Below are 55,646 nucleotides of genomic sequence, written 5' to 3'. Positions count from 1 at the left end.
GTTGTATTTGCTCAGCAGCGCGACCATGGTGTTTTGCGGAGTCACCAACAGTTCAACGCGACGGTTCAAGGCACGGCCTTCATTGCTGTCGTTCGCTGCACGCGGGGCTTCGCCGCCCATGCCGCGCAGCATCAGGCGATCACGCTGCAAACCGCTGAGACGGAAAATCGCCGCCACGGCTTGTGCGCGTTCCTGACTCAGTTTCACGTTGGCCGGTGCGGCGCCCGAGGTATCGCTGTGGCCCAAGACCAGCACGGCAGTCTTCGGATCGACTTCGAGGATTTTCGCCACGCGAGTGAACGGCCCCAGGGTTACCGGCAGCAACATGGCCGGACGGTCGGGGTTGAACGAGCCTTCTACCGGCGCGGTCACCACCAACACATTTTCACGACGCTCGAGTTGCAGGTTGCTGTCCTTGATCGCGGTGCGCAGGCGCGGTTCGTAATCGTCGAGCCAGGCCTGAGTGACTTTAGGGTCCGGCATCGGCACGACTTTGGCCGTGCTCTGCTCTTTGCCGCCAAACGGCCACCACCACTTGCCACCAGCCTCGGCTTCAGCCTTGGCCACTTCGACCGGTTTGGCTTCAGGTTTTACCTCTGGCTTCTTGTCCAGAACCTCCTCGAAACCGAACGGCCAGTACCAAGGGTTGGAGCTTTCAGCCTTGGCCACCGGGGCCGCAGCGACTGGTTTCACAGGTGCTGGTGCCGGCGCCGGCTCTTTTGCCGCGACTTTGTCGGAGGACCCGAACGGCCACCAGCTGCTGCCATCCGAATCATTTTGTGGAGTCTGCGCACAACCGGTAACAGCGACACACAGGGCCAAAGCGAGGGTGGTTTTATTGAATGACATTGGATATCCACAAAAATGAAGTCATAAAAAATCAGGCCGGCATGACCCGGATAAATAGACGCTTGGAAAACATAAAGGCCTTCGGGTTCCGGCCCTGGAACCCGTAAGCGCGTTTTACAGACAAGTGGCCAGTACCCGTGCGAGCTTTTGCGCGCGCGGATCCATCAAGACGTAAGGCCCTAGTGTATTTGTCACAAAACCGAAGGCGACATCGTGCTCCGGGTCAGCAAAACCGATGGAACCGCCCGCCCCCGGATGGCCGAAAGCACGTGGGCCGAGGCCGTAAGTGGCGTTGGGGACGTCCGGTTGATCGAGCATGCAACCCAGCCCGAAACGGGTCCGGGTCAGTAAAGTCTTGTCCTCGCCGAGGCTGTGTTCGCGGGTGAGCTCCTCGAGCATCTCGCTTTCCAGCAGGCTGCCGTCGAGCAGACCGGCATAGAACCCGGCCAGGCTGCGGGCATTGCCGTGGCCATTGGCCGCAGGTTGTTGCATGCGCCGCCACTCGGGTTTGTTGGTGCTGGTCAGGACCGACGGCGGGTTGGTGAAGGCCCGCGTGGTCATGGCCGTCGGTTCGCGCATCGTCACTTGCAGCAGGCGCTGGGCGGCAGCATCGCCGACGTTGCCCTTGCCGCGGGCGATGTGCGCCACTCGATGGAATTCTTCATCCGCCAGACCGACGTGAAAGTCCAGGCCCAACGGTTTGGCGACCCGGGCCACGATGGACTCGCCCGGCCCACGTCCGTCGGCACGGCGCAGTAACTCACCGACCAGCCAGCCATAGGTGATCGCGGCATAACCGTGACCAGTGCCCGGCGTCCACCAAGGCGATTCGGCGGCCAGTGCATCGACCATGGTTTGCCAGTCGTAAAGCGCTTCCGGGGCCAGCAACTCACGCAACGCCGGCAGGCCGGCCTGATGGCAGAGCAGTTGACGCAGAGTGACGGACTCCTTGCCGGCGGCGGCGAATTCAGGCCAGTAGCGGGCCACCGGTGCATCCAGTTGCAGCTTGCCTTCGGCGACCAGTTGCAGGGCAGTGACGGCGGTGAAGGTCTTGGTGCAGGAAAACAGGTTGGCGATGGTGTCGCTGTGCCAAGCCTCAAGGCCATCCTTGTCGGCGGTACCGGACCAAAGGTCGACAACGGTTTCGCCGCCGATCTGGATGCACAGCGCGGCGCCACGTTCCTGGGGATCGTCGAACAACGCCGCGAACGCCTCGCGAACCGCTTCGAACTTAAGCTCGTAATGACCCTGAATCTGCACCCGCTACTCCCTCGGACAAAGCTCTACAAAGTGGCCCGCATTGTTCCAGCCATTGATGGTTTTGGGAACAGGGTTGGGCCGGGCGGTCGGTTTGCCCATGGATATGATCAGTATTTTCTGGTGTCCGTCAGGCCGCCATCGCTGGCAAGCCAGCTCCCACGGGTTCCGGTTGTCCGCCGATTTTTGCGGCAACTTCAATCCTTGTGGGAGCTGGCTTGCCAGCGATGAACGATGACGCGGTCTCAGGCCTTAATGACCATTCCCGGAGTGCCCACCCGCCTGCCCGGTGCCCTTCCCCGGGCCTTTGCCGGCTTCAGCTTTTCTCCCACCCTCGGCATCGTGACTGGCTTTGTCTGCCGCAGCCTTGGCCTTCTCGGCCTCTTTACCTAACTGATCAACGGCCGCCAGGTTGCTCTTGCGCACACTGTCGACAAAGCCTTGGAACGGCAGATCGGTAGTACCCACCAGACCAAAGTGGCCGTTTTCACCATCCAGCAGACGGCCGGTCACCGGTTGATCGAGGTACTGGAACCAGTGCACGCCGACAATCGACGGCTCGCTCAGTGCCTGTTTCAGGAAGTTGGCGTACGCCGGGCCACGGTCTTCTTCCTTCGCCAATTGCGTCACGCCGCCCCAGAACGGGCCGCGATCGGCCGAGCCGAAGTTGAATTCGGTGATCAGCACCGGCTTGTCCAGGCTGCGCAGCTTGGCGAAATCGTAGCCGTCCTGCGGTTGCAGGGTATACATGTTGAAGCTCAACACGTCGCAATACTGCGCACAGGATTCCACGGCTTCCGGGGTGCTGACGGCAAAACGGCCGCCCAGCAATAGCTGATTCGGCGCGTGCCACTTGAGCGAGTCGGAAATGGTTTTGAAGTACGTGTCAGCGAAGACCTTCTGGAAATACTTGAAGTCGGCCTCGATTTCCGGGTGCTCAGCGCTTGGCAGCGGCGGTACGAAACCCGGGTCTTCCATCAATTCCCAGGCCGGCAAGTCGATGCCCCAGGCTTTGGACAGGCCTGCCTGATTGCGGTACTTGTCGCGCAATTGCTTGAGGAACGCGCGTTTGGCCGGCACGTCGGTGGTCATTTTCAAGGTGCCGTAGGCCAGCGCGTAGCGGGCTTTCGGGTCGTCACCGGGACCGGCCCAGGCCAGTTCGTTGTCGGCGAAGTAACCGATCAGCCACGGATCGTCGCGATGATCGCGGGCGGCGATGGCCACGGCGCGTTCGGTGGCCATGGCGAAACGCGGGTCGAACGGGTCAGGCATGCCGCCCCACCAGTCGGTGCCCGTGCTGATACTGGCGTAATCGCCGACGATCGACAGCGGCAAGGTGTAGGGCACGCGATCAGCGTTGGCCAGAGCCGGGGCGCTCCAGTTGCCGACGGTGTTGAACCCCCAGGCTTGCAAGCGATCCAGGGTGTGGCTGGCCCAGCGTTGTTCATCAATCACCGCTGTGCAGGGCTCGGCGGGTTTCTGCTCGGCCGCTTTCGCGACCGTTGCTTGCTCTGCGCCAGTCTTGGCGGCTTCGGCAACACCGGCTTCGGCGGTGGAAGGAACCACGGGTTGCTCGGCAGCCTTCTCGACCGTCGCCTCAACCGCGTCGGCCTTGGCCGCTTCGGCGACACCGGCCTTGGTGTCGCTGCCGAGTGTGCAAGGGGCGCCATACAGGCGCTGCAGGTTGGCACCATAGAAGTCGTACCAACGACCGGCGTTATAGGCACGCCCCTGATCGACGCCGTTACCGCCACGGTTGTCGCCTTCGCCAAAGTGACTGGCCAGTGGCTCGTCGGGTTTTGGCAGCGATTCGAACATCCATTCGCGACCGGCGATGTAGGTCTGGTTGACGTCCGGGGCAACGGTGTTGACCCCGAGCGAGTAAAACGGATGGCCTTGCGGAGTCACCAGGTACCAGCGACCGTCACGTTTCTCGGTGCGGAAAAAGCCGCTGGCCTTGAACGCCGGGCCTTTGTTCCAACCTCCGAACTTGTCCAGCGACGCCTTCTCGCGGTCGGCCAACCAGGTTTTGGTCTGCTGCTGCTCCTTGGCGGCGGCGCTTTTCAGTTGCTCGTCGCTGCTGACCTTTTCTGGCCATTTGGCTCGAGTCGATTGCCCGAAAGCATCCACCAGCCCGCCATAAACGGCCTGAGTCACAGCTTCGCCATCCTGCACGCCAAAGCGTTCCAGCAGGATGCTTTGGGCGACTTTCGGCTGATCCATCGACAAGGTCACCGACACCACCTGACTGCGTTCCAGTTCACCGGTGCTGCTGGCCAACAGGATGCGTTGACCGTCGACGGTCATGGGCATCGGCGGGCCCGCCTTCATGCCCTGGCTCAGCGGCGAAGTGGCGACCAATGGCACCAGCAGCGTCTGCGCAGGACCGGCCGGCAGGTCGACGCGACTGACCAGCGTCTTGCCATCGTTGCTCTGGATTTTCACGTAGAGGGTCACGGCCCAGTTCATTGCGCTCTGGATCCGCAGGCTCATCACGCCGGATTGCGACCAGTCCCAGGCACCGGTTTGAGGCGTCAGACGCAGGGTTGGCTGCGCCACCGGGTTGAACGTCACCCGACGCAGCACTTCGCCCTCGGCTGTTTGCTCGGCATTGGATTGCGGCAGGCTGGCGTCCTGAGTCGCCACCTGAACCACGTCGGCGGGGCGCACAAAGTTGAACAACGTCTGCTGGGCTGCTGGAGCAGCGAGCACGGGTGTTGTGAACAACAAGGCAAAAACAGCAGGCAACGAACGGCGGATCATGAGAACGAAATTCTCCCTAACGACCTCAATGGGCCAATGGAAAAGCGATGGCAGAGAGATAGACAACACGGCGGGCAAATTTGCCCACCGATGTATCAGGAAATTTCTCGACGGAATGGCGGCAGCGCATTGAGGATGGCTTTGCCATAACGCTGGGTGACCAGGCGCCGGTCGAGCAAGGTGATGGTGCCGCGGTCTTCTTCGGTCCGCAGCAAGCGCCCGCAAGCCTGGACCAGCTTCAGCGAGGCGTCCGGCACAGAGATCTCCATGAACGGATTGCCGCCCCGGGCTTCGATCCATTCGGCCAGTGCCGCTTCGACCGGATCATCGGGCACCGAGAACGGAATCTTCGCGATGACCACGTGCTCGCAGTACGCACCAGGCAAATCGACCCCTTCGGCGAAACTCGCGAGGCCGAACAGCACGCTGGAATCGCCGCCATCGACTCGCGCCTTATGCTTGTTCAGGGTTTCCTGTTTTGACAGGTTGCCTTGAATGAACACTTGTTTGCGCCAGTCGCGGTCGAGGCCGTCGAACACGTCCTGCATCTGCTTGCGCGAGGAAAACAACACCAGCGTGCCGCGGGAACCTTCGACCAGTTGCGGCAGGTCTCGGATGATCGCGGCGGTGTGCGCCGGCGCATCACGCGGGTCGGCTTTCAGGTCCGGCACTCGCAGCACACCGGCGTCAGCATGATGGAACGGGCTCGGGACCACGGCGGTCACGGCTTTTTTCGGCAGGCCGGCGCGCATGCGGAAACGGTCGAAGGTGCCGAGTGCGGTCAGGGTCGCCGAGGTCACCAGTGCGCCATAAGCAACGTTCCACAGGTTGCGCCGAAGCATTTCCGCCGCGAGGATCGGGCTGGCGTTGACCTCGATGTCGAACAGCGAGCCGCTTTCGGCCAGGGTCAGCCAGCGGGCCATGGGCGGGTTGTCTTCCGGGTCTTCGGCGGTGAATGCGACCCACAATTCCCAGTTGCCCGACGAGCGCGACAACAAGCTGCCAAACAGCGGATACCACTCTTCGGCCTGGTTGCTGGCGATGCCGATGTTGACCTCGCCGTCCATGCCCTCCTTGAGCAGTTCGGTGAGCCGCGTGAATAAGTCGGTGAGGCGGGCAAAGCCTTTCTTCAGCTCGACGCCCATTTCGCGCATGTGCTCGGGAATTACCCCGCCGACGAAACGGTGACGCGGCCGCTCGCGACCTTCGACGTCTTCGCCGGGTTTGAAATCGGCGACCTGTTCGCAGGCGCTGAACATGAACTGTTGCTGGGTCTTGATCTCACGGGCCAGTTCCGGCACCTGCTCGATCAACTTGCCCAGATCGCCCGGCAGCGGGTGCTGGGCGAGCAATTTGGTGAGGTTCTTGGCGGTGGTTTCGAGCCAGTCGGCGGTGGAACGCAGACGCGTGTAATGAGCGAAGTGGCCGATGGCCTTGTCCGGCAGGTGGTGACCTTCGTCGAACACGTAGATGGTGTCGCGCGGGTCCGGCAGAACCGCACCACCGCCCAATGCCAGATCCGCAAGGACCATGTCGTGGTTGGTGACGATCACGTCGACCTTGCCCATGCCTTCGCGGGCCTTGTAGAAAGCGCACTGGCCGAAGTTCGGGCAATGACGGTTGGTGCACTGGCTGTGATCGGTGGTCAGGCGCGCCCAGTCGGCGTCTTCCAGCGCGGTGGACCAACTGTCGCGGTCGCCGTCCCATTTATTGCCGGCGAGTTTCTCGATCATGCTGGTGAACAGCTTCTGACTGGCCTCATCGACCTCGATCTTGAAGCCTTCTTCTTCGAACAGCTGCGCGGTGGCGGTTTGCGCGTGACCTTCCTGGAGCAACATGTCGAGCTTGGACAGGCACATGTAGCGCCCGCGCCCCTTGGCCAGGGCGAAGCTGAAATTCAGCCCGCTGTTGCGCATCAGGTCGGGCAAATCCTTGTAGACGATCTGCTCTTGCAGGGCCACGGTGGCCGTGGCAATCACCAGGCGTTTGCCGGCGGCCTTCGCGGTCGGAATGGCCGCCAGGCTGTAGGCCACGGTCTTGCCAGTACCGGTGCCGGCTTCCACCGCGACAATCGCGGGGTCGCCACTGCGCCGGCCTTCGTCGTCGGTGTCGATGTCACCGAGGACTTTGGCAATTTCAGCGATCATCAGGCGTTGGCCGTAGCGCGGCTTGAGGCTCTTGGCTTCGAGAAAACGCGAGTAGGCGCCCTGGATCGTGGTTTTGAGTTCAGTGCTGATCATGGATTGTCGGGCGCAAAAAACGCTGGATAAATTTTCAGTGGTTCGGTTCGGCGGCTATCATACCGCGCTAATTAATCCCGCGCAGAACGGAGTACCTCAATGACACCTTTTGGCATCGTTTACACCCTGCATGTGCTGTCCGCCCTGGTGTGGGTCGGCGGCATGTTTTTCGCCTGGATGGTCTTGCGGCCCGCCGCGATGAAGGCGCTGGAAGGCCCTGCCCGGTTGAAGCTGTGGGTGGAAGTGTTTCAAGGTTTTTTCCGCTGGGTCTGGGTGGCGGTGGTACTGCTGCCGATCAGCGGTGTCGGCATGATCCATCTGCAATACGCCGGTTTTGAAACGGCGCCGCGTTATGTGCAGGTGATGATGGGGTTGTACGTGGTGATGACCGCGCTGTTTATCCGGATACAGGCGTTGCTGTTGCCGGAACTGCGCACGGCGGTGACGGCGCAGGATTGGCCGACGGGTGCGGCGGTGCTGGGGAAGATTCGCAAATTGGTGGGGATTAATTTGATTGTGGGGCTGGTGCTAGTGGCGATTGCAGCGGCGCGGCCGATGTTCTAAAACCTCGTTGGAACGCCGACCGGAGCCGGCTAGCCCCCACAGTGACTGGTGTGATCCCTGTGGGAGCGAGCCTGCTCGCGATGGCAATCGATCAGACGACGAAATGTTCCGAAACTACTTACAACCTTTGAACCGTCACCGAACCCGCCGCACCCGCAGGCCCCGGCTGGCCGTCAACGCCAGGCTTGCCGCTCTTGCCGCCATCGGCCTTGTAGACAAAGCACCCCTTGGCCTTGCCGCCCGCCCCCGGCTTACCGCCAGGACCGGCCAAACCACCCGCGCCGCCGGCGACCTGAACTTTGATCTGCTCCGCCGGATAGTCACGCGGCACTTCAAGCCTGACCAGCGCACCCGGCGCACCCGGCTGACCGTCGCTGCCATTGCTGCCATCTGCCCCGCGACCGGCCTGGCCCCAGGTGCAACCCGGCGCCTGGCCGTTGGCGCCGTCGAGTCCGACAAACCCCGGCGCCCCTGCACCACCGCGTGCGTCTACCAACAACTCCGGTGCGTTCAGTGCCTTGATCTGCACATTCAGGTTGCGTCCCGAGCGGGCCGCCTTGAGGTAGGTCCCCGGCGCGCCGCGAGCGGTGATCTGGCTGCCTTCGGACAATTGGGCACGGCTGACCTTCAATTCCAGCGCTGTTTCGCCGGGCACGATGGCGATACGCGCTTCACGCCCCAGGTGCAATTCGCCGACGATGACTTCGGTCACATTCGAGGGAATCAACAACGTGCCGTAATCGGCCACTTCCAGGCGTTCCAGCTGCAAGGTGCTGGCGGTATTGGGCAAGCGCATCAGCGAGTTCGTTTCGACGCTGACCACTTGGGCACAGGCGAAGGGGCTGACGAGTGCAGCGAGCAGACAGAGTTTACGCATGGGAAGCCTTCGGTACGGCAGGAGCCGGAATGGTTTGCAGGTGGAAAACACCGAAAAAAAGAACGCTCAAGCGATCACGCCAAGGGTGGGCGCGACCTCTGAGACTGCGGAAACAGAACACCGCCTCAAGCAAATGAAGGCACGCCAACAGACCACCGGCCAGATTGACCAACAGGTGCAGCGGATGGACAAAGGGCGTCATCAGATTGACCAGCACCACTAGCCAGAACAGCAGGGTCAACAGCTTCCCCAACCCCCAAAACACCTTCATACGCTCCCCCGTTGAGAATTATTCTTTGCACGCACAGTAACGGCTTCCACGCGGGATAAGCCAGAGGGCAACGGAAAATTCTTCATGAGCGCCGCCGAATGGCCGTCGGCGCCACTGCAATCATGGACCGACGGCTCTATTACGGGGCTCAGCGATTGATGTGCAATTCCACGCGACGGTTTTTCGCGCGGCCTTCTTCTGTTTCGTTATCGGCCACGGGCTGGCTTTCGCCCCGGCCTTCGCTGGTGAGTTTGTTCGGCGCCAGGCCCATGCCCAGCAAGTAAGCCGCGACACTGCTGGCGCGTCGTTCCGAGAGTGCCTGGTTATAGGCGTCGGAACCCACGCTGTCGGTATGACCGATCACTTTGATGCTGACCACGTCGGCGCTTTGCAGGGTGGGCATCAGCGCATCCAGGTGACTTTGCATCGAGGGCGTCAGGTCGGATTTGTTGAAGGCAAACAACACGTCGCCCGCATCGCTCAGGGTGATGACTTCGGATTCGGCAGGCTTCACGCTGGCGGGGTACTGCGGCAGTGGACAACCATGATGTTCGACCGGGGTATTAGCCGGTGTATCCGGGCAGCGATCACGTCGATCGAAGACCCCATCTTCGTCTTCGTCGCCGTCCTGGGCGTAACAGATCAGGCCACCTGTCAAGATACCAAGCGCCGCTCCACCGGCCGCCCAACCGCTACTTTCGATAGCGCCCAAGCCTCCACCGACCAGGCCACCGATGACGCTGCAGATCGGCCAGGTGCGTTGATTGAGGGGGGCGGTGCCATCGCTGTGAGTCGCGCAACCGGTCAACAGGCTGCCCAGCAGCAGAACCGGCAAGACGGTCCGTGTGAGAACGCTCATGGTGAAAACTCCTGTGTTACCGGCCGATGCCGGTTACACAGGAGTAAAGACCCGCATCCGCGACTGCACAAGCCGCGGAGTATGGGGGGTTAGCGGTTGATTTTGATTTCCGTGCGACGGTTCAATGCACGGCCGTCAGCGGTTTTGTTATCGGCTACCGGCTGGCTTTCACCGGCACCGCTCACAGACACGAAGCTGTTGCGTGGCACACCACTCTGGACGAGGTAGTCCACAACCGAGTGAGCGCGGCGATCCGACAGTTTCTGGTTGTAGGCATCACTGCCCACGCTGTCGGTGTGACCGGTCACGCTCAACTGAGCGGTAGTAGATTCCTGTTTCAGGCGCGTGGCGATTTTGTTGAGTACGTCTTTATCAGAAGGGGTGAGTGTGGCTTTGTCGAACTGGAAGTGAACATCGCGGATGACAATGACTTCTTCCTTGACCACAACCACCTCTTCAACCACTGGCGCAGGAATTGGTGGTGGGCAACCATCGGCATCGACCTGCACGCCTCTAGGCGTACCCGGGCACTTGTCGCGACTGTCCGGCACGCCATCGCCGTCTTCGTCGCCATCACCGTGAACCCAGCAATAGGCTGCGGCCAAACCGCCGACTGCCAACGCGCCATACCCCGCCCATGCCGAACTCTCGGTCGCGCCGAGGCCTGCACCGACTACACCACCGACTGCCGCACAGGTCGGCCAGTCGGTTTTCTGCAAACCTGCGCAACCAGTCAACACACTGGTTAGCAGAACCAAGGGTAATGCTGTCCGAACTATGCTCATCTAGTTTTCTCCTGAGGGATCGGCTTAGAACCGATTCAGGGAGTAAAGACCCGAGTTTTCATCTCCGCCAGCAATAGGCCATTGCAGTTTTTGTCCAGTGTTCACGGCTGATCGACACTTTTGGCGCTATGGCGCTCTATATCTGGACCTTCGGGCAGGCTAGTCTTGGCGCTCTGATTGAGGATTTTCGATGATTGCAGGTATTTCTTCGCGCACGCCCCAGCAAGCGCTGGCCGCTTTGCTGGATCGTTATGCCCCGCCACGCCTGTTGCTGATCGGCGCCAGTGAGTTCCCGGCGCTTGAGGCGTTCAGGCTCGCGCACCCGGACACCTGCGTCGCCCACGCCGCGCCCGGCCCGTTGCCGGCCGAACTGGCAGCGCGCCGGTTTGATCTGGCGCTGGTGGTCGATTGCCTCGAACACTTGCCCAAACGCGATGGCCTGAATTTGCTCGGCGGCATCCGCAATCTCAATGCCAGTCGCATTGCGGTGCTGGCGGATTTGCTGGCCAGTGGCTGGCAGGAAACCGATTTTTTCTCCCTGGCCCTGCAAGCCAGCGAACGTTTCCAGCGCGAGGAGCAAGTACTGACCCTGTTCACCTACGACCTGCTTGACTACAAACAAGTCCCCGACTGGCTCAACTCACGGTTCTGGGCCAATCCGGAAAACTTCGGGAAATACTGGTGGTAACGCAATGAGTACATCCATTTGCCCTTGCGGCAGCGGCACCCTGCTCGACGCCTGCTGCGGTCATTACCATGCCGGGCATCCGGCGCCTTGTGCCGAAGCGTTGATGCGTTCGCGCTACAGCGCTTATGTGTTGGGCCTGATCGATTATCTGGTAGCGACCACCCTGCCCGCACAGCAGTCCGGCCTTGATCGTCAGTCCATCAGCGACTGGAGCGCGCAAAGCACCTGGCTCGGCCTGGAAGTGGAAAGCTCCGAGGTGTTCGGCGGTCAACCGGAACACGCCTTCGTCACCTTCACAGCGCGCTGGCATGACGGCAGTGGCGAACACAGCCACCGCGAGCGCTCATCGTTCGTGCAGAACGCCGGCCACTGGTACTTCATCGACCCTACCGTGCCCCTCAAGGCCGGGCGCAACGACGCCTGCCCGTGTGCCAGCGGGCAGAAGTTCAAGAAGTGTTGTGCGGGGTATTTCACCAGTTAAGGTGATCCGTGAAGGGCTAGACTGGGGATCAAGGGAGAAACACAACCATGATCACCCGGCGATTCGCGCTTTTTCTGCTCACCCTGCTCCTGTTTCTCGGGCTTGGCGGCTGTGCGTCCTGGTTCAGCGACGATGAGCCGGAACCTCAAGTGCACCTGGTCAAGGTCGAAGTAGTCCGGGCGAAACTGATGGAGCAACGCTTCCTGTTGTTCTTCCGCGTCGACAACCCTCGTGACAGCGACTTGACGGTACGCGGCCTCGAATACCGGATTCACCTGGGCGACATGCTGCTGACCGAAGGCGAGCACGAACACTGGTTTACGGTCAGCCCCAGGCGCAGCGCGTATTTCAAAGTGCCGATCCGCACCAACCTGTGGCCGAAGGTGCGGGATCTGGTGAAACTGTTGAAAAAACCCGAGCAACCCATCCCTTATCGTCTTGAAGGTGAGCTGGAAACCGGTGTGTTCATCGCGCATTACGTGCACCTGGCGCGCAAAGGCGTGATAATCCCCGCCGATTTAATTCCGGAGCACACCCGATGACCCAGCAACCCCACGTCCATGGCCCTGACTGCAACCACGATCATGACCATCACGACCACCATGATCACGACCATGGCCATGTCCACGGCCCGAACTGCGGCCACGCTCACCAAGAGCCGGTGCGCAACGCCCTGAAGGACGTCGGCCGCAACGACCCTTGCCCGTGCGGCAACGGCAAGAAATTCAAGAAGTGCCACGGCGCTTGATGCTTCGGGCGAAAAAATTCTTCGCCTGTTGAATCGCTATCGCGGGCAAGCCCGCTCCCACAGGGACCGCTTTCTACACAGTACCTGTGCCTGACGCGGATCAATTGTGGGAGGGGGCTTGCCCGCGATGGCGGCCGTACGTTCACCCTCCATGTATCAGTTAACGCACGGGCTTTTCAGTTTGCGTTCAATACCTGCACCGTGCTGACGACCGTTGCATATTCCCCCTGCAAATTCCCCAGCGACATGGCATGCACGTCTTCGGCAGAACGGGCATTACCAAAGTAATCCGCCTTGTCGAACGTGAAGCACGCATCCTCCGCCACCCAGGTATCAAACCCCAGATTACCGGCCGTTCGCGCCGTGGACTCTACCGAGTTGTGGGTCGCGACGCCCACGATGACCAATTGATCGATCCCCGACTCGCGCAGCCCCGCCTCCAGCGCCGTCGCACAAAACGCATCCGGCACCTGTTTCTGAATCAGTCGCTCACCGGCCAGTGGCTGGAACCGCTCCTGAAACTCCACGCCCGATTGCTGCGGCCAGAACACCGAGTCCGGTGAACGGGAAAGGTGCTGCACATGAATCACCGGGCGCCCGGTTTCACGCCAAAAACCCAGTAGTTCCAGAATCCGCACCTCGGCCTGAGGATTGTTTCGTCGGCCGCACCTGGGCTCCAAAATGCCTTTTTGTTGATCGATGATGATCAGTGCCGCGTTGGTCTTGAGCTCCATGCCGACTTTTCTCACGCAAGGTCATTGGATTTCACGCACTTCAGCATCAGCTCCTCCTGCAGGCAAGCCCTCGATCGCAAACAGGATGACCTGACGCCCAGGCGCTAAATCGACTGACCGGCGACGGTGAAAGCGTATGCGCTGGCGGCGAAGGCCGCATTCTTTGTTCGTTCGACAGACAAATCCTGAAATAACCCCACACCCCGCTTGCGCGGCCACCTCCTGCTCTCTAACGTAGCGCCTTTATTGCGCCTCTACCCCCGCAGGAGCTTTGCCATGGCCTCGCCAGCCCTTACACATTTTCTTCCCCGGTTCGGCGTTGCCGCAGCAGTGGCCGGTGTTTTGAGCCTGTCCGGTTGTCAGACCTGGAACGCTCAAGACACGCTCCCGCCGACCATCGGCGTGCAGCCGCTCAAAGGTCTGGCGCAAAACGTTTCGGTGCGCCGCAATGCCATGGGCATGCCGTTGATCGAAAGCAGTACCTTCCACGACGCTTTATTCACCCTCGGCTACGTGCACGCGAGCGACCGCATCACACAAATGGTCACCCTGCGCCTGCTGGCCCAAGGCCGGTTGTCGGAGATGTCCGGCTCGGACCTGCTGGACGCCGACCGTTACATGCGCGCCGTCAACCTGAAGAAAAGCGCCGGCGAGCTGTACAAGGCCTCGTCGCCGCGCCTCAAACGCTTCTTCGAAGTCTATGCCCGCGGGGTCAACGCCTACCTGTTCCGCTACCGCGACAAGTTGCCAGCCGACCTCGCTGCCACCGGCTACAAACCCGAATACTGGAAACCGGAAGATTCGGCGCTGATTTTCTGCCTGCTGAACTTCAGCCAATCGGCGAACCTGCCCGAGGAGATTTCCTCGCTGGTGCTCGCCCAATCGGTCACCACCGACAAACTCGCGTGGCTGACGCCGTCTGCTCCCGACGAAAAACTGCCGGTGGCCGAAGCCGAAAAACTTCAGGGCCTCAAGCTCAACGGAGCGATTCCAGGGCTCGCCGAAATCAGCAAGGCCACCAGTCAACTGTCCGACCTGAATCTGCTGGGCACCACCTCATCGAACAACTGGGCAATCTCCCCGCAACGCAGCCGCAGCGGCAAAAGCCTGCTGGCCAGCGACAGCCATGGGCCGCTGGGCGTGCCGTCGTTGTTCAGTTACGTGCAGATTCGTACACCGAAATATCAGGCGTCGGGCGTGACCATCGCCGGTTTGCCGATGGTGCTGGGCGGTTTCAACGGCAAAGTGGCGTGGAGCATGACCTCGGTCATGGGCGACAACCAGGACCTGTTCCTGGAAAAAATCCAACGCCAGGGCAACGGGCTTTCCTATGAAGTCAGCGGCAAATGGCAGCCGGCCATCGTTCGCAACGAAACCTACTTCGTCAAAGGCCAGCGGCCGATTCGCGAAGCGGTGTACGAAACCCGCCACGGCCCGCTGCTCAATAGCGCCAAAGGCACGGCACTGAGCAACGGCTTGGGTCTGGCGTTGCAGACACCGAACTTCACCGATGACAAATCGCTGGACGCGTTTTTCGACCTGTCCCGTGCGCAGACCGTGGAAAAAGCCTCGGACGCCAGCCGTGAAATCCGCGCGATCACGCTGAACCTGGTCTTCGCCGACGCCAGCAATATTGGCTGGCAAGTCACCGGTCGTTACCCGAATCGCCGCGAAGGCGAAGGCCTGCTGCCGTCGCCGGGTTGGGAAGGTCGTTACGACTGGGACGGTTACGCCGACCCGATGCTGCACCCGTACGATCAGGACCCGGCGCAAGGCTGGCTCGGCACCGCCAACCAGCGGGTCATTCCCCATGGCTATGGCATGCAGCTGTCCAATTCCTGGTCGGCACCGGAGCGTGGCGAGCGCATGGCGGAATTGGCCGGTGTGGGCAAACACGACACGCGCAGTGTGATTGCCATGCAATACGATCAGACCACCACGTTCGCCGCCAAACTGAAGAAGATGTTTGCCGCGCCGGGCATGGCCCAGCCGCTCAAGCAAGCCATTGAAACCCTGCCGGTGGCTGATCGCGGCAAGGCGCGTGAAGCGTTTACCCGCCTGATGGCGTTCGACGGCAAACTCGCCGCGACCTCCGCTGACGCGGCGATTTACGAGCTGTTCCTGCAGGAAAGCGCCAAGCAAACCTTCCTCGACGAACTGGGTCCGGAAAGCAGTCCCGCGTGGAAAGCCTTTATCGCCAACGGTAAGTTGTCCTACGCAGCCCAGGCCGATCACCTGCTGGGTCGTGAAGACAGCCCGTTCTGGGATGACGCGCGCACGCCGCAGAAAGAGGATAAGCCGGCGATTCTCGCACGCAGCCTTGCAGCCGCCATGACCGCCGGCGACAGCCAGTTGGGTGGCGATCACAAAGCCTGGCAGTGGGGCAAACTGCACCGCTATGAATGGAAGAACGCCAGTGGCCAGACCGTGCGCGGCCCGCTCGCGGCCGGCGGCGATCACACCACGCTGAACACTGCGGCGTTCGCCTGGGGCCAGGACTTCAACACCACGCAGGCACCGGCCATGCGCTTCATCGTCGATTTCGGCCAGGCCGAACCGCTGATGGGCCAGATCGGCACTGGCCAATCCGGCAACCCGGCCAGCCGGAACTACCTCGACAGCGTCGATCCGTGGCTCAAGGGGCAATACGTGAGTTTGCCGATGCAGCCGCAGAACTTCGACAAGGTGTACGGGACCAAGCGGTTGACGCTGACGCCTGGCAAGTAACAATCGCCGCAGATCTCTGTGGGAGCGAGCTTGCTCGCGATGAGGCCCTGTCAGCCACCATTAATGGAACTGACACACCGTTATCGCGAGCAAGCTCGCTCCCACATTGGTATTCACCAATACCGCTGAATATCGATAGAACTTCTGCCCTCCCCCAAACCTCATAGCTAACAAGTCCCTCCATTTTGGTAACAACATGGATCTTGTTATCGCGCGTCCCGAAGGTTTGTACTGCCCCGCCGGCGATTTCTATATCGACCCGTGGCGGCCGGTCGAGCGTTCGGTCATCACCCACGCCCACGGCGATCATGCCCGAGGCGGCAACCAGCATTATCTGGCGGCCGCGCCCGGCGAAGGTATCCTGCGCGCGCGACTCGGTCAGGACATCAACCTGCAAACCCTGGCCTATGGCGAACGGTTACTGCATCACGGCGTCACCCTGAGTTTCCATCCCGCCGGCCATGTGCTCGGCTCGGCACAGGTGCGCCTGGAATACGGCGGCGAAGTCTGGGTCGCTTCCGGGGATTACAAAATCGAGCCCGACGGCACCTGTGCGCCCTTCGAGCCGGTGCGCTGCCACACCTTCATCACCGAATCGACCTTCGGCCTGCCGATCTATCGCTGGCAACCCCAGGCGCAGGTGTTTGCCGAGATCAATCAGTGGTGGCAAACCAACGCCGCCGAAGACAAAACCAGCGTGCTGTTCTGCTATTCCTTCGGCAAGGCGCAGCGGATTCTCCACGGTATCGACGCCAGCCTGGGCCCCATTCTGGTGCACGGCGCCGTAGAGCCGCTGAACCGGGTGTATCGCGAGAGCGGCGTTTATCTGCCGCCGACGATCTATGCCGGCGACGTCAAAAAGAGCGACCCGATGATGCGCAAGGCGCTGGTCCTGGCCCCGCCATCGGCGGGTGGCAGCACCTGGATGCGCCGCTTTGGCGAATACAGCGATGGCTTCGCCAGCGGCTGGATGCGCTTGCGCGGCACGCGTCGGCGACGGGGAGTGGACCGTGGTTTTGTGTTGTCGGACCACGCCGACTGGCCGGGCCTGCTCTGGGCCATCGAGCAGACGGGTGCCGAGCGCGTCATGGTCACCCACGGTTCCGTGGCGGTCCTGGTGCGCCATCTGCGCGAACAAGGTCTCGACGCCCAAGGGTTCACCACCGAGTACGGCGACGATGAAGAAGACATCGCGACCACCGAACCCGAGCGCGCCGAGGTACTGCCATGAAGGCCTTCGCCGAGTTGTACGCCGAACTCGATGCCACGACCTCGAGCAACGCCAAATTGGCGGCCATGCAACATTACTTCGCCCAGGCCGCGCCGGAAGACGCCGCATGGGCGGTGTACTTTCTGTCCGGCGGGCGTCCTCGCCAACTGGTGCCGGTGCGCATCCTGCGTGAACTCGCCGTGGCGTATTCCGGCCTGTCGCCGTGGTTGTTCGAGGAGAGTTATCAGGCGGTCGGCGATCTGGCGGAAACCATCTCGCTGGTACTGCCCGAAGCGCCTCACAGCTCCACCGACGGGTTGGCGGTGTGGATTGAAGACAAACTGCTGCCGTTGCGCGGCGAATCTCCCGAAGTACTGGCCGAACATTTGCCCAGACTCTGGTCGCAACTGGACCGCCCCAGCCTGATGCTCTGCATCAAACTGATCACCGGCAGTTTCCGCGTCGGCGTCTCCAAATTGCTGGTGACCCGCGCCCTGGCGGCCATGGCGCAGCTCGACAGCAAACGCGTGGCCCAGCGGCTCGTGGGTTATACCGACCTGTCCAATCGCCCGAGCGCGGCCAGCTACCGCAAGCTGATCGCCGCCGAATCGTCGGATGAACATGCTCAGCGCGGCGGTCAGCCGTACCCGTTTTTTCTCGCCCACGCGTTGTCGCAACCGGTGGAGCAATTCGAAACCCTGCTCGGCCCCGCGAACAACTGGCAGGTGGAATGGAAGTGGGACGGCATCCGCGCCCAAGTGGTCAAGCGCGATGGGCGACTCTGGATCTGGTCGCGCGGCGAAGAATTGATCACCGAGCGTTTTCCCGAACTCGACAGCCTGGTTCACGGCCTGCCCGACGGCACGGTGATCGACGGTGAAATCGTTGCCTGGAAAACCGCACCACCGAACACCGAAGATGCCTTCGATCCACAGGCACCAACGCCGCCCGCAGTGCAACCGTTCGCCCTGCTGCAACAGCGGATCGGCCGTAAAACCCTGGGCAAGAAAATCCTCGATGAAGTGCCGGTGGTCGTACTCGCCTACGACTTACTGGAATGGGCGGGCGAAGACTGGCGCAACCAGCCTCAGGCCAGGCGCCGCGAACAACTGGAACGCGTCATCGCTCACTGCAACAACCCGGTGCTACTGCCCTCCCCCGTGCTAACCGGCGAAGACTGGTTCGACCTCGCCCGCCAACGCCAAGCCTCCCGCAGCCTGGGCGTCGAGGGCATGATGCTCAAGGCTCGGGACGCGTTGTATGGCGTCGGCCGCACCAAGGACATGGGCGTCTGGTGGAAGTGGAAAGTCGACCCGTTCAGCGTCGACGCAGTGCTGATCTACGCGCAACGCGGGCATGGCCGTCGGGCCAGTCTCTACAGCGATTACACCTTCGCCGTGTGGGACGGCCCGCCAGACGCGAGCGAACGCACGCTGGTGCCGTTCACCAAAGCGTATTCGGGGCTCACCGATGAGGAAATGCGCCAGGTCGACAGCATCGTGCGCAAGACCACGGTGGAGAAATTCGGCCCCGTCAGCAGCGTGAAACCGAGCCTGGTATTTGAATTGGGATTTGAGGGGATTGCTCTGTCCAGGCGGCACAAGAGCGGTATCGCGGTGCGGTTTCCGCGGATGCTTCGGTGGCGGCAGGACAAGACAGTTGACCAGGCTGACCATCTCGCGACCCTGCAGGATTTGCTCGGCTAATGCGCGCTCCTGTAGGAGCCGGCTTGCTGGCGATGAACGATTACGCGGTCACGCTGAAGCACCGCGTCGGTCTGATCGCCAGCAAGCCAGCTCCTGCAAAAAGCAGGCTCATCTGTGCAAATTTGGTGCAGCCATTTACCGGCGCCCGTTTCCGTGCATAAATCCCGCCCAGCCATTTCCTGAATCACCTTTTAAACGCTTGTTCGGCACTCTGGTTCGGAAATTGCTACTTTCATTAGGTCTTACGCTTTCCAGTAACAATAATTCTGCGCCACAAGCGCTCATATTGGTTCTTAGGGATTGAATAATGAAAAAAGCATTGCTGACCCTTTCTGCACTGGCGTTGTGCATGGCTGCCGGCTCCGCGCTGGCCAAGGAATACAAAGAACTGCGTTTTGGTGTTGACCCGTCCTATGCACCGTTCGAGTCGAAAGCGGCCGACGGTAGCCTGGTGGGCTTCGACATCGATCTGGGGAACGCGATCTGCGCCGAGCTGAAGGTCAAGTGCAAATGGGTCGAGAGCGATTTCGACGGCATGATTCCAGGCCTCAAGGCCAATAAATTCGACGGCGTAATCTCTTCGATGACCGTCACCCCGGCCCGCGAAAAAGTCATCGACTTCTCCAGCGAGCTGTTCTCCGGCCCAACCGCTTACGTGTTCAAGAAAGGTTCCGGTCTGAGCGAAGACGTTGCTTCGCTGAAAGGCAAGACCGTTGGCTATGAGCAAGGCACCATTCAGGAAGCCTACGCCAAGGCCGTGCTGGACAAGGCTGGCGTGAAAACCCAGGCCTATCAGAACCAGGATCAGGTGTATTCGGACCTGATGTCCGGTCGCCTCGACGCGGCCATCCAGGACATGCTGCAAGCCGAACTGGGCTTTTTGAAGTCGCCTAAAGGCGAAGGCTACGAAGTCAGCAAGCCGGTGGACAGCGAATTGCTGCCAGCCAAAACAGCTATCGGTATCTCTAAAGGTAACAAAGACCTCAAGGCACTTTTGGATAAAGGTATCAAAGCGTTACACGACGATGGCACCTACGCCACCATTCAGAAGAAACACTTTGGCGATCTGAATCTGTACAGCGGCAAATAATGCCCGGCGCCCATCTCGCGATGGGCGCTTTTTTCATCCGATCAGGTTGCTGATTTATGTTCGAAAACCTCTTACAAAATCTGGGGCTCTCTGCCTTCAGCCTCAAGGGCTTCGGTCCGTTGCTGATGGAAGGCACCTGGATGACCATCAAATTATCGGCGTTGTCGCTGCTGGTGGCCGTGTTGCTCGGCCTGCTCGGCGCCAGTGCCAAACTGTCAAAAGTCAAACTGGTGCGCGTCCCGGCGCAGATCTACACCACGCTGATTCGCGGCGTGCCGGACCTGGTGCTGATGCTGCTGATTTTCTACAGCCTGCAAACCTGGCTGACGTCGTTCACCGATTTCATGGAATGGGAATACATCGAGATCAACCCGTTCAGCGCCGGGGTCATCACCCTGGGCTTCATTTATGGCGCGTACTTCACCGAAACCTTCCGTGGCGCGATTCTCGCGGTGCCACGGGGCCAGGTTGAAGCGGCCACCGCCTATGGCCTCAAGCGTGGCCAGCGGTTCTGGATCGTGGTGTTCCCGCAGATGATGCGTTTCGCCCTGCCGGGCATCGGTAACAACTGGATGGTGATGCTCAAGGCCACCGCGCTGGTATCGATCATCGGCCTCGCCGACCTGGTCAAGGCTGCCCAGGACGCCGGTAAAAGCAGCTATCAACTGTTCTATTTCCTGGTGCTGGCCGCGCTGATTTACCTGCTGATCACCAGTGCTTCCAACTTCATCCTGCGCTGGCTTGAACGCCGCTACGCCGCCGGCTCCCGGGAGGCCGTACGATGATCGAACTCCTGCAGGAATACTGGAAACCTTTCCTCTATACCGACGGTTACAACATCACCGGCCTGGCCATGACCTTGTGGCTGCTCAGTGCGTCGATCTTCATCGGTTTCCTGGTGTCGATCCCGCTGTCCATCGCCCGGGTGTCGCCGCATTTCTACATTCGCTGGCCAGTGCAGTTCTACACTTACCTGTTCCGTGGGACGCCGCTGTATATCCAGCTGCTGATTTGCTACACCGGGATCTACAGCCTGGCCGCCGTGCGCGAGCAGCCGATACTCGATGCGTTCTTTCGCGACGCGATGAACTGCACCATCCTCGCCTTCGCCCTGAACACCTGCGCCTACACCACGGAGATTTTCGCCGGGGCGATCCGCAGCATGGCCCACGGTGAAGTCGAAGCGGCCAAGGCCTACGGCCTGACCGGCTGGAAGCTGTATGCCTACGTGATCATGCCCTCCGCGCTCCGTCGCTCGTTGCCGTATTACAGCAACGAAGTGATCCTGATGCTGCACTCGACCACCGTGGCGTTCACCGCAACCATCCCGGACATCCTTAAAGTCGCGCGGGACGCCAACTCGGCGACCTTCATGACCTTCCAGTCGTTCGGCATCGCCGCGTTGATCTACCTGACCGTTACCTTTGCGCTGGTCGGCCTGTTCCGCCTCGCCGAACGCCGATGGCTGGCGTTCCTCGGGCCGACCCACTAGGACTTTTCGCACATGCGCCACCAGATACATGACCTGTTGGCCCCACTGCCGGGGACCGCACGACAGATTCACAGTTTCCACTTCGGCCCGACGACGGCCCAAGGCAAGATCTACATCCAGGCGTCCCTGCACGCCGATGAAATGCCCGGCATGCTGGTCGCCTGGCACCTCAAGCAGCGCCTGGCGGAGCTCGAAGCCGCCGGCCACCTGCGCAGCGAAATCGTGCTGGTGCCGGTTGCCAACCCGGTCGGCCTCGAACAAGTGCTGATGGATGTGCCGCTGGGCCGCTACGAGCTCGAAAGCGGGCAGAACTTCAACCGCTGGTTCGTCGATTTGAGCGAAGAGGTTGGCAATGAGATCGAAGGCCTGCTCGGCGACGATCCGCAGCGCAACCTCGAACTGATCCGCAGCAGCCTGCGTCATGCATTGGCGCGACAGACTGCCAGCACTCAACTGCAATCCCAGCGTCTTGTCCTGCAACGACTGGCCTGTGATGCCGACATGGTGCTGGACCTGCATTGCGATTTCGAAGCAGTCGCGCACCTCTACACCACGCCCGAGGCCTGGCCACAGGTCGAGCCGCTGGCCCGTTACATCGGTGCCGAAGCCAGCCTGCTGGCCACCGATTCCGGCGGTCAGTCGTTCGACGAGTGCTTCACCCTGCTCTGGTGGCAGTTGAAAGAGCGCTTCGGCGAACACTTCGCCATTCCGCTCGGCAGCTTCTCGGTCACCGTCGAATTGCGCGGCCAGGGCGACGTCAATCACCCGTTGGCCAGCCTCGACTGCCAGGCGTTGCTCGATTACCTGATTCATTTCGGCGCGATTGCCGGCGAACCGGCGCCACTGCCGGAACTGCCGTATCCCGCCACGCCGCTGGCCGCCGTCGAACCGGTGGCCACGCCCGTGGGCGGTTTGCTGGTGTTCACCGCGCTGCCGGGGGAATACCTGGAAGCCGGGCAACTGATTGCCGAAATCATCGATCCGGTCAACGATCTCGTCACCCCCGTTCACTGCACCGTCGCCGGGCTGATGTACGCCCGTTCGCTGCGGCGCATGGCCACTGCCGGCATGGTGATCGCCCACGTCGCGGGCACCGAAGCCTATCGCAGCGGTTACCTACTTTCGCCTTGAGGATGCATGCCCCATGTACAAACTGACCATCGAAGGCCTGCATAAAAGCTATGGCGATCATCATGTGCTCAAAGGCGTGTCACTCAAGGCCAACACCGGCGACGTCATCAGCCTGATCGGCGCCAGCGGCTCGGGCAAAAGTACCTTCCTGCGCTGCATCAACTTTCTCGAACAACCCAACGACGGCGCCATGACCCTGGACGGTCAGAACATCCGCATGATCAAGGATCGCCATGGCATGCACGTGGCCGACGCCGATGAACTGCAAAAGATCCGCACCCGCCTGGCCATGGTGTTTCAGCACTTCAACCTGTGGAGCCACATGACCGTGCTGGAAAACATCACCATGGCGCCGCGCCGGGTGCTGGGTTGCAGCAAGCAGGAAGCCGAAGACCGCGCACGCCGTTATCTCGACAAGGTCGGCCTGGCTGCACGCGTGGCGGACCAGTACCCGGCGTTTCTTTCCGGGGGGCAGCAGCAACGGGTGGCCATTGCCCGAGCGTTGGCCATGGAGCCGGAAGTCATGCTGTTCGACGAACCGACCTCGGCACTCGACCCGGAGCTGGTGGGTGAAGTGCTCAGGGTGATTCAGGGGCTGGCCGAAGAAGGCCGGACCATGATCATGGTCACCCACGAAATGAGCTTCGCCCGCAAAGTGTCGAGCCAGGTGCTGTTTCTGCACCAGGGCCTGGTCGAGGAAGAAGGTGCGCCGGAAGACGTGCTGGGCAATCCGAAGAGCGAGCGGTTGAAGCAGTTCCTCAGCGGCAATCTCAAGTAACCCCTGCAGGAGTCGGCTTGCCTGCTCCTGCAGGACCGCATTTCGTCATTAAACCTTTCACAGTTTGTCGCGGTCACTGAAAGAACACTTTCAGAGCGCACACCGCCGGCATGGGAACCTCCCCCGACTTCGCAAAGTACTGGTTCACCGCTCGCGGTTGGCAACCGTTCGCCTTTCAGAAACAGGTGTGGGCGGCCGTCAAGCAAGGACAGTCCGGGTTGCTGCACGCGAGTACCGGTGCCGGTAAAACCTATGCAGTGTGGTTTGCCGCACTCAACCGCTTCGCCTCTTCAGTAGAACAACCTCAAAAACGCAAACCGGTGGCCCAACCGCTGACCGTGCTATGGATCACGCCTATGCGTGCCTTGGCCGCAGACACGGCGCGTGCACTGGAGGCACCGCTGCTCGACTTGCAGATCCCGTGGAGCGTCGGCCTGCGCACCGGCGACACCCGCAGCAGCGAACGCGCGCGGCAGAGTCGACGCCTGCCCACCACGCTGATCACCACCCCGGAAAGCCTCACCCTGATGCTCGCCCGGGCCGATGCGCAAACCGCGCTGTCGACCTTGCGCATGGTGGTGGTCGACGAGTGGCACGAATTACTCGGCAATAAGCGCGGCGTACAACTACAACTGGCCCTCGCCCGCCTGCGTCGGTGGAATCCTGAACTGATCGTGTGGGGCGTTTCAGCGACGCTGGGTAATCAGGCCCACGCCGAACAGGTATTAATCCCACAGGGCGCTGGCGTCAGTGTGCAAGGGCAACGCACCAAGGAATTGCGCGTCGACACGCTGCTACCGCCCGCCATCGAGCGTTTTCCATGGGCCGGGCACATCGGTTTGAAAATGTTGCCGCAGGTGGTCGCAGAACTGGATGCCAGCCCCGCAAGCCTGGTCTTCACCAACACCCGTGCCCAGTCCGAAATCTGGTATCAGGCGCTGCTGGAAGCACGCCCTGACTGGGCCGGCTTGATTGCCTTGCATCACAGCTCGCTGTCACGCGACACCCGCGATTGGGTCGAGCGCGCCCTCAAGGACGGTCAACTCAAAGCGGTGGTCTGCACCTCCAGCCTGGACCTGGGCGTGGACTTTCTGCCGGTGGAGCGGGTGCTGCAAATTGGCTCGGCCAAAGGCGTGGCGCGCCTGATGCAGCGGGCGGGGCGTTCCGGTCACGCGCCGGGACGCGTCTCGCGGGTAACGCTGGTGCCGACGCACAGCCTGGAACTGATCGAAGCCGCCGCAGCCCGGGACGCCGTGGCGCAACGCCGGATCGAACCCCGTGAATCGCCGAATAAACCGCTGGATGTGCTGGTGCAGCATCTGGTCAGCATGGCGTTGGGCGGTGGGTTTATTCCTGACGAGTTGTACGAAGAAGTACGCGGCGCCTGGGCTTATCGCGACCTCACAGTGGCCGATTGGACCTGGGCGCTGGCATTCGTACGTCACGGTGGGCTTTCCCTGACTGCTTACCCGGATTACCGCCGGGTTGAACCGGATGAACAGGGTATCTGGCGCGTACCGGATGCGCGATTGGCCCGCCGCCATCGCATGAGCATCGGGACCATCGTCAGCGACGCGAGCATTCAGCTGAAGTTCTGGAGCAAGGGCGGCAGTGGAAAGCAGTTGGGCAGCGTTGAAGAGGGTTTTATCGCGCGGCTCAAACCCGGCGACGGATTTCTGTTTGCCGGCCGTTTGCTGGAATTGGTTCGGGTGGAAAACATGACTGCTTATGTCAAACGCAGCACCGCGAAAAAAGCCGCCGTGCCGCGCTGGAATGGCGGGCGGATGCCCCTTTCCAACGAACTCGCCCAAGCGGTGGTCGCGCGTTTCAGTGCCGCCGCGCAGGGCGAATTCATCGGCCCGGAAATGCGGGCGCTACGTCCATTGCTGGAAGTCCAGCAACGCTGGTCCGGACTGCCGACCTCGGAAACCCTGCTGGCCGAAGCGTTGAAATCCCGTGAAGGCTGGCATCTGTTCCTCTACCCCTTCGCCGGCCGCCAGGTGCACTTGGGATTGGCGAGCTTGCTGGCGTGGCGGGTCAGTCAACAACAGGCGGTGACGTTTTCCATTGCGGTCAACGATTACGGGCTGGAGTTGCTCAGCCCCACTGAAGTGGATTGGCTACAGGTGTTGAACCCAGATTTGTTGAGTGCTGAACATTTGCTGCGGGACATACTCGCCAGTCTGAATGCCGGAGAGCTTGCGCTGCGGCGCTTTCGGGAAATCGCGCGAATTGCCGGGCTGGTGTTTGCCGGTTATCCCGGTGCGCCTAAAAGTACTCGTCAGGTTCAAGCCTCGAGCGGGTTGTTTTTTGAAGTGTTTAAACAGTACGACGCGGAGAATCTGTTGCTGGCCCAGGCTGGGGAAGAAGTCTTACGAGAGGAACTGGATATTCAACGCATGGAACAGATGTTGGCGCGCATCAGTCAGCTCAGACTCGACCTGCATCGGGTCAAACGTCCTACGCCCCTCGGCTTCCCTCTGCTGGCGGAACGCATGCGCGAAAGCATGAGTTCGGAAAAACTCGCGGACCGTATCAGACGCATGGTCGGCGACCTCGAGAAAACCGCCGAAACCGGGAAAGCCTGATGAGCGCGCCCTATCCCGTGCGATTGGCCGGCGAAGAATTGTGGCTGCTGCCGGAAAAAGCCATTTACTGGCCGGCGCAACACGCCTTGTTGATCGCCGACGTGCATTTTGGCAAAGCGGCGGCGTATCGCAGGCTTGGTCAGCCGGTCCCGAGAGGCACTACGTCCCGGAACATCTCCGTGCTGGATGGCTTGCTGGCGGCGCTGCCCTGTCGCCAACTGATTTTCCTCGGGGACTTCCTTCACGGGCCTGGTTCCCATGCACCCCCGACGTTGAAGGCACTGGCTGACTGGCGGGCTCGGCACCCTGATCTGTCGATGACCCTGATTCGCGGCAACCACGACCAACGCGCCGGGGATCCGCCCGCGTCGTTAAACATCCGTGTGTTGCCTGAGCCGCTGCTCTTGGGGCCGTTCGCGTTGCAGCACGAACCCGCCCCCCATCCGGAGCGACATGTACTCGCCGGACATGTGCATCCGGTTTATCGGCTGAACGGCAGAGGTCGGCAACGCTTGCGACTGGCGTGTTTCAGACTGGGAGAGCGCATCAGCCTGCTACCGGCTTTCGGTGCGTTTACCGGTGGGTACCCGGTAGAACGGGATGATATCTGCAGGATTTTTGTCATAGGCGACAACGAAATATGGCCAGTCGGCTGACTGGCCATTCGTCCAAAACCTGAAAATCACGCAACCGGAGCGGGAGGCGGCTCATCCGGCAGGGTCGGCTCACCGGGTTCGGTGGGTTGTTCGTTGGGCGTATCGGGATCAGGCTGACCGGGGATGCCCCCTGCCATGCTGATTGGCGGATGTGCCAACAAGGACCAGGCCAAAACGCCAACCTGATTGGGCTCAAGCCTTGCCAGTTCGGCACTTATTCGCGGATCGATCTTCATAGAGCACTCCTGAGCATTGGCCCCGTCCGCTGTACGCAAACCGGGCAGTACACCCCAATAGAGTGTCTACCCGCTCAGGAATTCCCGCCACATGCCAGATGAATCGATCAGGTGCGTGGCAGGGTCACGCCGCGCTGGCCCTGGTACTTGCCGCCACGGTCCTTGTAGGACACTTCGCACTCTTCGTCGGATTCAAGGAAAAGCATCTGCGCCACGCCTTCGTTGGCGTAGATTTTCGCCGGCAAGTTGGTGGTGTTCGAGAATTCCAGGGTCACGTGACCCTCCCACTCAGGCTCAAGCGGGGTGACGTTGACGATGATGCCGCAGCGGGCGTAGGTGCTTTTGCCCAGGCAGATGGTCAATACGTTGCGCGGAATACGGAAGTACTCGACGGTACTGGCCAGGGCGAAAGAGTTCGGCGGGATGATGCAGACGTCGCTATGGATGTCGACGAAGCTGCCGGCATCGAAATTTTTCGGATCGACGATTGCCGAGTTGATGTTGGTGAACACTTTGAAATGATTAGTGCAACGAACGTCATAGCCGTAGCTCGACACGCCGTAGGAGATCACACGGCTATCGTCGCTGCCGCGCACCTGGCGCTCGACGAACGGTTCGATCATGCCGTGCTCTTGCGCCATGCGGCGAATCCACTTGTCCGATTTGATGCTCATGGCGTGTGTCCTGAATAGCGAGGTGGAAAAAATCTGTCCGGCATCTTACCGGGCGCGCGCTTAGGGTTCAAAGACCGTGGCGCAATTCGCGCCGATCCCCCATAAATTCCGGCGTTTCACCGCAATACCATGCACCGTCAGTCACGAAAACAGAGAAACCTTCGCAGGAAGCATTGGCACGTCCCGGAAAAAGGGTTAAGGTGGCGCCACTGTGCTGCTTGTGTCACTGAGAATCTCTACACGATATGTTGAATTTCGATCCAACCATCTACAAGAATTTTTCCTGCTCTTTGCACTCAGTCTCGGCCAGGGTTCTTCCTGCGTCGCAGTTATCTTTGTTCAAGGAGTTACACCATGTCTAATCGCCAAACTGGTACCGTTAAGTGGTTCAACGATGAAAAAGGCTTCGGCTTCATCACTCCACAATCCGGTGACGACCTGTTCGTTCACTTCAAAGCTATCCAATCCGACGGCTTCAAAAGCCTGAAAGAAGGCCAACAGGTTTCTTTCATCGCTACCCGCGGTCAGAAAGGCATGCAAGCTGAAGAAGTTCAAGTTATCTAACTTGTACTTGCTTTAGTAAAAGGCCCCGCCCTCAAAAGCGGGGCTTTTTTGTGTCTGTGTGTTTTGCAGGCAAAAAAAATCGCAGCCCACGGGCTGCGATTTTTTGCGTCTTACCAGGCCACACCGAATCCTGCGGTGTAGCGGGTCTTGTCCAGATCGGCATCGTCAGTACCGCTGATGATGTCTCGCTCAGCCTTCAGGTTTAGCGACGCCCACTCAGTCACTTTGTAGCGCAAGCCCATTTCCGCATCGAGCGCATAATCCGCCACGCCCGACAACGGCTTACCCACTTCGCCATTGGTGAAGAACTCCACCTTCTTGCCGATCAAGTAGCGGTTGTAATCCCACTTCATCGCCAGGGAATAGAAGTTTTCCTTGCTGCCATCGTCGAATTGGTAATCCGTTCGGTTGACCAGCGAGCCCAGCGAGAATGCGCCTAGCTCGTCATCCCAGAACTGGTAACCCGGACCGGTACCGACGGTGCGCTGACGAGAGAGTTCTTCAACCTTGTCACGCTTATAGACAGCGCGGCCCTGCCAGAACCATTTCTCGGTCAGGAAGCGGTCGAGGGAGTACTCGCCCCGCCAGTTGTCGCTGGTGACCACGTCATCCTGGAATTCACGGTTGTATTCGCCTTCCGCGATGTGCCGCCATCTGCCATGGCGTGCAGTGGTCTTGAAGTCGACGTCGTAGTCATCGGTGTCCTTTTCCGCGCGCTGGTAATCCAGCGCCGCATCGATATTCCCTTTCCAGACCAGATCTTCGACGACCGGCTTGGGTTTGAGAATCTGCTGGATACTCGCCAGTTCGACCGTCTTCGGCGCCTCGCCGTTTTCCAGCGTCACCTTGCCGTCATCCGCCGCGTGCAACGACTTGGCTTTCTCGCCTCTGTAGGCTTCCTGTTTGACCAGCAACTCCTGATCGCTCTCCAGGGTTTTGACCTGTTTCCAGTCGATCGGAACCGCACCGGCGTATTCGGTCTGGATCAACAGTTTGCCGCCGTCGAACAGCGTGATCTTGCCGCTCAGCTTGTCACCGTTCTTTAACCAGACGGTGTCGGCGAGCAAGGGCGTGGATGCACTCAGGACAGCGAGGCACAGCAGGGTTCTGGACACCATAAGCAAATACAGGCTCAAGTTTGCGAAAAAAGTCGGCATTATCGGTAGGAATAAGGCCCTGACAAGGACTGACCCGACTATTTCTATTGAGTTCATTTCTCAGTTACTGATCGAGGATTTACCCTACAGACGGTAACCCACTGCAGGAGCGAGCCTGCTCGCGATAAACTCGAAACAGACGCGTTACTCCAGACAGTTCGCGTCATCGTTGACGCTCATCGCGAGCAAGCTCGCTCCTACAGGACCCCGGCCGTGACCGACCCAACCATCGAAACAGAAAGCGCCGCGCAAATCCGACGCACGGCGCTCTACCTGACCCTGGCGCAGGTGCCCGAGGGCAAAGTGGTGAGTTATGGTCAGCTTGCCGAGCTGGCAGGACTCGGCCGCGCGGCACGCTGGGTCGGTCGTACCCTGAGCCAGTTGCCCGGTGACACCAAACTGCCTTGGCACCGCGTACTCGGTGCCGGTGGTCGGATCAGCCTGCCGGCAGGCAGCCCTTCGGGGGATGAGCAGCGTGCGCGATTACGCTGCGAAGGCATCAGTGTCCTGAACAATCGTGTTGATATTCAGCGCCATGGCTGGCGCCCGGTAGAGCACAGCGGTTAGAGTGCGCGCTTTGTTTCCGTAATCTTGAGGCAGACTTCAGCCCATGCCCCGTAAAACCTGGCGCGCCGCGCTCGCCGCCTATGCCAGCCCATCGACACTTGTGCTGTTGTTGCTTGGTTTCGCCGCCGGCCTGCCCTACATGCTGGTGTTTTCGACACTTTCGGTCTGGCTGCGTGAAGCCGGTGTGGCTCGCGAAACCATTGGCTATGCAAGCTTGATCGGTCTGGCCTACGCCTTTAAATGGGTCTGGTCACCGTTGCTGGACCAATGGCGCCTGCCATTGCTCGGCAAGCTCGGTCGCCGTCGCTCGTGGCTGGTGCTTTCCCAGGCACTGGTGATCCTCGGCCTGATCGGGATGGGTTTCTGCGACCCGCAAAAACACCTGTCCTGGCTGATTGCCATCGCCGTCGTCGTTGCCTTCGCCTCGGCGACGCAAGACATCGCGGTCGACGCCTATCGCCTGGAAATCGCCGACGACAGCCGCCAGGCTGCCCTGGCCGCCAGCTACATGTCCGGCTATCGGATCGCGGCGCTGCTGGCCACCGCCGGCGCCCTGTTCTTCGCCGAAGGTTTTGGCTCCACCGGCTTCAACTATAAGCATTCGGCATGGGCCGGCACTTACCTGCTGTTCGGCGCCCTGATGGTTCCGGCGCTGCTCACCTCTTTCTTCATGCGCGAACCACCGGTGCCGTTGCGCACGCAACTGCAGGCCGGGCGCTACAGTTTTGCGCATCAGCTGGCCTCGGTGTTCGTGCTGATCGTGCTGCTGGTTTCCGTGCCGGCCATGTTCACCCAGCTCTACAACACCGACTTCGCCAGCGTGTTGTTTGACGGCGTGAGCCTGCTCGATCTGCTGCTGGAAGACCGCGCATTCCTGCGGGCGATCCTCTACACCTCGCTCACCGCGCTGTGCCTGTCGGCCATGGGCCGTCGTGGCCTGGCGCCGGTGCTGACCCCGATCAACGACTTCATATTGCGTTACCGCTGGCAAGCGCTGCTGCTGCTCGGGCTGATCGCCACGTACCGGATGTCGGATACGGTGATGGGCGTGATGGCCAACGTGTTCTATATCGACCAAGGCTTCACCAAGGATCAGATTGCCAGCGTCAGCAAGATCTTCGGCCTGATCATGACGCTGGTCGGCGCCGGCATGGGCGGCCTGCTGATCGTGCGTTTCGGCATCCTGCCGATCCTGTTCATCGGCGGTATTATGTCGGCCGGCACTAACTTGCTGTTCCTGATGCTCGCCGACATGGGCGCCAACCTGAACATGCTGATAGGCACCATCTCCCTGGATAACTTCAGCTCAGGCCTGGCGACGTCGGCCTTCGTCGCCTATTTGTCGAGCCTGACCAACCTCAAGTTCTCCGCAACCCAGTACGCGCTGCTCAGCTCGATCATGCTCCTGCTCCCGCGCCTTATTGGTGGGTATTCAGGGGTCATGGTGGAAAAATTCGGTTATCACAACTTCTTCCTGATCACCGCGTTGCTGGGCGTTCCGACGCTGCTGTTGATCGCCCTGCACTGGTTCCAGGAGAACCGTCGCGAAGGTCCGAAACCGACGCCGGAACCGACCCCGACTCCGACCCAGGTCGCGGAAGAATCGTAGGAAGTTTCGCAGAGGGCGCGGCGAATCCCGCCCTCCTGCCACACCACCGACCGCGCGCCTGTACGCCAGCAGATCTCGCCCGTACAATGCTCCGTCATTTCTCGTCATCAGCAACCGACAACGGCCAACCATGCGCACCAGTCAATTTTTGCTCGCCACACAGAAAGAAACGCCTTCCGACGCGGTCGTCATCAGCCATCAGCTGATGCTGCGCGCCGGCATGATCCGCAAACTCGCCTCAGGCCTGTACACCTGGCTGCCGATGGGCTTGCGAGTAATGCGCAAGGTCGAAGCCGTCGTTCGTGAAGAAATGAACGCCGCGGGCTCTCTCGAAGTGTTGATGCCGAGTACTCAACCGGCTGAGCTGTGGCAGGAATCCGGTCGCTGGGAAGAATACGGCCCTGAATTGCTGCGCTTCAAGGATCGCCACGGTCGCGACTTCTGCGCCGGCCCGACCCACGAAGAAGTGATCACCGACCTGATGCGTAACGAGTTGAGCAGCTATAAGCAGCTGCCGATCAACCTGTATCAGATCCAGACCAAATTCCGTGACGAAATCCGCCCACGCTTCGGTTTGATGCGCGGCCGCGAATTCATCATGAAGGACGCCTACTCGTTCCACGCTGACCAGCCTTCGCTGCAGGTCACCTATGACCGCATGCACCAGGCGTACTGCAACGTGTTCACCCGCCTGGGCCTGAAATTCCGCCCTGTTGAAGCCGACAACGGTTCCATCGGCGGCGCCGGCTCCCACGAGTTCCACGTTCTGGCCGAATCCGGCGAAGACGACATCGTCTTCAGCAACGGTTCCGACTACGCCGCGAACATCGAGAAGGCCGAAGCCGTGCCGCGCGAAACTTCCCGCCCTGCACCGACTGAAGAGCTGCGCCTGGTCGACACACCGAACGCCAAGACCATCGCGCAACTGGTCGAAGGCTTCAACCTGCCGATCGAGAAGACCATCAAGACCCTGGTGGTTCACGCTGAAGAGCAGGGCAAACTGATTGCCCTGATCATCCGTGGCGACCACGAGCTGAACGAAATCAAGGCCGCCAACCAGCCAGGCGTTGCCAGTCCACTGGTCATGGCATCCGAAAGCGAGTTGCGCGACGCCATTGGCGCCGGTGCCGGTTCCCTCGGCCCGCTGAACCTGCCACTGCCGATCATCATCGACCGTTCCGTCGAGCTGATGAGCGACTTCGGTATCGGTGCCAACATCGACGACAAACACTACTTCGGCGTGAACTGGGAGCGTGACCTGCCGGTTCCGACCGTTGCCGACCTGCGCAACGTCGTGGCTGGCGACCCTAGCCCGGACGGCAAAGGCACCCTGGAAATCAAGCGCGGCATCGAAGTCGGGCACATCTTCCAGCTAGGCAACAAGTACAGCAAAGCGATGAAGTGCGAAGTGCTGGGCGAGAACGGCAAGCCGGTGACCCTGGAAATGGGCTGCTACGGCATCGGCGTTTCCCGCGTGGTTGCAGCCGCCATCGAGCAGAACAGCGACGAGAAAGGGATCATCTGGAGTGACACCCTGGCACCGTTCCAGATCGCCCTGGTGCCACTGCGCTACGAAACCGATCTGGTTCGCGAAGCCACTGACAAGCTGTACGCAGAACTGACTGCGGCCGGCTTCGAAGTGCTGCTGGACGATCGCGACAAGAAAACCAGCCCGGGCATCAAGTTCGCGGACATGGAGCTGATCGGCATTCCTCACCGGATCGTGGTCAGTGACCGCGGCCTCGCCGAAGGCAATCTGGAATACAAGAGCCGCACCGAGTCCGAGGCGCAAGCGCTGCCGGTCGCTGACGTGCTGTCCTTCCTCCAGGCCCGTATCCGCCGCTGACACCAGATAGAGAAGTCATGTTCAAGCGAAACACCTTAGGCCTCGGTGGTGCCGCCCTGTGCGGCACCCTGCTGGTCAGCGGCTGCGCCAATCACATGTCGCAACGCAGCGAGCACGAGGAGCGCGTCGAGCGCAAATTGCTCGATCACAGCCTGCAGATCGATGTCGGTGAGCCCAAGGTGCTTGAGCTGCCGCAACGTCGTGTGAAGATCCACGAGCAGAAGACCTTCGAGGTCACTGAGTTCGAAGTCACGCGGCATTACGATCGTTACACGCCTTACCAACCCTGGCGGGAGGTCTACGAGATCCCGCTGGGCGCGGTGGCCGTGGTGGCGGGTGTCGGCGCGAACGTGGTCAACGTGTTCGCCCTCGGCAACCTGCCGGATAGCGTGACCAAGGACTGGTTCAGCTACGGTTTCGCCGGGCTCAACCCGTTCATGAACGCGCCCTCTCACGGTCGTGCGCAACAGAACCTCGCCGGCATCGACGAAGTCCAGCTCGACAAGCGCACGGAATACTCGAGCCTGCCCTGGAGCGAGCGTCCGGTGGAGGTCAAGGCTGGCAAGGAAACGTTCGAGCTGAGCACCGACAAAAACGGTGTCTTGCGCCTGAATCTGCTCGACAGCCCGTTCGCCGAACATGACATCAATCACCTGAGTCGGCTGCTGATCAAGGTCGAAGATGCTCAGGACGATGTGCACACCGACTCGACCCTGGCCGTCAGCAGCTCGTTGCGCGGCAAACTGCTTGAAGCCCACGGGCTGATTTACGACGACCTCGAAGACGACGAAGTGAGCCAGTGGGTACACCGGGTCAAGCGTCTGTCGGAGCTGGGTCTGGAAGAAGAAGCCAGTGAGTTGGAACAAAGCCTGATCGAGCTGACTCGCAACGATCCTGAGCTGCAGACCGAATTCCTCAAGTCGTTGACCAAGGACGCCGGGCGATTGGTGGCGGATCCGGGACCGAATTAAAGCCTGAAAAGCATCGCGGGCAAGCCCGCTCCCACAGGTATCTGCTGTGAACACATTATTTGTGATCCCTTCAAATCCCTGTGGGAGCGGGCTTGCCCGCGATGGCGGCCTGACAGTCACAACGGCATCAAAACTCTGCCCCTACCGCTCAAACAACTCCATCTGCTCAAACCCGCCCCGCAAATCCTCCAACCGCACCCCAATCCCCAACAACCGCACCGGCTTCCCGCCGCGATTGAACGCCTGGGTCAGTAACAGCTGATAACTCCCCAGATCCCGCCCTGCCCCGGCCTGTTCCAGCGTGGTCTGGGTGAAGTCATGGAATTTCACTTTGACGAACGGCTTGCCTGGCCGATAACTGTCGTCGATCCGCGCCATGCGGCCCGCCAGGGTTTCCAGCAACTCCGGCAATTTATCCAGGCAGCTCACCAGATCCGGCAGGTCCACGTCATACGTGTTTTCGACACTGATCGATTGCCGCCGACTGTCGTTGTGTACCAACCGGTCATCAATCCCACGGGCCAGGCTCCAAAGTCGCTCGCCAAAACTGCCGAATTCACGCACGAGCGCCAACTTGTCCCATTCTCGCAAATGCGAGCAATCGACAATGCCGAGCCTGCCCAGTTTGTCGGCGGTCACTTTGCCCACGCCGTGCAGCTTGCTCACGGGCAAACCGCTGACGAAATCCTCGACCTGATCCGGGGTAATGACGAACAAACCATTGGGCTTTTTCCAGTCACTGGCAATCTTGGCCAGGAACTTGTTCGGCGCCACGCCGGCCGAGACCGTGATATGCAACTGATTGGACACCCGTCGGCGGATGTCCTGGGCAATTCGCGTGGCGCTGCCGCCGAAGTGTGCGCTGTCAGACACATCGAGGTAGGCCTCATCGAGGGAAAGCGGCTCGATCAGGTCGGTGTAATCGCGAAAGATCGTGTGAATTTCCTTCGAGGCTTCTCGATAGGCGTCCATGCGCGGCTTGACGATGGTCAGGTCGGGGCACAACTTCAAGGCATGTCCGGACGACATCGCAGAACGCACACCATACGCCCTCGCCTCATAGTTACAGGTGGCGATCACCCCGCGCCGATCCGCCGAACCGCCCACCGCCAGTGGTTTTCCGGCCAGGCGCGGGTCGTCACGCATCTCGATGGCGGCGTAGAAACAGTCACAATCGACGTGGATGATTTTTCGCTGGGTCATATGAAAGCGGTGTTCATGACAAAGAAAAGGAGACATGGCAGGCCGGATCGGCAGTATCTCACTGACACCTGTATATAGCACCAGTAGTCTGAATGTTCTTTCCCACCGGTAGGAAAAGTCGCGAAGGAATTTATTTTTTCAATCGACTGACCGCCCCCAATAGAGCTGCAAGCCTTGCCACGCCTGACTCACAGCCGATCACATCGCCCTCAATCAAAGCTAAGCGATTGAACCAGAACAGGTTTTATCCGGATTTAAGGTTGACAGCCCAGCGATCCTCTGTAGAATGCCGACACACAGACGCGGGATGGAGCAGTCTGGTAGCTCGTCGGGCTCATAACCCGAAGGTCGTCGGTTCAAATCCGGCTCCCGCAACCAAACATCAAAAAAGGCTACTCGAAAGAGTGGCCTTTTTTGTGCGTGCCGAAAACACCCACTGCAGGAGCGAGCTTGCTCGCGAAAACCTCAAGGCCACCACGGGGTATCTGGTTTTACGCGTTTTCGTTCACGACCACCGTCGGAACGCCGCCCGGAGCAAACTCGCTCAGGTATCTGTTTTTCCCCCAGGAATGAGAAACCGTTCTGATTCCAGAAGTTAGGTCTCCCCTGCGACCGTTCGCCGCTTATTTACGCTTATTTGACCCGGTTCCGGATTAACGGTTGACACACAGGCGTATCTCTATAGAATGCCGCCACACAGACGCGGGATGGAGCAGTCTGGTAGCTCGTCGGGCTCATAACCCGAAGGTCGTCGGTTCAAATCCGGCTCCCGCAACCAAACATCAAAAAAGGCTACTCGAAAGAGTGGCCTTTTTTGTATCTGTTGAAAAAGTCCTTTCGCAACAATGACCTGTCACTGTGTAGGGAAGCGTACGGGATCACCAGAGTTCTGAGTTCAGCCTATGCTGAATCGCAGACCGAACCCCCTACGACGGATGACATGCCATCGCCGACAACCGGTGAGAGGCGTTAATATTTGTGATTATTTTTTTCTACAGGGATTGGTAACTTGGCTGGATACCCCCATCCTGTCGCGCACAATCCAAGAGGTGATTGATGCGCGCCAACTCGTCTGATTCACAAGACACCGTCACAGCGACACAACCGATCAAGGCCGAGCGTTTGCGCTTGCTTGATCTGGTCAGCAAGTACCGTCAGCCCATTGGCCTGGCGGTCACCCTGCTGTTGTTCGCTATCGCGCTGATTGCCTGTCGCCACTTGTTGAGCGAACTCGATCTGTACGCTCTGCACGACTCCATTCTCGACGTACCGAAACCGGCATTGCTCGGCGCATTGGCCGCGACCGTGGTCGGCTTCATCATATTGCTCGGTTACGAATGGTCGGCCAGCCGCTACGCCGGCGTAACGCTGGCCCCGCGGATTCTAGCCCTGGGTGGGTTTACGGCATTCGCCATTGGGAATGCCATCGGTCTGTCGATGCTCTCGGGAGGCTCGGTTCGCTACCGTTTATATGCACGTCATGGTCTGGGGGCTTCGGAAGTCGCTCACATGACGCTGTTCGCCAGCCTCTCGCTCGGCTGCGCCCTGCCCCCGCTGGCCGCCCTCGCCACGCTGAGCAACCTGCCTGCCGCCTCCTCCGCCCTTGGACTCTCCGAGACGTTGCTGGCTGCGATTGCCGCTGCGGTGTTGCTGCTGTTTACCGTACTGGCCGTCGGCATCTATCGCCGGCGCCTGCCGGAGCAGCCCTATCCGGACAACCTGCTGGTCAAGGTCGGCCGTCGCACCTTGCGCCTTCCCGGGCGCCGCCTGACGTTTCTGCAACTGATCATTACCGCCCTCGACGTCGCCGCCGCCGCGACCGTGCTGTATCTGTTGCTACCGGAGGCCCCGCCCTTCGGTGCGTTCCTGCTGGTGTACCTGTTGGCCCTGGCCGCAGGCGTGCTCAGTCATGTTCCCGGCGGTGTCGGGGTGTTCGAGGCGATTCTGCTGGCCGCTTTCGCCGACAAACTTGGCGCCGCGCCATTGGCTGCTGCGCTGTTGCTCTATCGCCTGATCTACGTGGTGCTGCCGCTACTCGTCGCCTGTTTGCTCCTGCTGATCAACGAAGGCCAGCGCCTGTTTCAGACGCGTCAGTCCTTGCGCGCCGCTTCCGGTCTGGCCGCGCCGATTCTGGCGGTGCTGGTGTTCCTGTCCGGCGTGGTGTTGCTGTTTTCCGGCGTGACCCCGGAAATCGATACGCGCCTGGAACACATCGGCTTTCTGATTCCCCATCGACTGGTCGACGCTTCGCACTTCGGCGCCAGCCTGGTCGGCGTGCTCTGCCTGCTGCTGGCTCAAGGCCTGCGCCGACGCCTGTCGGCCGCGTGGATGCTGACCACTATTCTGTTGCTGGTCGGTGCGGTGCTCTCGTTGCTCAAAGGCTTCGACTGGGAAGAAGCCTGCCTGATGACCCTGACCGCGAGCCTGCTGGGGGTCTTCCGGCGCTCGTTCTATCGCCCGAGCCGATTGACCGAATTGCCGTTTTCGCCGCTGTATCTGGTGTCGAGCCTGTGCGTGCTCGGTGCGTCGATCTGGCTGCTGCTGTTCGCTTATCAGGACGTTCCGTACAGTCATCAACTCTGGTGGCAGTTCACCCTCGACGCCGACGCCCCGCGTGGCTTGCGCTCGTTGCTCGGCGCCGCCGTGCTGCTGGTGGTGGTGTCGCTGACCTGGCTGTTGCGCACCGCGCGCCCGGTGATCCACCTGCCTACCCCGGACGAACTGGACCGTGCGGTAAAAATCCTGATGGCGTCGTCACAACCGGACGGTGGCCTCGCCCTGACCGGTGACAAGGCGCTGCTGTTCCACCCTAACGACGAGGCGTTCCTGATGTACGCCCGCCGTGGGCGCAGCCTCGTGGCCTTGTACGACCCGATCGGGCCGACCCAACAACGCGCCGAGATGATCTGGCAGTTCCGCGACCTCTGCGACATCCACCATGCCCGCCCCGTGTTCTATCAAGTCCGCGCGGAAAACCTGCCGTACTACATGGACATCGGCCTGACCGCGATCAAGCTCGGCGAAGAAGCCCGGGTCGATCTGCAGCGCTTTGATCTCGAAGCCAAAGGCAAAGAGATGAAAGACCTGCGCTACACCTGGAACCGTGGCACCCGCGACGGCCTGTCGCTGGAAATCCATGAGCCAGGACATGCGCCGATGGATGAGCTCAAGGTGATTTCCGATGCCTGGCTGACCGGTAAAAACGTGCGAGAGAAAGGCTTCTCCCTCGGCCGCTTCAATGATGACTACCTCAAGCATTTCCGCATCGCGGTGATTCGTTTCGAAGGGCGCCCTGTGGCGTTCGCCAATTTGCTCGAGACCTACGGCCATGACCTGGCCAGCCTCGACCTGATGCGCGCGCACCCGGACGCCCCCAAACTGACCATGGAGTTCATGATGGTCGGCCTGATTCAGCATTATAAAAATCATGGATACGCGCGTTTCAGCCTGGGCATGGTGCCGCTGTCGGGGTTGCAACCCCGTCGCGGCGCACCACTGACCCAGCGTCTGGGCTCGATGGTATTCCGCCGTGGTGAGCAGCTGTACAACTTCCAAGGTTTGCGCCGTTTTAAAGACAAGTTCCAGCCTGACTGGGAACCCCGTTATATGGCCGTGCCCGCCGGACTCGATCCGCTGGTGGCCCTGGCCGACACTGCTGCCCTGATTGCGGGCGGCTTGACTGGATTGGTGAAACGCTGATGATTCAACGCTCCCTGCGGTACGTACTGGCCACACTGGTAGTGCTGGCCCTGATTCTCGGTGGCGGTTACTGGTACCTCAAACGCCCGGCGCCGGAACCGACCCTCGAACGGCTGACACCCGCCGACGGCGCTGCGATGACCCGCGTCATCCCCGGCAATACGCCACGCGCCCAAGTGCTGGTGGCGGTCAATGAAGACCAGAAGCTCAGCGACAAACAATTGATGACCCTGAGCCGCACCGGCTCGGCGCAGATCGTTCAGGTGATCCTGCCCAAGGAATGCCTGCTGCAAAGCCGCGCCCTGCAAGCCGGCCTCAGAGAACTCAAAGGCCCGGCGACCCTGGTCAGCGGCATCGGCCCTGGCGCCGTGCTGGCCTGGCGCTGGTTGTCCGAGCAGAAGGACGACAAATCCCAGGCCGTTTCCGTAGACCTGGCCCTGGAAAAACCCGGCTGCACCCACCTGCTGCCAAAAAGCGCCGCTCACGGCCACTGGCTGGTGGCGTGGAACGACAACCCGGACGACACCAGCGCCGGCTTCGTGCGCGACCAACCCAACGCCGAAACCAGCATCAGCGACTACGACATCAACCTGCCGCAAGTGCTGAACAACGAACTGCGCAAGCTCCTCGTCGGTGGCGACAAAGCCGCTGGCGGCCTGCAAATTCCAGTGGTGGAAGTGCCGGCCGGTCAGGCCAAGGACACCGTCACCCTGTTTCTCTCCGGTGACGGCGGCTGGCGCGACCTCGATCGCGACGTAGCGGGCGAGATGGCCAAGATCGGCTACCCGGTGGTCGGCATCGACACCCTGCGCTACTACTGGCAGCACAAGAGCCCGGAGCAAAGCGCCCTGGACCTCGCCGAACTGATGCAGCACTACCGGCAGAAATGGGGCACCAAGCGCTTCATTCTGACCGGTTACTCGTTCGGTGCTGACGTATTGCCGGCGATCTACAACCGCCTCGAAGCCTCGGAACAGCAACGCGTCGACGCAATCATCCTGCTGGCCTTCGCCCGCACCGGCAGCTTCGAAATCGAAGTCGAAGGCTGGCTCGGCAACGCCGGCAAAGAAGCCGCCACCGGCCCGGAAATGGCCAAGCTGCCACCAGAGAAAGTGGTGTGCATCTTCGGCGAAGAAGAAATCGACGAAAGCGGCTGCACCGACAAGACCGCCGTGGGCGAAGCCATCAAACTGCCCGGCGGCCACCACTTCGACGAGAACTACCCGAAACTGGCCCAGCGGCTGGTGGATGTGATCGAGAAGCGTCAGGCGAAGGATGCGGCGGCTCAGGAGTGATCTGAACCTGCCCTCAAAAAAGCCCTCGTTACCTCACGGTAGCGGGGGCTTTTTCATTTGTATTCAACTCAACCACACCCCGCAGCCCCCTGTGGGAGCGGGCTTGCCCGAGATAGCGGTATGTCTGTCACATCAATTCGAAGCTGCCGCCGCCATCGCGGGCAAGCCCGCTCCCACATTGGATCTTTACCGCTTTCAAGTTAAGTGCTCGGCCATTACTCCGGCGATGTGTAACATCGCTCGCCGCGTTTAGTTTCGTTGACTTAAGGTATCGAAATATCAGATGACGCCCGCAGACCTTGTAGGCAAACTCCGAATCGTGTTTTTTGGGCACTTTGATGCCTTGTTGCGCTTTTCTTTGACGGGATAGTCTCTGGTCGTCGCTGATCTTTCAGCGATCGGGCTTGGAAACCCGTCAAGTCAAGCGAAACAACAACCCCATCACGACTGCAGTCGTTTACGGCTGTGATTCTTTGTTATGGCGGCTGTGCGTGGGACGCCTTCGAGCGTGCCGGTTTCCTTGGCTCCCGGTTTTCCAACCTGCGCACAGCTGCCACCCATTCGATTGGAAACGAACGTGGCAGCCCCTTAAGTCAAGGAGTTACCCCTATGAACAAAACAGATTCGTCCGCTCCCTCAGAACTGAAAACCATCGGCCTCACCCCCGTCATCTACTGCTCAAACCAACCCCTATTCCATGTCACGCGAGACGTGCCCCTCAGCGATGCGTTAGCCATGGCCTCCGATTTTCTGTTCCTTGCCAAGGAGCTGGCTAAACAAAACACCCTGCGAAAGCGTAGCCCTCGCAGGGTGTGGGGGTGACCATCTCATTAGCCCCCGCTGCCTCACTGGCAACGGGGGCTTTTTGATGTCGCGGGCTTACATCTCGACCTGAGTACCCAACTCAATCACCCGGTTCAACGGCAGATTGAAGAACCGCAAATTGCCATTGGCATTCTTCAACATGAACGCAAACAACGCCTCGCGCCAACGGGCCATGCCTTCGAGCTTGGAGGCGATGACCGTCTCGCGGCTGAGGAAGTAGGTGGTGCGCATCGGGCTGAAGTCGAGGTCATCGAGATGGCACAACTTCAGCGCTTGCGGCACGTCCGGTTCGTCAACGAAGCCAAAGTGCAGGATCACCCGGAAGAACCCTTCGCCGTAGGAATCGACTTCGAAACGTCGGCTCGGCGGTACCCGCGGGATGTCTTCGTAGACCACGGTCAACAGCACCACTTGCTCATGCAGCACCTGGTTATGCAGCAGATTGTGCAACAACGCATGAGGCACGGCATCCGGGCGCGCAGTCAGGAACACCGCGGTGCCCTGGACGCGGTGCGGCGGCTGTACGGCGATACTGCTAATGAAAATCGGCAGCGGCAGCCCTCCTTCGTCCATGCGCTCCACCAGCAGTTGTTTGCCACGTTTCCAGGTGGTCATCAGCACGAACAGCGCGATACCGGCGATCACCGGGAATGCACCGCCCTGGACGATTTTCGGCACGTTGGCGGCGAAGTACAGACCGTCCACCAGCAGGAAGCCAATCAGCACCGGAACAGCGAGCAGCGGTGGCCATTTCCACAACAACAGCATCACCGCCGACACCAGGATGGTGGTCATCAGCATTGTGCCGGTCACCGCCACGCCGTAGGCCGAAGCGAGGGCGCCGGAAGATTCGAAACCCAACACCAGAAGAATCACGCCAACCATCAGCGCCCAGTTCACCGCGCCAATGTAGATCTGCCCTTGTTCGGCGCTAGACGTGTGCCGGATGTGCATGCGCGGAATGTAACCGAGCTGGATCGCCTGACGGGTCAGGGAGAACGCGCCGGAAATCACCGCTTGCGAGGCAATTACCGTAGCCAGGGTCGACAAGCCGACCAACGGGATCAATGCCCAGCTTGGCGCCAACAGATAGAACGGGTTGCGCGCGGCTTCCGGATCACCGAGCAGCAAAGCGCCCTGGCCGAAGTAGTTCAGCACCAACGCCGGCAGCACGAGGATGAACCAGGCGCGGGCAATCGGCTTGCGCCCGAAGTGCCCCATGTCGGCGTACAGCGCTTCGGCGCCGGTCAACGCCAGCACCACGGCGCCAAGGATCGCCACGCCCATGCCCGGATGGACGATGAAGAAGCGCACGCCCCAGACCGGGTTCATCGCTTGCAACACTTCCGGGTGCTGAATGATGCCGTAGACGCCCAGCGCGCCCAGGACCAGGAACCAGGTGACCATGATCGGCCCGAACAGAATGCCGATTCGCGCGGTGCCGTGGCTCTGGATCAAAAACAGCGCCACCAGCACGACCAGCGACAGCGGCACCACCCAATGGTCGATGCCTTCAAAGGCCAGCCCGAGGCCTTCAATCGCCGAGAGCACGGAAATCGCCGGGGTGATCATGCTGTCGCCATAGAACAGCGCCGCGCCGATCAGCCCGCAGACCACCAGCAATGTGCGCAACTTCTTGTGTCCCGCCGCTGCCCGTCGAGCCAGCGCAGTCAAGGCCATGATCCCGCCTTCGCCCTGGTTGTCGGCGCGCAGGACAAACATCATGTACTTGATCGAGACGACCCAGATCAGTGACCAGAAGATCAGCGCCAGGATGCCCAACACGCCGTCATGGTTGACCGGCACACCGTAGCCACCGGAAAACACTTCTTTGAGGGTGTACAGCGGGCTCGTGCCGATATCGCCGTAAACCACCCCGACCGCCGCGACCAGCATGCCGATCGGCTTCGCCGTCGAATGCTCGGCACCCGCCGCCTGACTACTTGCCTGCCCCATCCAAAACTCCTACTACTCAGACCCGGACTTCTTATAAGAAGCACTATGCTTTGCCGTGCAGCATGCGCTGTTTTACATGACGTTACAGACGTTTTGTTGACTGTAAAAAATTGGTAAAGCGTAACGGCGCGAAGCATAGCGCAGCACTCGTCGCATTTCCCTCCATAAAGCTGGTCAAGTGCGTTGGTCATCGCTAGAATTGCGCACTTTTTGATCAGAGGCACACCAAGTGCCCGTTTGTCGCCTTGCCGTCTTCGGCTGGAGGCGTCACAAATACCGAGGTTAGACATGTCCACCACTCCTGCGCCGGCCAATCCAAAGGTTGGCTTCGTATCCCTGGGTTGCCCCAAAGCACTGGTCGACTCCGAGCGCATCCTTACCCAGCTGCGCATGGAAGGTTATGACGTTGTGTCCACCTACCAGGACGCCGATGTCGTGGTGGTCAACACCTGCGGCTTCATCGACTCGGCCAAGGCCGAATCCCTGGAAGTGATCGGCGAAGCCATCAAGGAAAACGGCAAGGTCATCGTGACCGGCTGCATGGGCGTCGAAGAAGGCACCATCCGCAACGTGCACCCAAGCGTGCTGGCCGTGACCGGTCCGCAGCAGTACGAGCAAGTGGTCAACGCCGTGCACGACGCCGTGCCGCCGCGTCAGGATCACAACCCGCTGATCGACCTGGTGCCGCCGCAAGGGATCAAGCTGACCCCGCGCCACTACGCGTATCTGAAGATTTCCGAAGGCTGCAACCACAGCTGCAGCTTCTGCATCATTCCATCGATGCGCGGCAAACTGGTCAGCCGTCCGGTCGGCGACGTGCTCGACGAGGCGCAACGCCTGGTCAAGGCCGGCGTCAAAGAGCTGTTGGTGATCTCGCAAGACACCAGTGCCTACGGCGTCGACGTGAAATACCGCACCGGTTTCTGGAACGGCGCGCCGGTGAAAACCCGCATGACCGAACTCTGCGAAGCCCTGAGCACCCTCGGAGTCTGGGTACGTTTGCACTACGTTTACCCGTACCCGCACGTCGACGAGTTGATCCCGCTGATGGCCGCCGGGAAAATCCTGCCGTACCTGGACATCCCGTTCCAGCACGCCAGCCCGAAAGTCCTCAAATCGATGAAACGCCCGGCCTTCGAAGACAAGACCCTGGCGCGGATCAAGAACTGGCGCGAGATCTGCCCGGACCTGATCATCCGTTCGACCTTCATCGTCGGCTTCCCCGGCGAAACCGAAGAAGACTTCCAGTACCTGCTGAACTGGCTGACCGAAGCCCAGCTCGACCGCGTCGGCTGCTTCCAGTACTCGCCGGTCGAAGGCGCACCGGCCAACGACCTCGACCTGGACATCGTGCCGGACGACGTCAAGCAAGACCGTTGGGACCGCTTCATGGCGCACCAGCAAGCCATCAGCTCCGCGCGTCTGCAAATGCGCGTTGGCCGTGAGATCGAAGTACTGGTCGATGAAGTCGACGAGCAAGGCGCGGTCGGCCGCTGCTTCTTCGATGCCCCGGAAATCGACGGCAACGTGTTCATCGACAATGGCAGCAACCTGAAGCCGGGCGACAAAGTCTGGTGCAAGGTCACCGACGCCGACGAATACGACCTGTGGGCTGAACAGATCTAGACGCAAAAAATACGAAAAGCCCTGCTCTCTTGACGAGATGCGGGGCTTTTTTACGTCTATCGTTTTGTGGGAGAAAGGACTCGCACCAATCACTGAAAAAGGGGCATTCGGCCATGCGCCAACATTCGGTCATCCACACGCCGAAACAGAGCGACTATCAGGAACTGACACAAGTCTGGGAAGCCTCGGTGCGCGCCACCCACGACTTTCTGCCGGACAGTTACATCGAATTGTTGAAGAACCTGGTACTGACGCGGTACCTCGACGCGGTCATGCTGATCTGCACCAAAGACTCGCGCCAGCGCATCACCGGGTTCGCCGGCGTCGCGGCGGGCAAGATCGAAATGCTCTTCATCGACCCCGCTCATCGCGGCCAGGGCCTGGGCAAACAGTTGCTGCGTTACGCCATGGAACACCTGAACGCCGATGAACTGGACGTCAACGAACAGAACCCGCAGGCGCTGGGGTTCTACTTCAAACAAGGGTTCGAGGTGATCGGCCGCTCGGAGGTCGACGGCATGGGCCAGCCTTATCCACTGTTGCACATGCGCTTGCGCCAAACCCATCAACGATCACAGCACGGCTGAGTGACCCTGGAACCCTGTGGGAGCTGGCCTGCCAGCGATTGCATCACCTCGCTGTCTCTGTACAGACCGCGGTGTCTGCATCGCTGGCAGGCCAGCTCCCACAGGAAATTCAACCGTACTGAAATGGAGCCGGGATTAACCGGCGCCCAGCAGGTACAATGCCCACCCCTTTTTTGTTACGGCCCTGTCATGACTGACCCGATTCGTCTCTCCAAACGCCTCATCGAACTCGTCGGCTGTTCCCGTCGGGAGGCTGAGCTGTTCATCGAGGGCGGCTGGGTCACCGTGGACGGTGAAGTCATCGACGAGCCGCAGTTCAAGGTCGAGAACCAGAAAGTCGAGCTCGACCCGCAGGCCCAGGCCACCGCGCCGGAGCCGGTGACCATCCTGTTCAACGTCGCGGCCGGCATGGACGCGGAAACCGCCATGGCCACCATCAGCGCCGAAACCCTGAGCGAAGAACACCGCTTCAGCAAACGTCCGCTCAAGGGCCACTTCCTGCGCCTGACCGCCAGCACTGACCTGCAGGCCAACGCCAGCGGTCTGCTGGTGTTCACCCAGGACTGGAAGATCCTGCGCAAACTCACCGCCGACTCCGCGAAAATCGAGCAAGAGTATGTGGTCGAGGTTGAAGGCGAGATGGTGGCTCACGGCCTCAACCGCCTGAACCACGGCCTGACCTACAAGGGTAAGGAACTGCCGCCGGTCAAAGCCAGCTGGCAGAACGAAAACCGCCTGCGTTTTGCGATGAAGAACCCACAACCGGGCGTGATCGCCCTGTTCTGCCAGGCCGTCGGCCTGAAGGTCGTCGCCATCCGCCGCATCCGCATCGGCGGCGTGTCCATCGGCAAAGTGCCGTTGGGGCAATGGCGCTACCTGTCCGGCAAAGAGAAGTTCTAAGAACTTTTCACGCCGCCACACATTCTGCCGCCGCGACTTATGCGGCGCCCACTGCCGAATATCAGGATTGCACACCATGATTCATAACGACGTACTGCGCAGCGTGCGCTACATGCTCGACATCAGCGACAAGAAAGTCATCGAGATCATCAAGCTCGGCGGCATGGACGTGTCTCTGGAAGACCTGTTGACCTACCTCGACAAGAAAGAAGAGGACGAGGAAGGCTTCGTACGCTGCCCGGACGAAGTCATGGCGCACTTCCTCGATGGCCTGGTGATCTTCAAGCGTGGCAAGGACGAAAGCCGTCCGCCGCAGCCGATCGAAGTGCCGGTGACCAACAACATCATCCTGAAGAAACTGCGCGTGGCCTTCGAACTGAAAGAAGACGACATGCACGCGATCCTCAAGGCCGCCGAGTTCCCGGTGTCCAAGCCTGAGCTGAGCGCGCTGTTCCGCAAGTTCGGCCACACCAACTACCGCCCGTGCGGCGACCAGTTGCTGCGCAACTTCCTCAAGGGCCTGACCCTGCGCGTTCGCCCACAGCAAGCCTGACGCGCGTTGACCTGTAGGAGCCGGCTGGCTGGCGATAGCGTTTTGAAGATCGCCATCGCCAGCCAGCCGGNATCTGTATAGATGTTCATTCCGCGCAAAAATAGTGGCTCCGCTTCGGGCGGCTGACGACTAGGGTGTATTGACCCTCAGCTCTCAGGATTCGCCATGCACCCGTACTTTTCCCTGCAAGGCCGCACCGCTCTGGTGACCGGCGGCACCCGTGGTATCGGCAAAATGATCGCCAAGGCCTATGTCGAGGCCGGCGCAACGGTGTATGTCTGCGCGCGAGATGCCGAAGCCTGTCAGCAAACCGCTGAAGAGTTGCGCGCCTTCGGCGTTTGCCACGGCGTGGCCGCCAACCTGGCCACTGAAGAGGGCGTGCTGCAACTGGCCACTTGGCTGGGCGAACAGATCAGCCATCTGGATATTCTGGTGAACAACGCCGGCACCACCTGGGGGGCGCCGCTGGAAAGTTACCCGATCAAGGGCTGGGAAAAGGTCATGCAGCTCAACGTGACCTCGGTGTTCAACTGCATTCAGCAGTTCCTGCCGCTGCTGCGCAAGGCCGGCTCAGAAGCCAATCCGGCGCGGATCATCAACATCGGCTCGGTGGCGGGGATTTCTTCCTTCGGCGAACAGGCTTATGCCTACGGGCCGAGTAAAGCAGCCCTACATCAATTGTCGCGGATTCTGGCGCGGGAACTGGTGAGCCAGCACATCAACGTCAACGTGATCGCGCCAGGGCGTTTCCCGAGCAAGATGACCCAGCACATTGGCAATGATGAGCAGGCACTGGCGGAGGATACGGCGTTGATTCCGATGAAGCGTTGGGGCCGCGAGGAAGAGATGGCAGCGTTGGCGATCAGTCTGGCGAGTACGGCCGGGGCTTATATGACCGGGAATATTATTCCGCTGGATGGTGGGTTTAGCCTCTAGATCGGTGGTGCGGCTATCGCGAGCAGGCTCGCTCCCACATTGGATCTCCTGAGCACCACAGATCCACTGTGGGAGCGAGCCTGCTCGCGATGACGGACTGACAGGCACCTCCGATCCTGAGGTCGATCGGGTTATCATGCCCGCCCCCATCCCGCCTCGATCGCAAACCATGACCTACAGCGTTTCCCCCATCGGCTTCGTGCGCTCCTGCTTCAAGGAGAAGTTCGCCATCCCGCGCCAGCCGCAACTGGCACCCGCCGCGCGTGGCGTGCTGGAACTGGTGGCGCCGTTCGATCAGGGCGATGCGGTGCAAGGTCTGGAGCAGGTGAGTCACGTCTGGCTGCTGTTCCTGTTCCATCAGGCTCTGGAAGAAAAGCCACGCCTGAAAGTCCGCCCGCCTCGCCTCGGCGGCAACAAGTCCATGGGCGTGTTCGCCACCCGCGCGACGCATCGGCCCAATGGCATCGGTCAATCCGTTGTGAAGCTGGACAAGGTTGAAGCCCATCGCCTGTGGATATCCGGCATCGACCTGTTGGACGGCACGCCGATTCTCGACATCAAACCCTACGTGCCTTACGCCGACATCATCGACACGGCGTCCAACAGCATCGCCAGCGCGGCGCCGCAACTGATTCCCGTGCAGTGGACGGACTCAGCGCTGCAACAGGCTCATGGCCACGCTCAGCGTCTTGAAGAGCCGTTGGTGGAGTTGATTGAACAGTGCCTGGCGCAAGATCCACGGCCGGCGTATCAGACGCCTGCGCCTGAACGCGAATATGGGGCGCAGTTCTGGGATGTGGATGTGCGATGGCATTATCCCGAAGCAGGCATGATCCGCGTTCTCGAAGTCATTTCGGCGAAGGTCTGAACACCAAAAACAACTGTGGGAGCGAGCCTGCTCGCGATGGGGGAGTGACAGTCAACATTGATGTCGACTGACACTCCCCCATCGCGAGCAGGCTCGCTCCCACAGGTAGAGCAAAGCAGTTGAGCGGCGTTCTTATTTCTCGACGAACGCACGCTCGATCAGGTAATCACCAGGCTCGCGCATCCGTGGCGAAACCTTCAGGCCGAAGCTGTTCAACACTTCGCTGGTTTCGTCGAGCATGCTCGGACTGCCGCACAGCATGGCGCGGTCGTCCTGCGGGTTGATCGGTGGCAGGCCGATATCGCTGAACAGCTTGCCGCTGCGCATCAGGTCGGTCAGGCGACCTTCGTTCTCGAACGGCTCGCGGGTCACGGTCGGGTAGTAGATCAACTTGTCACGCAGGGCCTCACCGAAGAACTCGTTCTGCGGCAGGTGCTCGGTGATGAACTCGCGGTAAGCGACTTCGTTGACGTAACGTACGCCGTGGCACAGGATCACTTTTTCGAAACGCTCGTAGGTTTCCGGGTCCTGAATGACGCTCATGAATGGCGCCAGACCGGTACCGGTGCTGAGCAGGTACAAATGTTTGCCAGGCTTCAAGTCGTCCAGTACCAGCGTGCCGGTAGGCTTCTTGCTGATGATGATCTCGTCGCCTTCCTTCAGATGCTGCAACTGGGAAGTCAGCGGGCCATCAGGCACCTTGATGCTGAAGAACTCGAGATGCTCTTCCCAGTTCGGGCTGGCAATCGAGTAAGCGCGCATGAGCGGCCGGCCGTTGGGCTGTTGCAGGCCGATCATCACGAACTGACCGTTCTCGAAGCGCAGACCCGGATCGCGGGTGCACTTGAAGCTGAACAGAGTGTCGTTCCAGTGGTGAACACTGAGGACACGCTCGTGGTTCATGTTGCTCATGTACGTGGGACTCCTGGAGATTTTGCCTGCGCCGGCGATATGCGCAATTGCATCGCATTCTAATGGCAGCGACAATATCTGTTAAATGGATTATTAAGATAAGGGTTATCGGTTATATAGATATGCGATTTACTCTCCGTCAACTTCAAGTCTTCGTCGCCGTCGCCCAGCAGGAAAGCGTATCCCGTGCTGCGGGCCTGCTCAACCTGTCGCAATCGGCGGCCAGCACCTCGATCACCGAACTGGAGCGCCAGTCCAGCTGCCAGCTGTTCGACCGCGCCGGTAAACGGCTAAGTCTTAACGCCCTCGGCAAACAGCTATTGCCGCAAGCGGTGGCGCTGCTCGACCAGGCCAAGGAAATCGAGGACCTGCTTAACGGCAAGTCCGGTTTCGGCTCGTTGGCGGTCGGCGCGACCCTCACGATCGGCAACTACCTGGCCACGTTGCTGATCGGCAGCTTCATGCAGCTCCACCCGGAAAGCCAAGTGAAGCTCCACGTGCAAAACACTGCCAACATCGTGCAGCAAGTTGCCCACTATGAAATTGATCTGGGTCTAATCGAAGGCGACTGCAGCCATCCGGACATCGAAGTACAGAGTTGGGTCGAGGATGAGCTGGTGGTGTTCTGCGCGCCCCAGCACCCGCTGGCCATTCGGGGCACGGCGACCATGGAAGAACTGAGCCATGAGGCGTGGATCCTGCGGGAACAGGGCTCTGGTACGCGGCTGACCTTTGATCAGGCCATGCGTCACCATCGCAGCGCGTTGAATATCCGCCTGGAGCTGGAACACACTGAAGCGATCAAGCGCGCGGTGGAGTCGGGATTGGGCATTGGCTGCATTTCACGGCTGGCCCTGCGCGATGCGTTCCGGCGCGGCAGCCTGGTGCCGGTGGAGACACCGGATCTGGACCTGGCGCGGCAGTTCTACTTCATCTGGCACAAACAGAAATATCAGACCTCGGCGATGCGCGAATTCCTCGACCTGTGCCGCGCTTTCACCGCCGGGGTTCAGCGCAGCGACGAGATCGTGTTGCCCACCATCGCTTAAAGCAGGATCACCGCCCACACCAGCCCGATCATGGTCAACGCCACCAGCTGTGCGGCGCTGCCCATGTCCTTGGCGTTCTTGGACAGCGGGTGCAGTTCAAGGGAGATGCGGTCAATGGCCGCTTCCACCGCCGAATTGAGCAACTCGACGATCAACGCCAACAAACAGACGGCAATCAGCAGTGCCTGCTCGACGCGGCTGACGTTCAAAAAGAACGAAATCGGGATCAGGATGACATTAAGCAACACCAGTTGCCGGAAAGCCGCTTCACCGGTGAAGGCTGCGCGCAGGCCGTCCAGCGAGTAACCGGAAGCGTTGAGGATGCGTTTCAGGCCGGTCTGGCCTTTGAAAGGGGACATAAGCGTGGCAACTGACCAAAAAGGAGTGGGAAAGCTAGACCAACCAAAGTCAAAAAAGCGTGAAGACGCCAACGCTTAGTGGCTTGAAATTGACTCAAGTTGTTGCAGAAGCAACGCCGCCTGAGTTCGGGTCCGCACATTCAGCTTACGAAAAATCGCCGTGACGTGGGCCTTGATCGTCGCCTCGGACACGCTCAGTTCATAGGCAATCTGCTTGTTCAGCAAGCCTTCGCAGACCATCGTAAGCACCCGGAATTGCTGGGGAGTCAGGCTGGCCAGGCCTTCACTGGCGGCCTTTGCTTCGTCGGAAACGCTGACCGCTTCAAACGCCTGGGGCGGCCAGAACACATCGCCATCCAGCACCGCACGTACGGCTTTCTGGATCACGCTCAGGTCACTCGATTTAGGAATGAAACCGCTGGCCCCGAACTCACGGGACTTGACCATGATCGAGGCCTCTTCCTGGGCCGACACCATCACCACCGGAATTTGCGGGTACTGACCACGCAACAGCACCAGCCCGGAAAAACCGTAGGCGCCCGGCATATTCAGGTCCAGCAACACCAGGTCCCAGTCGGACTTTTCGTCCAGGCGGGTTTCCAGCTCGGCAATGCTCGCCACTTCCACCAGACGGACGTCCGGGCCGAGGCCCAGGGTCAACGCTTGATGCAGGGCGCTACGAAAAAGAGGGTGGTCATCGGCAATCAGGATTTCGTATGTGGCCATTTTTCAAATGATCCTGTTCTTCTAACAACTCGAGGTGCAGCCACGGAGCTGCACCAACAGGGCACGTTCAACGCCAATCACGTGGCAATCACGTAAAGAATACGGCGTATCAAACTTTGGCCGCGCCCCAATCGGCGCCAAGCATGCCCAGCGAAACCAGGGTGGTCAAGGTGCCTGGCCGCTACAGATCTTTGCAGTATGGGTGACAATCAGCCTGTGACAGGCACGGTGTTCTGCACGAAAGGCATCAACTCCGCATGCGCCGGAGTTACAACGTTCATTTCCAGCTGATGTTTAGCGTCGAGGTAATGTTGGCTGAACACGTCAAAATAAGCGTCCAGTGCCGAAGCGGCCTCAACGTCGCCGGCCAGATCGAGGCACAGCGCCGCCACTTCGGCCGTGCACAAATGCTCGCTGCGAGTCGACCGGCGCAGCCGATAACGTGACAGTTTCTCGGGCAGCAGGCTCAGGATTGGCAGCGCATCGAAATACGGACTTTTGCGAAATATTTTCCGGGCTTCGGTCCAGGTCGCGTCCAGCAGAATGAACAGCGGTCGCTTGCTGCTATCGACTTCGACGGTGTTGGTCACCCGCTCTGGTTCGACGTACTCGCCCGGAAACACCAGATACGGTTGCCATTGCGGGTCGGCGAGCAATGCCAGCAGCTGAGGGTCGGTTTCCGTGCGCGACCAGATGAATGCATGGTTGTCGCGCACTACATCGGCGATCAGCCAACCGGTGTTGCTCGGCTTGAACACTTCCTTGTTGGTCATGATCAGGCACACGCCCGAGCGGGTCTCGACCTGAGGACGCCAGGCACACAGGCAATGGCTCTCGATCACGCGGCAGGCACGGCAACGCGCCGCCCTCCAGCCTCGGGCCTGAATCGGCTTGATGCCCTCCTCTTCGCGCTGATCGCGCAAGCGGGCCACGGCGTTGGGGGCGTGGTTCATCGTGGGTAACACCGGCAGACAGGAAAACTCGACACGAACGGCACTCAGGGCGATAAAAGACCCGCAGTTTACCAGAGCGGCCGGCGCAAGCCTGTACCGTCCAGACGGGCTCCCCTATAATTCGCCGCCAATGAACGCACAGTCATGTGGCTGGTCGAAGCACCAGTCACTGAACCAGGAGAGTTTCATGCTGCGCCTTATCGTTCCCACCGCTGCCATTGTGCTGGCGTCGTCCTTCAGCGCTCAGGCTGCGTCCTTGAGTGAGCAGAATCTCAACAGAGAGCTGCGAAACGTCGCCGCACAAAGCAGCGTCGGCACGCCACGGGCGATCAACGAAGACATTCTCGATCAGGGCTACACCGCCGAAGGCAATGTGTTGATCAACCACCTGAGTGTGCAAAGCAGCCACGCCAACAAGATGCGGGCTGATCCGAAAGCGGTGTACTTCCAGCTTGGCGCCTCTGTGTGCAACAACCCATCGTTCCGCAAACTGATGGCCAAGGGTGCCGTCATGCGTTACGACTTCACTGAGGTGAAGACCAACCGCTCGGTCGGCTCCGCCAGCTATCAGGAATCGGATTGCCCGAAAGCCACACCAGCCAAGAAAAAGTAGTTCAACGGGAATGGGAATTGGCGCGCCGCTGTTCATCCTCGGCGCGCAGTTCGGCCAGCAGCGCCTGTAAATAGCGCGAGCGCCGGTCGGCTCCCTCCAGACGCCGGCAGCACTCCTCTTCAAGACTCAAATGATTGGTCTCGGCCGATGACTTCAATAATCGATACAGTTGCGTATCGATCTCCAGAATGACTCTGGCCATAGCATCCCGCCTCCTTGCACTTCGCCCTTGCTTGAGCGACAAAATCCTTGAACCGCTTGTACCGTGCGCCCTGCCATTGACGCAAAGATGTCGTGTCACGCCTGTATTTCAGTAAATCAGAGTGCCGGACACTTGCCGCAGGTTCAGACGAGCGGTGAAATCACCTTGCAAATCGTCAATAAGCGGTTGCCAGGAAAGACTTTGCAGCGCAATGATCCAGTCAGCGAAAACCACCGAGAGGGTCTAGATTCATAGTGTTCCCGTTCACTTTTCAGGGCAGAAAAGGGGCTGCCTGGTTTGCGTTTTTTCATACGAATGTGTCCTTCATCCAAAGGAACAACAGAGCCTGTATGGAAGGAGAAGTTGATGCCTTACCAACCGAATGACCTCCTCAGCCGTCATTTCGAAGAAAGCGGCCACGACCTCATCAGCAAGGTCGAAGAGCAACTCAACCTGGTTTCACCCAATAGCCCGAACATTCCGATCTACCGCGACATGATCCTGACCGTACTGCGCATGGCCCAGGAAGATCACAACCGCTGGAACGCCAAGATCACCCTGCAAGCCCTGCGCGAACTCGAACAGGCCTTCCGCGTACTCGAACAATTCCGCGGGCGACGCAAAGTCACGGTCTTCGGCTCGGCCCGCACTCCGATAGAACATCCGCTGTATGGCCTGGCCAGAGAGCTGGGCGCTGCATTGGCGCGCTCGGACCTGATGGTGATCACCGGTGCCGGCGGCGGTATCATGGCGGCCGCCCACGAAGGTGCAGGCCTTGAACACAGCCTGGGATTCAACATCACACTGCCCTTCGAGCAGCATGCCAATCCCACTGTGAACGGCACAACCAACTTGCTGCCGTTCCACTTTTTCTTTACCCGCAAGCTGTTCTTCGTCAAGGAAGCCGATGCGCTGGTCTTGTGCCCTGGCGGTTTCGGCACCCTCGATGAAGCGCTGGAAGTGCTGACGCTGATCCAGACCGGTAAAAGTCCGCTGGTACCAGTGGTACTGCTGGACGCTCCGGGTGGCAAATTCTGGCAAGGTGCCCTCGACTTCATCCACAACCAACTGGAGGAGAATCGCTACATCCTGCCGACCGATATGAAGTTGGTGAGCCTGGTCTACAGCGCCGAGGAGGCGGTGGAGCAGATCAATCAGTTCTACGGCAACTTCCACTCCAGCCGCTGGCTCAAGCATCAGTTCGTGATTCGCATGAACCACAAGCTCAGCGACGCTGCGCTGGAACACATGCAGAAGGCATTCGCCGACCTGTGCCTGAGCGATCACTTCCATCAGCATGCCTACAGCGGTGAGGAGCACGACGAACCGCAGTTCAGCCACCTCGCTCGCCTGGCTTTCACCTTTAACGCCCGTGATCATGGACGCCTGCGCGAATTGGTGGATTACATCAACCTGCCGGAAAACTGGGCGCAGTCCAAACCTCAGGCGCAACAACGCACGCGGGAACCATCAAAGGTTACGTGAGGCAAAAAAAAACGGCCCGCTATCAAAATAGCGAGCCGTTTCAGTCAATCGTCCATCCCTCGACCGCTGAACAAGCGGCTGATCATTTCCATGGAGTAGCCCCGATAACTCAGGAACCGCCCTTGCTTGGCGCGTTCCCGGGCGTCTATCGGTAAATGCCCGGCAAACTTGCGTCGCCAGGTATCGTCCAGTTGCTCCTGCCAGTTGATACCGCTCTCGCGCAACGCAAGTTCGATGTCACTTCGCTGCAGGCCACGCTGGCTCAACTCTTCGCAAATACGCAAAGGGCCATAGCCGGATCGGGCACGGTAGGAAACAAAGCTTTCGAGGTAACGGGATTCGGACAACAGGCCCTCTTCCGTCAAGCGGTCAAGTGCTGTGTCGATCATTTCAGGGAGAGCGCCGCGCTGACGCAGTTTACGCGTCAGCTCGACTCGACCGTGCTCGCGTCGCGCGAGCAGGTCCATTGCGGTTCGCCGCACCGCGACGAGTGTATCGAGTACGGCGGTCATCGGATCAATCAGATATCAGCGTCAGCCAGGTCATCAGCAGTCTCTTTGACTGGCGATGCTTTAACGTCCGGCGCTGGAGTCAGCAGTTTGTCACGCAGCTGCTTCTCAAGTTTTGCGGCGATTTCCGGGTTGTCCGCCAGGAACTTGGCCGAGTTGGCCTTGCCCTGACCGATCTTGGTGCCTTCATAGGCATACCAGGCACCGGACTTCTCGACGAAACCGTGCAGAACACCCAGATCGATCATCTCACCGTTCAGGTAGATGCCCTT

The 55,646-nt window shown here is 60.2% G+C and carries 52 protein-coding genes, 2 tRNA genes and 2 pseudogenes (1 of these 56 running past the window's edge); 35 read left to right on the top strand and 21 right to left on the bottom strand.

Going from position 1 to position 55,646, the window contains the following annotated elements:
* The 4 genes from Q7W83_RS06330 to dinG all read right to left on the bottom strand — a co-directional run.
* Positions 1-849, bottom strand: partial view of an OmpA family protein gene (locus tag Q7W83_RS06330; protein ID WP_473655805.1) — the 5' portion only. 243 nt of this gene lie to the left of the window's left edge; 849 of the gene's 1,092 nt are visible here — the first part of the coding sequence; its start codon is at positions 847-849; its stop codon lies off the left edge, out of view.
* 114 nt (positions 850-963) lie between these two features.
* Complete coding sequence (locus Q7W83_RS06325) at positions 964-2,109, bottom strand: serine hydrolase domain-containing protein (RefSeq protein ID WP_150631005.1); 1,146 nt, start codon at positions 2,107-2,109, stop codon at positions 964-966.
* A 249-nt stretch (positions 2,110-2,358) separates the two neighbouring features.
* Complete coding sequence (locus Q7W83_RS06320) at positions 2,359-4,869, bottom strand: beta-galactosidase (RefSeq protein ID WP_473655804.1); 2,511 nt, start codon at positions 4,867-4,869, stop codon at positions 2,359-2,361.
* Between the two features lie 95 nt (positions 4,870-4,964).
* Positions 4,965-7,109 (bottom strand): ATP-dependent DNA helicase DinG, encoded by a 2,145-nt coding sequence (dinG, locus tag Q7W83_RS06315; RefSeq protein WP_017336806.1) that lies wholly within the window; start codon positions 7,107-7,109, stop codon positions 4,965-4,967.
* Between the two features lie 99 nt (positions 7,110-7,208).
* Here dinG and Q7W83_RS06310 point away from each other — a divergent pair, with 99 nt between their 5' ends.
* A complete protein-coding gene (locus Q7W83_RS06310) occupies positions 7,209-7,673 on the top strand; it encodes a CopD family protein (RefSeq protein ID WP_150631007.1) in 465 nt (154 codons plus the stop codon).
* A 118-nt stretch (positions 7,674-7,791) separates the two neighbouring features.
* Here Q7W83_RS06310 and Q7W83_RS06305 read toward each other — a convergent pair whose 3' ends face one another.
* From Q7W83_RS06305 to Q7W83_RS06290, 4 genes are all read right to left on the bottom strand, one after another.
* The gene (locus Q7W83_RS06305) at positions 7,792-8,550 is read right to left on the bottom strand and encodes a collagen-like protein (protein WP_150639895.1); all 759 of its coding nucleotides are present in this window, start codon (positions 8,548-8,550) and stop codon (positions 7,792-7,794) included.
* Positions 8,543-8,821, bottom strand: coding sequence for a DUF1145 domain-containing protein (locus tag Q7W83_RS06300; protein WP_150631009.1), 279 nt, complete (start codon positions 8,819-8,821; stop codon positions 8,543-8,545). Before Q7W83_RS06300 ends, Q7W83_RS06305 begins: the two co-directional genes overlap by 8 nt.
* 148 nt (positions 8,822-8,969) lie before the next feature.
* Positions 8,970-9,680 carry a PA1041 family peptidoglycan-binding anchor lipoprotein gene (locus tag Q7W83_RS06295; RefSeq protein WP_150631010.1) on the bottom strand — a complete coding sequence of 237 codons (711 nt, stop codon included), beginning with the start codon at positions 9,678-9,680 and terminating at the stop codon, positions 8,970-8,972.
* A gap of 89 nt (positions 9,681-9,769) precedes the next feature.
* Positions 9,770-10,465 carry a PA1041 family peptidoglycan-binding anchor lipoprotein gene (locus Q7W83_RS06290; RefSeq protein ID WP_150631011.1) on the bottom strand — a complete coding sequence of 232 codons (696 nt, stop codon included), beginning with the start codon at positions 10,463-10,465 and terminating at the stop codon, positions 9,770-9,772.
* Positions 10,466-10,655: 190 nt separating this feature from the next.
* Here Q7W83_RS06290 and Q7W83_RS06285 point away from each other — a divergent pair, with 190 nt between their 5' ends.
* Genes Q7W83_RS06285 through Q7W83_RS06270 form a run of 4 tightly spaced genes read left to right on the top strand, consistent with a single transcriptional unit; the run spans position 10,656 to position 12,382 of the window.
* A complete protein-coding gene (locus tag Q7W83_RS06285; protein WP_473655803.1) occupies positions 10,656-11,153 on the top strand; it encodes a DUF6231 family protein in 498 nt (165 codons plus the stop codon).
* Positions 11,154-11,157: 4 nt separating this feature from the next.
* On the top strand, positions 11,158-11,634 hold the full coding sequence (locus Q7W83_RS06280; protein WP_473655802.1) for a YchJ family protein: 477 nt from the start codon (positions 11,158-11,160) through the stop codon (positions 11,632-11,634).
* A 47-nt stretch (positions 11,635-11,681) separates the two neighbouring features.
* Positions 11,682-12,176: an LEA/WHy family protein gene (locus Q7W83_RS06275; RefSeq protein ID WP_017336798.1), complete on the top strand. Its 495-nt coding sequence runs from the start codon at positions 11,682-11,684 to the stop codon at positions 12,174-12,176.
* Positions 12,173-12,382 carry an SEC-C metal-binding domain-containing protein gene (locus Q7W83_RS06270; RefSeq protein ID WP_007906737.1) on the top strand — a complete coding sequence of 70 codons (210 nt, stop codon included), beginning with the start codon at positions 12,173-12,175 and terminating at the stop codon, positions 12,380-12,382. The genes Q7W83_RS06275 and Q7W83_RS06270 overlap by 4 nt, the downstream gene beginning before the upstream one ends.
* A 176-nt stretch (positions 12,383-12,558) precedes the next feature.
* Here Q7W83_RS06270 and Q7W83_RS06265 read toward each other — a convergent pair whose 3' ends face one another.
* On the bottom strand, positions 12,559-13,116 hold the full coding sequence (locus Q7W83_RS06265) for a cysteine hydrolase family protein (RefSeq protein ID WP_150639896.1): 558 nt from the start codon (positions 13,114-13,116) through the stop codon (positions 12,559-12,561).
* Between the two features lie 276 nt (positions 13,117-13,392).
* On the opposite strand from Q7W83_RS06265, the gene Q7W83_RS06260 reads away from it, so the two are divergent.
* The 11 genes from Q7W83_RS06260 to pdeM all read left to right on the top strand — a co-directional run bounded on the left by Q7W83_RS06260 (position 13,393) and on the right by pdeM (position 26,494).
* Positions 13,393-15,843: a penicillin acylase family protein gene (locus Q7W83_RS06260; protein ID WP_473655801.1), complete on the top strand. Its 2,451-nt coding sequence runs from the start codon at positions 13,393-13,395 to the stop codon at positions 15,841-15,843.
* A gap of 196 nt (positions 15,844-16,039) precedes the next feature.
* On the top strand, positions 16,040-17,074 hold the full coding sequence (locus Q7W83_RS06255; RefSeq protein ID WP_150631016.1) for a ligase-associated DNA damage response exonuclease: 1,035 nt from the start codon (positions 16,040-16,042) through the stop codon (positions 17,072-17,074).
* On the top strand, positions 17,071-18,759 hold the full coding sequence (locus Q7W83_RS06250) for an ATP-dependent DNA ligase (protein WP_473655800.1): 1,689 nt from the start codon (positions 17,071-17,073) through the stop codon (positions 18,757-18,759). Before Q7W83_RS06255 ends, Q7W83_RS06250 begins: the two co-directional genes overlap by 4 nt.
* A gap of 23 nt (positions 18,760-18,782) precedes the next feature.
* Entirely contained in the window at positions 18,783-18,920 is a 138-nt protein-coding gene (locus Q7W83_RS06245; RefSeq protein ID WP_191623665.1) for a hypothetical protein, read from the top strand.
* Between the two features lie 146 nt (positions 18,921-19,066).
* The gene (locus Q7W83_RS06240; RefSeq protein WP_017336791.1) at positions 19,067-19,849 is read left to right on the top strand and encodes a transporter substrate-binding domain-containing protein; all 783 of its coding nucleotides are present in this window, start codon (positions 19,067-19,069) and stop codon (positions 19,847-19,849) included.
* A 56-nt stretch (positions 19,850-19,905) separates the two neighbouring features.
* Complete coding sequence (locus Q7W83_RS06235; RefSeq protein ID WP_150631018.1) at positions 19,906-20,634, top strand: ABC transporter permease; 729 nt, start codon at positions 19,906-19,908, stop codon at positions 20,632-20,634.
* Entirely contained in the window at positions 20,631-21,341 is a 711-nt protein-coding gene (locus Q7W83_RS06230) for an ABC transporter permease (RefSeq protein WP_150631019.1), read from the top strand. The genes Q7W83_RS06235 and Q7W83_RS06230 overlap by 4 nt, the downstream gene beginning before the upstream one ends.
* A gap of 12 nt (positions 21,342-21,353) precedes the next feature.
* A complete protein-coding gene (locus Q7W83_RS06225; protein ID WP_150631020.1) occupies positions 21,354-22,472 on the top strand; it encodes a succinylglutamate desuccinylase/aspartoacylase family protein in 1,119 nt (372 codons plus the stop codon).
* 13 nt (positions 22,473-22,485) lie between these two features.
* A complete protein-coding gene (locus tag Q7W83_RS06220) occupies positions 22,486-23,250 on the top strand; it encodes an ABC transporter ATP-binding protein (protein ID WP_150639900.1) in 765 nt (254 codons plus the stop codon).
* A 110-nt stretch (positions 23,251-23,360) separates the two neighbouring features.
* On the top strand, positions 23,361-25,838 hold the full coding sequence (locus Q7W83_RS06215; RefSeq protein WP_458377813.1) for a ligase-associated DNA damage response DEXH box helicase: 2,478 nt from the start codon (positions 23,361-23,363) through the stop codon (positions 25,836-25,838).
* Complete coding sequence (gene pdeM / locus Q7W83_RS06210) at positions 25,838-26,494, top strand: ligase-associated DNA damage response endonuclease PdeM (protein WP_473655799.1); 657 nt, start codon at positions 25,838-25,840, stop codon at positions 26,492-26,494. The genes Q7W83_RS06215 and pdeM overlap by 1 nt, the downstream gene beginning before the upstream one ends.
* A 26-nt stretch (positions 26,495-26,520) precedes the next feature.
* Here the strand turns inward: pdeM and Q7W83_RS06205 are convergent, their stop codons facing one another.
* Complete coding sequence (locus tag Q7W83_RS06205) at positions 26,521-26,730, bottom strand: hypothetical protein (RefSeq protein WP_017336784.1); 210 nt, start codon at positions 26,728-26,730, stop codon at positions 26,521-26,523.
* 107 nt (positions 26,731-26,837) lie between these two features.
* A complete protein-coding gene (dcd, locus tag Q7W83_RS06200; RefSeq protein WP_007904652.1) occupies positions 26,838-27,404 on the bottom strand; it encodes a dCTP deaminase in 567 nt (188 codons plus the stop codon).
* Positions 27,405-27,758: 354 nt separating this feature from the next.
* Here dcd and Q7W83_RS06195 point away from each other — a divergent pair, with 354 nt between their 5' ends.
* A complete protein-coding gene (locus tag Q7W83_RS06195) occupies positions 27,759-27,968 on the top strand; it encodes a cold-shock protein (RefSeq protein WP_002554837.1) in 210 nt (69 codons plus the stop codon).
* A gap of 110 nt (positions 27,969-28,078) precedes the next feature.
* Here the strand turns inward: Q7W83_RS06195 and Q7W83_RS06190 are convergent, their stop codons facing one another.
* Positions 28,079-29,086, bottom strand: coding sequence for a DUF481 domain-containing protein (locus Q7W83_RS06190; protein ID WP_150653714.1), 1,008 nt, complete (start codon positions 29,084-29,086; stop codon positions 28,079-28,081).
* Between the two features lie 252 nt (positions 29,087-29,338).
* Between Q7W83_RS06190 and Q7W83_RS06185 the strand changes: the two genes are divergently transcribed.
* The 4 genes from Q7W83_RS06185 (at position 29,339) to Q7W83_RS06170 (ending at position 34,118) form a co-directional block, all read left to right on the top strand.
* Complete coding sequence (locus Q7W83_RS06185; protein WP_150630747.1) at positions 29,339-29,692, top strand: MGMT family protein; 354 nt, start codon at positions 29,339-29,341, stop codon at positions 29,690-29,692.
* A 43-nt stretch (positions 29,693-29,735) separates the two neighbouring features.
* Complete coding sequence (locus Q7W83_RS06180) at positions 29,736-31,301, top strand: AmpG family muropeptide MFS transporter (RefSeq protein ID WP_150630748.1); 1,566 nt, start codon at positions 29,736-29,738, stop codon at positions 31,299-31,301.
* A gap of 130 nt (positions 31,302-31,431) precedes the next feature.
* Entirely contained in the window at positions 31,432-33,147 is a 1,716-nt protein-coding gene (locus Q7W83_RS06175; RefSeq protein ID WP_473655798.1) for a proline--tRNA ligase, read from the top strand.
* Positions 33,148-33,164: 17 nt separating this feature from the next.
* A complete protein-coding gene (locus tag Q7W83_RS06170; RefSeq protein WP_150630750.1) occupies positions 33,165-34,118 on the top strand; it encodes a hypothetical protein in 954 nt (317 codons plus the stop codon).
* 141 nt (positions 34,119-34,259) lie between these two features.
* Here Q7W83_RS06170 and dinB read toward each other — a convergent pair whose 3' ends face one another.
* Complete coding sequence (gene dinB, locus Q7W83_RS06165; protein WP_150630751.1) at positions 34,260-35,321, bottom strand: DNA polymerase IV; 1,062 nt, start codon at positions 35,319-35,321, stop codon at positions 34,260-34,262.
* A 301-nt stretch (positions 35,322-35,622) separates the two neighbouring features.
* On the opposite strand from dinB, the gene Q7W83_RS06160 reads away from it, so the two are divergent.
* The 5 genes and pseudogenes from Q7W83_RS06160 to Q7W83_RS06140 all read left to right on the top strand — a co-directional run.
* A tRNA-Met gene (locus tag Q7W83_RS06160) sits at positions 35,623-35,699 on the top strand.
* A 323-nt stretch (positions 35,700-36,022) separates the two neighbouring features.
* Positions 36,023-36,099, top strand: a tRNA-Met gene (locus Q7W83_RS06155).
* A 278-nt stretch (positions 36,100-36,377) separates the two neighbouring features.
* On the top strand, positions 36,378-39,020 hold the full coding sequence (gene mprF, locus Q7W83_RS06150) for a bifunctional lysylphosphatidylglycerol flippase/synthetase MprF (RefSeq protein ID WP_473655797.1): 2,643 nt from the start codon (positions 36,378-36,380) through the stop codon (positions 39,018-39,020).
* A complete protein-coding gene (locus Q7W83_RS06145) occupies positions 39,020-40,315 on the top strand; it encodes a virulence factor family protein (protein ID WP_150630753.1) in 1,296 nt (431 codons plus the stop codon). Before mprF ends, Q7W83_RS06145 begins: the two co-directional genes overlap by 1 nt.
* Positions 40,316-40,924: 609 nt before the next feature.
* Positions 40,925-41,131: pseudogene (locus Q7W83_RS06140) on the top strand (DUF3077 domain-containing protein); the annotation flags it as partial.
* Positions 41,132-41,194: 63 nt separating this feature from the next.
* On the opposite strand, the gene Q7W83_RS06135 reads toward Q7W83_RS06140, so the two are convergent.
* Entirely contained in the window at positions 41,195-43,096 is a 1,902-nt protein-coding gene (locus Q7W83_RS06135) for a potassium transporter Kup (protein WP_150630758.1), read from the bottom strand.
* Between the two features lie 288 nt (positions 43,097-43,384).
* On the opposite strand from Q7W83_RS06135, the gene rimO reads away from it, so the two are divergent.
* The 6 genes from rimO (at position 43,385) to tsaA (ending at position 48,566) form a co-directional block, all read left to right on the top strand.
* The gene (gene rimO, locus Q7W83_RS06130; protein WP_150630759.1) at positions 43,385-44,722 is read left to right on the top strand and encodes a 30S ribosomal protein S12 methylthiotransferase RimO; all 1,338 of its coding nucleotides are present in this window, start codon (positions 43,385-43,387) and stop codon (positions 44,720-44,722) included.
* Between the two features lie 113 nt (positions 44,723-44,835).
* On the top strand, positions 44,836-45,309 hold the full coding sequence (locus Q7W83_RS06125) for a GNAT family N-acetyltransferase (protein WP_473655796.1): 474 nt from the start codon (positions 44,836-44,838) through the stop codon (positions 45,307-45,309).
* Positions 45,310-45,498: 189 nt separating this feature from the next.
* Positions 45,499-46,209 carry an rRNA pseudouridine synthase gene (locus tag Q7W83_RS06120; RefSeq protein WP_150630761.1) on the top strand — a complete coding sequence of 237 codons (711 nt, stop codon included), beginning with the start codon at positions 45,499-45,501 and terminating at the stop codon, positions 46,207-46,209.
* Between the two features lie 76 nt (positions 46,210-46,285).
* Complete coding sequence (locus Q7W83_RS06115; protein WP_150630762.1) at positions 46,286-46,762, top strand: YehS family protein; 477 nt, start codon at positions 46,286-46,288, stop codon at positions 46,760-46,762.
* Between the two features lie 165 nt (positions 46,763-46,927).
* On the top strand, positions 46,928-47,698 hold the full coding sequence (locus Q7W83_RS06110; protein WP_150638848.1) for an SDR family oxidoreductase: 771 nt from the start codon (positions 46,928-46,930) through the stop codon (positions 47,696-47,698).
* A gap of 169 nt (positions 47,699-47,867) precedes the next feature.
* Positions 47,868-48,566 carry a tRNA (N6-threonylcarbamoyladenosine(37)-N6)-methyltransferase TrmO gene (gene tsaA / locus Q7W83_RS06105; RefSeq protein ID WP_150630764.1) on the top strand — a complete coding sequence of 233 codons (699 nt, stop codon included), beginning with the start codon at positions 47,868-47,870 and terminating at the stop codon, positions 48,564-48,566.
* A gap of 132 nt (positions 48,567-48,698) precedes the next feature.
* Here tsaA and fpr read toward each other — a convergent pair whose 3' ends face one another.
* A complete protein-coding gene (gene fpr / locus Q7W83_RS06100; protein WP_003443014.1) occupies positions 48,699-49,478 on the bottom strand; it encodes a ferredoxin-NADP reductase in 780 nt (259 codons plus the stop codon).
* A 122-nt stretch (positions 49,479-49,600) separates the two neighbouring features.
* On the opposite strand from fpr, the gene Q7W83_RS06095 reads away from it, so the two are divergent.
* A complete protein-coding gene (locus Q7W83_RS06095; protein WP_150638852.1) occupies positions 49,601-50,527 on the top strand; it encodes a LysR family transcriptional regulator in 927 nt (308 codons plus the stop codon).
* Here the strand turns inward: Q7W83_RS06095 and Q7W83_RS06090 are convergent.
* The 3 genes from Q7W83_RS06090 to Q7W83_RS06080 all read right to left on the bottom strand — a co-directional run bounded on the left by Q7W83_RS06090 (position 50,524) and on the right by Q7W83_RS06080 (position 52,565).
* Positions 50,524-50,886: a diacylglycerol kinase gene (locus tag Q7W83_RS06090; RefSeq protein ID WP_150630766.1), complete on the bottom strand. Its 363-nt coding sequence runs from the start codon at positions 50,884-50,886 to the stop codon at positions 50,524-50,526. The genes Q7W83_RS06095 and Q7W83_RS06090 overlap by 4 nt on opposite strands.
* A 75-nt stretch (positions 50,887-50,961) precedes the next feature.
* Positions 50,962-51,612 (bottom strand): response regulator transcription factor ErdR, encoded by a 651-nt coding sequence (erdR, locus tag Q7W83_RS06085; RefSeq protein ID WP_017336764.1) that lies wholly within the window; start codon positions 51,610-51,612, stop codon positions 50,962-50,964.
* A 209-nt stretch (positions 51,613-51,821) separates the two neighbouring features.
* Positions 51,822-52,565: a tRNA-uridine aminocarboxypropyltransferase gene (locus tag Q7W83_RS06080; RefSeq protein WP_150630767.1), complete on the bottom strand. Its 744-nt coding sequence runs from the start codon at positions 52,563-52,565 to the stop codon at positions 51,822-51,824.
* A 187-nt stretch (positions 52,566-52,752) separates the two neighbouring features.
* On the opposite strand from Q7W83_RS06080, the gene Q7W83_RS06075 reads away from it, so the two are divergent.
* On the top strand, positions 52,753-53,178 hold the full coding sequence (locus Q7W83_RS06075; RefSeq protein ID WP_150630768.1) for a PA3611 family quorum-sensing-regulated virulence factor: 426 nt from the start codon (positions 52,753-52,755) through the stop codon (positions 53,176-53,178).
* Between the two features lies 1 nt (position 53,179).
* On the opposite strand, the gene Q7W83_RS06070 is transcribed toward Q7W83_RS06075, so the two are convergent.
* A complete protein-coding gene (locus tag Q7W83_RS06070) occupies positions 53,180-53,380 on the bottom strand; it encodes a hypothetical protein (protein ID WP_150630769.1) in 201 nt (66 codons plus the stop codon).
* 366 nt (positions 53,381-53,746) lie between these two features.
* On the opposite strand from Q7W83_RS06070, the gene Q7W83_RS06065 reads away from it, so the two are divergent.
* The gene (locus tag Q7W83_RS06065) at positions 53,747-54,865 is read left to right on the top strand and encodes an LOG family protein (RefSeq protein ID WP_150630770.1); all 1,119 of its coding nucleotides are present in this window, start codon (positions 53,747-53,749) and stop codon (positions 54,863-54,865) included.
* Positions 54,866-54,909: 44 nt separating this feature from the next.
* Here the strand turns inward: Q7W83_RS06065 and recX are convergent, their stop codons facing one another.
* A complete protein-coding gene (recX, locus tag Q7W83_RS06060) occupies positions 54,910-55,377 on the bottom strand; it encodes a recombination regulator RecX (protein WP_473655795.1) in 468 nt (155 codons plus the stop codon).
* Positions 55,378-55,385: 8 nt separating this feature from the next.
* Positions 55,386-55,646: pseudogene (locus Q7W83_RS06055) on the bottom strand (recombinase RecA); the annotation flags it as partial.

The organism is Pseudomonas sp. 300 (assembly GCF_055803035.1).
The sequence above is the reverse complement of the archived record's forward strand: the minus strand, read 5'-3'. Positions and strand labels throughout refer to the sequence as shown.

Bases quoted from the DNA above. Each gene is read 5' to 3' on its own strand.
- Q7W83_RS06320 (WP_473655804.1), bottom strand. From the start codon at position 4,869: ATGATCCGCCGTTCGTTGCCTGCTGTTTTTGCCTTGTTGTTCACAACA.
- dinG (WP_017336806.1), bottom strand. From the start codon at position 7,109: ATGATCAGCACTGAACTCAAAACCACGATCCAGGGCGCCTACTCGCGT.
- Q7W83_RS06310 (WP_150631007.1), top strand. From the start codon at position 7,209: ATGACACCTTTTGGCATCGTTTACACCCTGCATGTGCTGTCCGCCCTG.
- Q7W83_RS06305 (WP_150639895.1), bottom strand. From the start codon at position 8,550: ATGCGTAAACTCTGTCTGCTCGCTGCACTCGTCAGCCCCTTCGCCTGT.
- Q7W83_RS06300 (WP_150631009.1), bottom strand. From the start codon at position 8,821: ATGAAGGTGTTTTGGGGGTTGGGGAAGCTGTTGACCCTGCTGTTCTGG.
- Q7W83_RS06295 (WP_150631010.1), bottom strand. From the start codon at position 9,680: ATGAGCGTTCTCACACGGACCGTCTTGCCGGTTCTGCTGCTGGGCAGC.
- Q7W83_RS06290 (WP_150631011.1), bottom strand. From the start codon at position 10,465: ATGAGCATAGTTCGGACAGCATTACCCTTGGTTCTGCTAACCAGTGTG.
- Q7W83_RS06285 (WP_473655803.1), top strand. From the start codon at position 10,656: ATGATTGCAGGTATTTCTTCGCGCACGCCCCAGCAAGCGCTGGCCGCT.
- Q7W83_RS06280 (WP_473655802.1), top strand. From the start codon at position 11,158: ATGAGTACATCCATTTGCCCTTGCGGCAGCGGCACCCTGCTCGACGCC.
- Q7W83_RS06275 (WP_017336798.1), top strand. From the start codon at position 11,682: ATGATCACCCGGCGATTCGCGCTTTTTCTGCTCACCCTGCTCCTGTTT.
- Q7W83_RS06270 (WP_007906737.1), top strand. From the start codon at position 12,173: ATGACCCAGCAACCCCACGTCCATGGCCCTGACTGCAACCACGATCAT.
- Q7W83_RS06265 (WP_150639896.1), bottom strand. From the start codon at position 13,116: ATGGAGCTCAAGACCAACGCGGCACTGATCATCATCGATCAACAAAAA.
- Q7W83_RS06260 (WP_473655801.1), top strand. From the start codon at position 13,393: ATGGCCTCGCCAGCCCTTACACATTTTCTTCCCCGGTTCGGCGTTGCC.
- Q7W83_RS06255 (WP_150631016.1), top strand. From the start codon at position 16,040: ATGGATCTTGTTATCGCGCGTCCCGAAGGTTTGTACTGCCCCGCCGGC.
- Q7W83_RS06250 (WP_473655800.1), top strand. From the start codon at position 17,071: ATGAAGGCCTTCGCCGAGTTGTACGCCGAACTCGATGCCACGACCTCG.
- Q7W83_RS06240 (WP_017336791.1), top strand. From the start codon at position 19,067: ATGAAAAAAGCATTGCTGACCCTTTCTGCACTGGCGTTGTGCATGGCT.
- Q7W83_RS06235 (WP_150631018.1), top strand. From the start codon at position 19,906: ATGTTCGAAAACCTCTTACAAAATCTGGGGCTCTCTGCCTTCAGCCTC.
- Q7W83_RS06230 (WP_150631019.1), top strand. From the start codon at position 20,631: ATGATCGAACTCCTGCAGGAATACTGGAAACCTTTCCTCTATACCGAC.
- Q7W83_RS06225 (WP_150631020.1), top strand. From the start codon at position 21,354: ATGCGCCACCAGATACATGACCTGTTGGCCCCACTGCCGGGGACCGCA.
- Q7W83_RS06220 (WP_150639900.1), top strand. From the start codon at position 22,486: ATGTACAAACTGACCATCGAAGGCCTGCATAAAAGCTATGGCGATCAT.
- Q7W83_RS06215 (WP_458377813.1), top strand. From the start codon at position 23,361: ATGGGAACCTCCCCCGACTTCGCAAAGTACTGGTTCACCGCTCGCGGT.
- pdeM (WP_473655799.1), top strand. From the start codon at position 25,838: ATGAGCGCGCCCTATCCCGTGCGATTGGCCGGCGAAGAATTGTGGCTG.
- Q7W83_RS06205 (WP_017336784.1), bottom strand. From the start codon at position 26,730: ATGAAGATCGATCCGCGAATAAGTGCCGAACTGGCAAGGCTTGAGCCC.
- dcd (WP_007904652.1), bottom strand. From the start codon at position 27,404: ATGAGCATCAAATCGGACAAGTGGATTCGCCGCATGGCGCAAGAGCAC.
- Q7W83_RS06195 (WP_002554837.1), top strand. From the start codon at position 27,759: ATGTCTAATCGCCAAACTGGTACCGTTAAGTGGTTCAACGATGAAAAA.
- Q7W83_RS06190 (WP_150653714.1), bottom strand. From the start codon at position 29,086: ATGGTGTCCAGAACCCTGCTGTGCCTCGCTGTCCTGAGTGCATCCACG.
- Q7W83_RS06180 (WP_150630748.1), top strand. From the start codon at position 29,736: ATGCCCCGTAAAACCTGGCGCGCCGCGCTCGCCGCCTATGCCAGCCCA.
- Q7W83_RS06175 (WP_473655798.1), top strand. From the start codon at position 31,432: ATGCGCACCAGTCAATTTTTGCTCGCCACACAGAAAGAAACGCCTTCC.
- Q7W83_RS06170 (WP_150630750.1), top strand. From the start codon at position 33,165: ATGTTCAAGCGAAACACCTTAGGCCTCGGTGGTGCCGCCCTGTGCGGC.
- dinB (WP_150630751.1), bottom strand. From the start codon at position 35,321: ATGACCCAGCGAAAAATCATCCACGTCGATTGTGACTGTTTCTACGCC.
- mprF (WP_473655797.1), top strand. From the start codon at position 36,378: ATGCGCGCCAACTCGTCTGATTCACAAGACACCGTCACAGCGACACAA.
- Q7W83_RS06145 (WP_150630753.1), top strand. From the start codon at position 39,020: ATGATTCAACGCTCCCTGCGGTACGTACTGGCCACACTGGTAGTGCTG.
- Q7W83_RS06135 (WP_150630758.1), bottom strand. From the start codon at position 43,096: ATGGGGCAGGCAAGTAGTCAGGCGGCGGGTGCCGAGCATTCGACGGCG.
- rimO (WP_150630759.1), top strand. From the start codon at position 43,385: ATGTCCACCACTCCTGCGCCGGCCAATCCAAAGGTTGGCTTCGTATCC.
- Q7W83_RS06125 (WP_473655796.1), top strand. From the start codon at position 44,836: ATGCGCCAACATTCGGTCATCCACACGCCGAAACAGAGCGACTATCAG.
- Q7W83_RS06120 (WP_150630761.1), top strand. From the start codon at position 45,499: ATGACTGACCCGATTCGTCTCTCCAAACGCCTCATCGAACTCGTCGGC.
- Q7W83_RS06115 (WP_150630762.1), top strand. From the start codon at position 46,286: ATGATTCATAACGACGTACTGCGCAGCGTGCGCTACATGCTCGACATC.
- Q7W83_RS06110 (WP_150638848.1), top strand. From the start codon at position 46,928: ATGCACCCGTACTTTTCCCTGCAAGGCCGCACCGCTCTGGTGACCGGC.
- tsaA (WP_150630764.1), top strand. From the start codon at position 47,868: ATGACCTACAGCGTTTCCCCCATCGGCTTCGTGCGCTCCTGCTTCAAG.
- fpr (WP_003443014.1), bottom strand. From the start codon at position 49,478: ATGAGCAACATGAACCACGAGCGTGTCCTCAGTGTTCACCACTGGAAC.
- Q7W83_RS06095 (WP_150638852.1), top strand. From the start codon at position 49,601: ATGCGATTTACTCTCCGTCAACTTCAAGTCTTCGTCGCCGTCGCCCAG.
- Q7W83_RS06090 (WP_150630766.1), bottom strand. From the start codon at position 50,886: ATGTCCCCTTTCAAAGGCCAGACCGGCCTGAAACGCATCCTCAACGCT.
- erdR (WP_017336764.1), bottom strand. From the start codon at position 51,612: ATGGCCACATACGAAATCCTGATTGCCGATGACCACCCTCTTTTTCGT.
- Q7W83_RS06080 (WP_150630767.1), bottom strand. From the start codon at position 52,565: ATGAACCACGCCCCCAACGCCGTGGCCCGCTTGCGCGATCAGCGCGAA.
- Q7W83_RS06075 (WP_150630768.1), top strand. From the start codon at position 52,753: ATGCTGCGCCTTATCGTTCCCACCGCTGCCATTGTGCTGGCGTCGTCC.
- Q7W83_RS06070 (WP_150630769.1), bottom strand. From the start codon at position 53,380: ATGGCCAGAGTCATTCTGGAGATCGATACGCAACTGTATCGATTATTG.
- Q7W83_RS06065 (WP_150630770.1), top strand. From the start codon at position 53,747: ATGCCTTACCAACCGAATGACCTCCTCAGCCGTCATTTCGAAGAAAGC.
- recX (WP_473655795.1), bottom strand. From the start codon at position 55,377: ATGACCGCCGTACTCGATACACTCGTCGCGGTGCGGCGAACCGCAATG.